This window comes from Legionella maioricensis, assembly GCF_023618015.1.
Lineage (GTDB): Bacteria > Pseudomonadota > Gammaproteobacteria > Legionellales > Legionellaceae > Legionella > Legionella maioricensis.
Genome location: NZ_JAJKBJ010000003.1, coordinates 114719 through 171541 on the forward strand (window position 1 = coordinate 114719; position 56823 = coordinate 171541).

Here is a 56823-nt window from a genome sequence, read left to right on the forward strand (position 1 = left end):
AAGATGTAATTTGCCTTGTTTGTTCATAGGCGTACCAGATGACTGTGGTAGTTAAAACTATAAAGAGAAAAAAATAAGGCAATCAGGAATTGTAATGGAATGGTTTTATTAGGTCTGAAAACTATTTGTACACTAATAATAAAATAAAATAACAGTAATAGTGTCATGAACATTATTGCTCCCTATCCTTTTGAAGTCTACAAGACATATTGTAGCGGGTTTTATCCATTTTTGTTGCATTCAAGAGGGCATTAAATTCCATGAGGCTTTATAAGTCCAAATTTAAAAGCAACCAGTAAAAAAATAAATAAAGTCAATGAAATAGTTATTCTTATAGTTAATGCTTTAACCGTTCTTTTTGAGTTTCCCGAATCTCGAACAAGAAAAAACAAGCCACTTGCCAGAGACCCTGCGATAATAATCATGATAAAAATGATGAACAGCTTGGTGATCATTTGTTATACTCCCGAAATTGCTACCTTCAGTCAGGAGTTAGCTAACTTACAGAGCAATTAATAAACGATGCCTAGTTTAACGTGTTTTAATTTTCGTTTCACCCCAAATTGGTTAATAATTATTCTTACAGTGGCGTTTATTTCGCTATTTGTACGTTTAGGTTTTTGGCAAATACAAAGAGCTGATGAAAAAACGAAGATGGTTGCTGCGGAAAAAGCGCTTGCCAGGCAAGGAGCTATAGATTGGGCTCCGAGTCAAAAGCTACCGATGCAATATCAACGAGTCGCCTTACAAGGGACTTATTTGGCTCCTGTTTTTTTGCTTGATAATCAACATCATCAACATCTGTTTGGCTATGATGTGTTATCACCATTGCTCCTTAGCGATGGCTCTGTAGTGATGGTGGATAGAGGATGGGTGCCAGGAGAGCGCACAAGACGTTCTTTTCCTGAGATTCAGAGTCCCGATGGATTAGTACAATTGCAGGGAAGTGCTTATTTTCCAAGCAAAAAGCAATGGGTTTTAGGACCCAGTCTTGAAGAAAAAGAAAATAAAATTATTATTCTTGAGCTTTTAGATGCAAAACTGATAAGTCATATTTTGCAAAAAAAGGTCTATCCGTTTATTATTCGCCTCGACAAGCAAGACGCATATGGATTTGTGCGTGAATGGGCTATAGTATCCATGCCGCCCCAACGTCATTTAGCGTACGCGCTACAATGGTTTGCAATGGCATTGGTTATTCTGATTATATTCGTTGCATTAAATCTGAAGAAAAAAACATGAAGAAACAAGTAACTAGATATTACATTTTACTGCTATTAGCGACAATGTTCGCAGCCCCTGGTATCGCTGCTTATTTATTTTATCAACATCCAAACTGGGTGAGTTCGACCAAAACAAATAAAGGAACTTTACTCAATCCCGCGGTGGCACTTGATTCTTTGAATAATCAATCAAAATGGCAGATTATATTTTGGAGTCCAGGTCCATGTAAAAAAACGTGTCTGAAACAACTGGATACCTTGGCAAGGGTACGTTTGGCTTTGGGACGTAAATTGTATCAGGTGGATCAGCAATTGATCCTTGGGGATGACCGTTCTTCAATAACCGAGAAGATAAAATCGGAGTTAAAAGAACGAGATTTCCATATGGGGCAATTGTCAGTAAACGATAAGATTAAACTCAATGCTATAACAGCTGATACAAAAATTTTTATAGCGAATCCCGATAAATTTCTGATTCTTAGCTATCAATCGCAGGTCAATCCAGATGATATTTATAAAGATTTGAAGCTTTTACTGAGTACAACTGAAAAGAAGAGTGGTTAAATTAATGCAGAACAATTCAATACGTATTGCGGCAACGATTGCCGTTCTGTTGGCTTTATTCGTGGTGATGCTAGGAGCGTATACTCGTTTAACTGACGCAGGGTTAGGTTGTCCGGATTGGCCCGGTTGTTATGGAAAAATGGTACTCCCGGGGGCTGATACAGGCTTACGGGAAGCACAGTCAAAATTTCCCCAGATCCCTATAGAGTCTCGAAAAGCATGGACAGAAATGGCTCATCGCTATGCAGCCGGTACTTTAGGACTGCTAATTTTGTTCATCGCCCTCGGCGTATTGCGTAAACGTTTGCAAGGGGTTCAATTACCCTGGCATTTACCCTTGGCTTTATTGATATTAGTGGTTTTTCAGGCTGCGTTGGGGATGTGGACGGTCACTCTGAAACTATTGCCGGTGGTGGTAATGGGGCACCTTTTAGGGGGAATATTAATTTTCGCCTGTTTAAGTCGCTTTCGTGTACAAATAAGTTCTCTTGTAGGGCAGGATTTACCTCAATGGCGGCCCTGGCTACGCTTGGGAGTCTTTATTATTTTCCTCCAAATTGCATTAGGCGGTTGGGTAAGTTCTAACTATGCAGGCATCTCTTGCATTGGGTTCCCTATGTGTAATGGCATTTGGTTTCCCGAGCTGCATTTTGCTAAAGGATTTAATTTGTTTTCACCGGTTGGTGCTAATTATCAAGGTGGATTACTGGATAATGAAGTTCGAGTCACGATACAATTTATTCATCGAATTGGAGCTGTTTTGACCGCAAGTTATATTCTTACCCTTTGTGCATTCATTGTATTGAAAGCCCAGTCAAAATATTTAAGAGCAGCAGCCTGGTTATTAGCCCTATTGGTGGTGATGCAATTTATATTGGGAGTGATGAATGTGATTTATTTATTACCAATAAAAGTAGCAGTAGCTCACAATGGAATAGCAGCGTTATTATTAGCTGTTATTTTCAGCATGTTGCATTTTACTCGAGGAGAGCAGAAGCATGCCTACTGAAGTGGTTTCGCGATTACCTGTTGACTGGCGTGATTATATAGAACTATGTAAGCCTCGGGTTGTTTTGCTGATGTTATTGACTGTTGTTGTGGGGATGTATTTGGCAACACCAGGCTGGATTGATTTGTCACTAATCGGCCTTACCTTAATTGGGGTAGGATTATGTGCCGGCAGCGCCGCAGCGATTAATCATTTAGTTGATAGACACATTGATTCCATTATGGCACGAACTAAAAAAAGACCGGTGGCTCATGGTCGAGTTTCAGTGGTTCAAGCCTTATGGTTCGCCGTTACATTGGGGATTTTAGGTTTAACGGTTTTGAGCATTTTTGTTAACAAATTGACAGCTTTGCTTACTTTTGTCACTTTAATCGGTTATGCTGGTGTTTATACCGGTTATTTAAAGCGCGCCACGTCGCAAAATATTGTCATCGGCGGGTTAGCAGGCGCTGCTCCTCCTTTGTTGGGGTGGACTGCGGTGACTAATCATTTGGACCCTCAGGCTTTATTATTGGTATTGATTATATTTACCTGGACACCCCCCCATTTTTGGGCATTGGCGATTTATCGTTTTGAAGAATACCAAAATGCGCAAATTCCCATGTTACCAGTGACCCATGGTATTCAATTTACGAAATTGAATGTTTATTTATACACAATCTTGTTACTAGTAGTTAGTACTCTCCCATTTACAGTCGGCATGAGTGGGTGGTTTTATCTGGCCGGCGCTTTAGGGCTTGGGTTCAGGTTTTTATTTTGGGCACACAAACTCTATCACACTGAAAAAGCGGTGATTGCGATGCGGACTTTTAGATTTTCAATTGTGTATCTAATGCTGTTATTTGTATTCCTATTAATAGATCATTATTTGTAAGGAGATAGAATGAGTATGAAAATAAAGGGTGTTACCTTAACCGTTACCATTTTATTGGCCCTTGTTGGATTATTTGCTGGTATTTTTTTGTCGCAGCATCTTCATTTTAAGAAAAAAATAGATGCAGCTGCGTTTCATGGAACGTATCTCGAAAATCCTCGAACAATAAATCAATTCAGTTTGACTGGAATCGATCAAAAGCCATTTGATAACTCAAGTCTTCAAGGTCGTTGGACTTTGGTATTTTTCGGATTTACCAATTGTGGATATTTATGCCCTACAACTATGGCAGAAATAGGTAAAATGTATCGCATCCTTGAAGAAAAAGGACTCAAAAATTTACCTCGAGTGGTGATGATATCCATAGATCCAGAACGAGATAACCTGGAAAAATTAGGGCATTATGTGACTTCTTTCCATCCTACTTTTTATGGAGCCAGAGGCGAAGAAGATTCAATTAAGTTAATGACCCGAGAGATGGGGATCGCTTACGGAAAGGTAGTCAATAAGGACAGTGAAGATCCTAACAACTATGATGTTCAGCATAGTGGTGCTTTAATGCTGTTTAATCCACAAGGTGAATTAAATGCGTTTTTTACTACCCCGCATCATGCGGATTTTTTAGCTAAGGATTATATGTTACTGGTTTCTTAGCTTCGCTCATCACGCTTTATTGAAGTGATTCATTAATAAAGTCGTGTACGCTTATAATTTTACATTACTTTTTATTAACTCCTTTATTTCGTTAAAGTGGGATGAGATTTTATACTTTTTAAACTAGGCTTTACTTAGAGACAGAAATAAAATAATTGAGGAACTATTCATTCATGAAAATTGCAATATTAGCCACTAACCCACATTTGTATTCGCACAAGCGGTTAAAGGCGGAAGGGGAAGCGGCTGGCCACGAGGTTAAAATCATTAACCCTTTATATTGTTACATGAATGTTGCGGCATCCAACCCAAAAGTTCATTATCGGGGTGGTACTCCTTTGCCTCTTTTTGACGCGGTGATTCCAAGAATTGGAGCCTCAACTACCTATTATGGTACCGCGGTGTTGCGTCATATGGAAACCATGGGCATATATACTGTAAATGAGTCTATTGCTATTTCTCGCTCCAGGGATAAATTTCGTTCTTTACAGCTACTAGCACGCAAAGGCATCCCTATGCCTTTAACTAGTTTTGCTCAGTCCCCGGATGATACCGAAGATTTAATTCATATGGTTGGCGGGGCGCCTTTGGTGATAAAGCTTTTGGAAGGAACTCAAGGAAAGGGAGTGATTCTTGCCGACAGCCATCAATCTGCGGTCAGCATTATTAATGCCTTCAAAGAAATGCATGCTAATATTCTAGTTCAGGAATTTATTGAAGAATCTCGTGGGACTGATATTCGCTGCTTTGTCATTGGCGACAAAGTCGTTGCAGCGGTTAAACGCCAGGCAAAAGAAGGCGAGTTTCGTGCCAACGTTCATCAAGGCGGTAAAGCAATAAAAGTGAAGTTGTCTCCACAGGAACGTGCCATAGCCATTGGGGCTGCCAAAACCATGGGTTTAAAAGTCGCAGGGGTGGATTTGATTCGGTCCAATCATGGTCCTTTGGTTTTAGAAATTAACTCCTCTCCAGGCCTTGAAGGTATAGAAAAGGCAACGGGTATCAACATTGCTGGAAAAATTATTGAATATATCAAAAAAAATGCAAAACCGATCAGTCTCAATCATCGTTTTCACGGATAGGCTCTTTAGTGAGCATCTGATTTAGAGTCCGTTTTGCCTAATAACCAATCAGCATTAACTTCCAGCTCCTGAGCTAAAATGGTTAACAAAGTTGCGTCAGGAGTGGTACTTCCATTAAGTAGTGCTTCTGCTTTAAATTTAGGAACTTTAATGAGCTTTGAAAGCACCTCTATTCGTTCAATAGTGGTTTCTGGTGCTCCGATATTATCCAGTTCTTTGTTAAGTCGCTCTGAAAATCGTTTATTAAGCATCTGTCGCTCCTAAAAATGCTCTTGTTCCATCGATAAAGAGTTCAAGAGTCATGATGAATGAGTACATATTTATTTGATATAGCATAAAAATGGAGTTTTGCAATATTCTGCTTTTTATGAGTATTAAACAAGGAGGCTAATACGATGCCTTAATATTCTGAAATTGAGTATGTATAAGATGGATGATAAATGAGCTTAAGATAATGAACATACCTAAGGCCAAACTCAAGTATACTGGATAGATAAAAATTATATTTTTTTCTCTTAGTTGTGTTGTCTGTAAAAAATATACCGGACAAGATTATTTTTTTGCGGTACTCAGATTTTATACTGCATAAGCTATTTGATTTGTAGTAAGGGTTTAGTACTGCAGAAATAATCTGCAGTACACTGGGTAATCAATGCAAGGGCTGGGAGCATTCATCTGCCGATTAGAATGAAAATAGCGGCGGCTAATGCAACAACGCCAATAATAGCGGAAGGAATAAGTACACCCAAGGCAATAAATGCCACCAGGATTAAGTAGACAGCAAGAAGAATAAAACCAATATTGTTAATTAATCTCATCAAATCATCCTTTTGAAAATACTGACAAATTTAGTCGGTTCTATTAGAGCAATTGTTCTGCGCTATAACATAGTACCTTACCTTGTTTTGTAATAATGAGCAAAATAAAATAGTAGGTATTTGTCCGGGTGGTAAATTAAAACCATAAAAATCAATAAATAAACTTATTTTAATTCTGATTGAAATTCGTAAATTTGATTGACGCTGGGTTACGGTCATGTAAAATCGATCCTGTTTTTGTAATATAACGGTTACTCCCATATTATCAATGCCGTCTTAGGGACGTTTAAAAACGTAGTAATTGATGTTGGAATTAATGGAACATAGAATGTATAGGATAAAACATGCTCGAAAAAGCAGTTTCCCAGTATCCATGTGATCTTATTTTATTTGGCACTTTGGGTGATCTATCCTGTCGGAAATTATTGCCTGCATTATATCAATTGGAATGTGCTCGTCTTCTGCATGCAGATACTCGTATCATTGGATGTGCTCGAGAAGAGTTAACCCTATTTGCCTATCATGGTTTGCTTCAGTCTAAAATTCAGGAGTTTTTATCAGAACCCATTAATGAAGCTGTTTGGCTACGTTTTATTGCTAAAGTGACCTATTTCCAATTGGATTTGACTCAATTTGATGATTATCAAAAATTAGCAGAATATGTAAACCCCTCTGAACGGGTAGTGATTTCTTATTTTGCAATTCCTCCTTTTTTATATGCGCAAGCTTGTCTGGGGCTTTCTCAGGTTGGCTTAAATAAACATCCTTCGCGGGTGGTTTTGGAGAAACCCATTGGCCATGATCTGGCCTCTTCAAAAGAAATTAATAATCAGGTCGCCCGTTTTTTTGCTGAAGATCAGATTTATCGCATTGATCACTATCTTGGAAAAGAAACGGTATTGAATCTTTTAGTACTTCGTTTTGCTAATTTAATTTTTTCTTCAAATTGGGATCATCAGTTTATTGATAAAGTGAAAATATCTGTTGCTGAGGAGATAGGCGTTGAAGGACGCTGGGATTACTATGATCAATCCGGGCAAGTTAGAGATATGCTGCAAAATCATTTATTACAAATTTTGTCTTTGGTTGCAATGGAACCCCCTGTGGATCTTTCCGCAGAAAGCATACGTAATGAAAAGTTAAAAGTACTTAAGTCATTGCGGATGATTAATAAATCCAATATTCAGGATCATGCGGTTCGCGCTCAATATGTGGGTAATGTTATTCAAGGTAAAGTAATACCTGGATATTTGGAAGAAGAGGGAGCGAATCAAGGTTCGACGACGGAAACTTTTGTTGCCATTAAAGCCTATATTGATAATTGGCGTTGGTCAGGCGTCCCCTTTTATTTGTTGACCGGTAAAAGATTAGCTAAAAAGCAAAGCGAGGTAGTGATTTATTTTAAATCCCAGCCCCACAATATATTTGAACAAACCAAAGAAGAATTATCTCCTAATCAATTAATTATTCGCCTGCAACCTGATGAAGGGGTTGAGGTGAGAATTATGAATAAAACACCGGGTCTTGGTGAACGAATGGAGTTACGAGAAACCAAGTTGGATTTAAACTTTAACCATCACTTCAATACCCAGAGAATTCCTGATGCCTATGAGCGATTATTATTAGAAATAATGTTAGGAAATCAGTATCTCTTTGTCAGTCGAGAGGAAATAGAACAAGCTTGGACATGGATAGATAGTATCAAAACTGCCTGGGAAGCGGAGCAAGCCCCCCTCTATAGTTATGCATCTGGTGCATGGGGGCCTGCTGAGGTCCGTCGTTTATTCAGTGAGCAGGAATACATCGGGGATGAGCAAAATGCAATTTCATAGTTTCGAAGATGCAAACTTACTAAATAGCACTCTGGCCCAACAAATTAAAGAAGTTTTAGAAAATGCCGTGAAAAAGCGAGGGCATGCTTATTTAGTAGTATCGGGAGGAAAAACTCCTGTTGAATTATTTAAGATTCTAGCGCAAACCAAGATATCTTGGGATAAGATTACTATCACTTTAGCTGATGAGCGTTGCGTAGATGCTGAGCATAACGATCGCAATGAACGTTTGGTTAAGCATTTTTTATTACAACATGAAGCACGAAAAGCAAAATTTCTTAGTTTGTACGATGAGCACATTCATAGTGCAGAGAGTTTGCAGAAAACAACGTATGCTATAGCTTCTTTGCCTACCTTTGATGTCGTGATTTTAGGAATGGGGGAGGACGGTCATACCGCTTCATTATTTCCCTGTAGCAATGAATTAGCTCAGGGCCTGGATGACGATGCTGGTGCGGTACTCTTCGTTACACCACAAACTGCACCTCATCAACGAGTCAGTTTATCAAAAAAAAGACTGCTTGATAGTCGGGTAATTTTCTTACATCTGGTCGGTCAGAAAAAACGTTCTGTTTTTAATCAGGCATTGGCGGAACATAATCCAATGCTCATGCCGGTTAGTGCCTTTTTAAATAATCTGAATGCTAATGTGCAGGTGATGTATGCACCATAATGAGGAAGACGTATGCATCCAGTCGTAGCTCAAGTTACTGCTAATATTAACGAGCGTAGTAAAAAAAACCGATTACTCTATTTGGAGCATATTGCCAAAGCTCGAGTAAACGGCCCGCAACGCAGTCGCCTTCATTGCGGTAACCTGGCCCATGGTTTTGCGGCCTGTGCCAAACAGGACAAGGCCAGTTTACGAGGTGGAACCAAAGCAAATATTGCTATTATTTCTGCTTATAATGAGATGTTATCAGCACATCAACCCTACGTAACCTTTCCGGAGCTTATTAAAGAAACTATTGCTGCAGCTGGCGGTGTTGCTCAGTTTACCTCGGGTGTTCCTGCCATGTGTGACGGTATTACTCAAGGTCAGCCGGGAATGGAATTAAGTTTATTAAGTCGTGACGTTATTGCCATGTCGACAGCTATTGGCTTGTCTCATAATATGTTTGATGGCGGTCTGATGCTTGGTATTTGCGATAAAATCGTGCCAGGTTTACTGATGGCCGCCCTAAGTTTTGGTCATTTACCGTTCATTTTTGTTCCAGCAGGCCCTATGCCTTCAGGCATATCCAATCAGGAAAAAGCACGAATTCGTCAATTATATGCCGAAGGAAAAGTAGATAAAAACGTGTTATTAGATGTAGAGGCTGCCTCATATCATTCGGCAGGGACCTGTACCTTTTACGGAACTGCAAATTCAAATCAATTAATCGTTGAAATCATGGGATTACAATTACCCGGCTCTTCATTTATTAATCCCAATACTCCTTTGCGCGATGAATTAACCAAAGCGGCTGCACGTCAGGTACTTTCTTTAACTGATTTAAGCCGCGATTATATGCCCATCGGCCAGATGATTGATGCAAAAAGTATTGTGAACGGTATTATTGGCCTATTGGCTTCGGGAGGTTCAACCAACCATACGATGCATCTTATCGCTGTAGCATCCAGAGCAGGATACTCTGTTAATTGGGATGATTTCGCCCAGTTATCTGCCGTGACTCCTCTGATTACCAAAATTTATCCCAATGGCCAGGCTGATATTAACTATTTCCAAAGAGCAGGGGGTATGGCCTATTTTATTCGAACTTTATTGGAAGCTGGGTTATTACATCAGGATGTGAACACGGTTATAGGTTTTGGTTTGGATAAATACACGCAACAACCCTTATTAGATAATGAGCAATTGGTCTGGACTGAGGGACCTGAAGTCTCGCACAACCCCGATGTTTTAACCTCGGTTTCTACCCCCTTTAAAGAGCAAGGAGGATTGCAAGTATTAACTGGTAATGTGGGACGAGCTGTAATTAAAACCTCAGGTCTTGCCGATGGGAGAAATGTGATTGAAGCTCCTGCGGTCGTCTGTGCTAGCCAGGCTGAGTTTGAACAAATGTTCGATGCGGGGTTGCTGGATAAGGATTGTGTCGTCGTGGTCCGCTTTCAAGGGCCAAAGGCCTGTGGCATGCCTGAACTTCATCAATTAACTCCAAAACTGGGAGTCCTTATGGATAGGGGATATCGAGTTGCTTTGGTAACCGATGGTCGCATGTCTGGTGCCTCAGGGAAAATTCCTGCTGCTATTCATGTCACCCCAGAAGCCATAGATGGTGGTTTGATTGCCAAAATTGAACCGGGCGACATGATTTTAATAGATAGTGAGCGCGGAATTTTACAGGTTTTAGTTTCTGAAGATGAGCTTGCAACGCGTAACAGTGCAACGATGCAGAGTACGGAGCATTTGTACGGAATGGGGCGCGAGCTTTTTAGCAGCTTAAGAGCTCAGTTCACTGGGGCAGAGCAGGGAGCATGTAGTTTATTTATGGGAAAAGAGTCTTATTATGATGCATTATGAACTGAACCAGTATGCCATTGTGGCTGACATTGGTGGAACTTTTGCTCGTTTTAGTCGTGTGAACCTGGAGAATTTGCATCTGGATAAAATTGAAATTTATTCCTGTGCTGAGTTTATTAGTCTTGAGTCTGTTTTAATGACCTATCAAACCCAACACTCACTGCAAGAAATAAAACAAGTTGCCATTGCCATTGCTTGCCCTGTGATTAATGATGTAGTTTGTATGACTAATTGTCACTGGCATTTCTCCATTCAAGAGTTACAACACCGCCTTGGTTTATCAAAACTAAAAGTGATTAACGATTTTACTGCAATTGCCATGAGTCTGCCTGCTTTGGCGCAACATGAGGCCATTCAAATAGGAAACGGACATTCAGATGTAAACAAAACCAGAGTGGTGTTAGGGGCTGGAACTGGTTTGGGTGTGGCTTATCTTGTTCCTGATCAGCAAGGATATAAAGCGTATGCAGGAGAGGGAGGGCATGCGGATTGGGGGGCGCAAACTGAGCAAGAGTGGTTTATTTATTCCTATTTAAAAAATACCTATGCCCATGTCTCCTATGAGCGGTTACTATCAGGGCAAGGATTGGAAAATTTATATCAGGCTATAGCCGCATTTCGTAATAAGGAAGTGGCGCCTTTATCCGCTGCGCAGATTATTGCTTTGTCTTTAGAGCAACAGTGTCCTATTGCCAAAGCTACTATAGGACAATTTTTTGCAAGTTTGGGAGCCTATGCCGGTGATTTGGCTTTAACTTTGGGGGCATTTGGTGGGATTTATATTGCCGGTGGCATTGTGCCGCGTTTGCTTTCTCAGATTCATCACAGTGATTTTAGAGCTCGCTTTGAAGATAAAGGACGCTTTAGTGGCTTTAATACCTTAATTCCTACTTATGTCATTACGACAGAGCAGCCCGGGATATTAGGCGCGGCAGTCTATTTAAAACAATCTTTGGTAGGAGAATTTGATGTCGTTTCCTGATTGGAGCTTGTCTCCTGCTACAGTATTTTCTGCTTCCCCAGTAATACCGGTTATTGTGATCAAGGATTTGGCTCATGCCGTACCCTTGGCTAAAGCGCTGTTGGCTGGTGGAATCAATGTTCTTGAAGTAACGCTAAGAACTGCTGCAGCTTTAGATGCTATTCAATTACTCACTCGAACATTTCCTGAGGCATTAATTGGGGTGGGTACAGTGACTACTCCTGAGCAATTACAACAGGCCATCGATGTGGGCGCTAAATTTGCAATTAGTCCTGGACAAACCCATGCCTTATTAAAGGCGGGATGTGAAAGCGGTATCCCTTTGATCCCTGGAATAGCCAGTGTTTCCGAGTTGATGGAAGGTTTGAGCTTGGGTTATACCCATTTTAAATTTTTTCCCGCGGCAGCAGCAGGAGGAGTAGCGATGTTAAGGGCAATCTATGGACCTTTTCCGCAAGCACGATTTTGTCCGACAGGCGGTATTAATGAAAAAAATTATAGTGATTATTTAGCCTTACCCAATGTGGCTTGCGTTGGCGGATCATGGATAGTTCCTGATGAAGCCATAAATAAAGAAAATTGGGCATTGGTCTCCGCATTAAGTAAGTCGGTACAAAAAGAGTTCTCCTAAATTCAGTAATTGAATCTTGTTAAGAAGTCAGAGTGGTTTATCAAGGAGTGAAATATGGCATGGATAGTTGCGATCATTGGGTCTGTCGCTGGATTTTTGTTTGGTTATGATGAAGGCATTATTGCAGGCTCTTTAGATCTGGTAAAAAATCATTTTGATCTGACCGCAACCCATATTGGGGTTATGGCTTCTGCTTTACCTTTCGGAGCTTTATTTGGTTCGATGCTGGTTGGGGCTTTTATGGCGTCACGAGGCGTGAAACGTTTTGGCCGACGCTCCCTATTGTCCTTTGCAGGCTTTCTTTTTTTCTTTGGGGCATTAGGTGCCGGATTTGCGGGTTCGATTGTGGTTTTAATTGTATCTCGGTTAATTCTTGGTCTTGCTATTGGGATGGCATCGGTGATGACCCCCCTGTATTTAGCTGAAACAGCGAGCATTGAGGCTCGAGGTGCCGTGGTTGCCATTTATCAATTAGCACTGACCATTGGGATCGTTTGTTCTTATTCCGTGAATTATCTTCTTATTGATCATCATGCCTGGCGTGCTATGTTTGCTTCAAGCGCATTGCCTGCCTTGATTTTAAGTATTGGCATTTTATTTATGCCTGAATCACCAAGATGGCTATGCAGCATCGGGCGGCATGATGAAGCGGTAAAGGCGTTAAGAAAATTACGTAAGAGTCAGTTTATTGAACACGAATTACAGGATATCGAACAGACCTTGGCTAATGAACCCAAGAAAGGTAATTGGTTATTGTTGTTTAGGAAACCTTTATTGCCCGTACTAATGCTTGGTACGATCCTATTTTGTCTGCAACAATTAAGTGGGATAAATGTCGTCATTTATTTTGCCCCGGAAATTTTTAAAAATTTGGGATTAGACAGCGCCACGGGGCAAATATTGGCCACGATGGGAATTGGCCTGGTTAATTTATTGGTGACTGTGATCGCTATTTTATGTGTTGATAAAGTGGGGCGCCGTAAATTGCTGCTGTTCGGTTTTTCTGGAACGGGTGTAAGTTTATTAGCCTTATGTTTATTTTCATTAAATCATGTGGTCTGGCTTCCCTATTTATCGGTAATTTGCTTAACCGTATATATCTTCTCATTTGCCATTAGTGTGGGTCCTATTCCTCATATCTCAATGGCAGAAATTTTCCCTCTCCATGTTCGGGGAGCAGGAATGGGTTTATCTTCCATGAGTAATTGGACTTTTAATACGGTGGTTATTTTTAGCTTTCCTCTCCTCCAGGGAATGTTTGGCATTGAATATACCTTTGCCTTATATGCTGCAATCTGCTTTTTCGGTTTAATTTATACTTATTTTTATATGCCGGAGACAAAGAATATCAGCTTAGAGCAGATTGAAAATTATGTGATGTCGGGAAAACCATTAAGGTTTTTGGGGCGAGAGCAAGGGCATCTGGAGTCAGGTAGTACTAAACTGGACTCTCCATTGGTGCCTTCATCTAATTAATAATTAGAACTTAATTGCGCGTTAGCATGGGTGAAAGTGAAGCTTTTATTCAGGGATAAGATGTCATTAATAATATTAGGAAGAGGTCGTATCAATTAAGCCCGGTTTTATCCGGGCTTTTCTTTATTAGTAGCCGAGTGTCTTTTCCAGTTTTTCTCTTAAATCAACAGCTCGCAGAACAGAAACATAACTCCAGGTCAGTGATGCTGCACCCTGTTGAATACCTGTATTTAAGTTAATCTGCTCATTTAAATACATTTCAGGAGCATATTTTTTGATAAGTCTTAAATAGTTATCACCAATATGCAGGTATTTCATGATCAGCGGCTTATTCTCCGGAGTTAATGCTAATTTTTCAGCCAGGGTGAAATAATATTCGGCCATAGTAGCAGTCAAGATAAACCAGGGATTGCCCAAACCATCATTGCGGTAACCGTCATAGGTATCGCCTGGATAACGACCGAAAAGAATCGCGCCGGGATTATTTTTATTAATCGGGAACAATAAATTAAATTGTTGGTGTAAGGCTTTAACTGTATTTTTAACCAGGATGTTTTGCGGCGAGAAAAGGCCTTCTGTTTGCTGATTCATCAATACCCCTAATATAACTGATGAATCAAGCTCCAATGTTTTTTGTGGGCCGGCGTGGGGCGGTAAAGTTGCCTGGATCAGGTGATTAATTGGATCAATGTGTTGTTTTAACCGGCTATTAATTAAGTTCGCTTGTTCTTCATAAAAAACAGCGGCTTGTTCGTCATTAAGACGGCGCGCAAGAGTTGCTCCATCTTTTAGCGCTTTCTTTTGCGCTATGGCAGTAAAAAAGTGGTGGCCCAATACTTCTTCCCACAGATCGAAATTTTCATCTTGCCAATGGTGTGCCGTATATTCCAAGTCCACTTTGATGGCGCCCATAGTGTAGGGATCCATACCGCCATTATAAAGATGATTACGAACATATTCTTCATCATGATGATCTAATAATTGGTGAGCAAAGCGAATTAATGTAGACGCTCGTAAAGCGGGGCCGTCATTTTGCGGTCTCCCCCATGGCCCATCGAAAGGATATCCAGTGATATAAAACTTAGGTTCACCTAATATATCTTGTCCTGGAAGAGGATCATTTTGATGTTGGATGGTTTCCGTCCAGGAAACATAATGATATAAACGATTTTTATATTCGCTTGCTTGAGTGGATTCATACCATGACTCTACCAATCCCATCGTTATAGCAGAATCACGTACCCAGTCAAAATAATAGTTTGGATTGGGAATTTGTTGTGAGGGGGAGGCGATAATGGCTCCATTGGGGATAAAATTTGCATAAAGGTGCTGCTTTAAAATAGCAACGTCTTCCTGATTGAACACTGCCCCTATTGCTTGCGACACGATAAAAGTCATTAAAAAAAAGATCCGTTTCAAAATAATCTCCATAGATAAAAAGTGATAAAAAACAAAGCGATTTATGATACCGCAAATGAAAAAAGCTAGCTATAGTGCTTTAATGTTGTTGGCATGCATCTGTCTGAGGGGGTAATAATCATTATTAAATTAGAGGAATTATGATACGTTAACCCATTTTTCATCAGTCTAGATATAAAGTAACAAATGGAAGGAGGCCCGAGTAACTATCCTTTAACTATAGTGGCAATTGCTTTTATCCACTCGGGGGCATCATTCAAAGAGGGAATCATAGTGAATTGCTCCCCACCCAGTTTTTCCCATTGTTCTCTGGCGCGCATTCCTATTTCCTCCAGGGTTTCTAAGCAGTCGGCAACAAAGGAGGGACAAGAAATCGCCAGCCTTTTAATTCCTTTTGCGGCAAGTTCAGTAAGTACTTCTTCGGTATAGGGCTTTATCCAGGGAGTTTTACCTAGTCTGGATTGGAATGCGGTGCTGTATTGGTTCGGACTCAATCTTAATTCTTTTGCCAATAGTTGGGTGGTTTGGTGACATTGCGCTTTATAGCACCCCTGATTATTTTTCGAGATTGGTGGGCACTTTTCAGTACATACTTTTTTGCATCCTGCTTTGCGAATTTGGCGTTCTGGAATTCCATGATAACTAAATAATAGATGATCGTGCTCGTGAAGATGTCTTTTAATGATTTGTGCTTGGGACGTGATATATGCTGGATGGTGGTAGAAGTCTCGGATGATGTTAAGAGAGGGAATAACCTCTTGAGTAGTGATGATCCGCATGACTTCCTCTATTGAGGAGCCTGTTGCTGCGGAAGAATACTGTGGATATAAAGGGAGAACGGTAATGGACTCACAGTCTTTTAAATCATGAATCGCGCTTGTTATGGAAGGTTTACCATAACGCATGCCCAAGGCAATTTTATATTCTGCGCCAATCGTTTTTTGAAGATGATTCGCTAAATTTTGACTGTGGAATAATAAGGGGGAGCCTTGCTCAGTCCATATCGTTTTATAGGCATGGGCCGATTTTTTTGCTCTCAAGGGTACAATTAAGGCATAAACCAATAAATACCGAATCAAGGGCGGTATATCTATAACCCGCTTGTCGGTAAGAAATTCGCGCAAATAACAGCTTACATCAGCTAAACCCGTGCTATTAGGAGTGCCGAGGTTAATGAGTAATAAACCACGCTTCATCAATAAGGCCAATCATCAATTAAAATGACCATTATATCTGAAGATAGCATGCGCAGCAGCACAATTATTTACTGAGATGCTGCGTCATAATGTATTACTTTATTTAATTAAGCCGTTTCTACTTCTGTGGCCTCGGTCAGGGCAACGACGTTAGAGGCATGAAGTCCTCTTTCACCGTTTTCCACATCATAAGTGACCGCTTGTCCTGGAATTAGTGTTTTGTAACCAGTGCCGTGAATGGATGAGAAATGAACGAAAATATCTTCGCCACCACCCTCCGGAATGATAAAACCCCAACCCTTGGCGTTATTAAACCACTTGACTTCGCCTCTAGCCATGACTCCTCCTTTTGCTAAAGCTTATCAATCGTCGACTGGTATTTAGTACCAGCAGATCAATTGCATTCGTCCTTAAATGACAATTGTTAATGCCTATTTTTATAATAGGTTACTTCAACATAACGCAAAATAGGTTCATTACTCAATAGGTTTATTAAAATTTATCCAATAGGAATGAAAAATCAGTGCAGAGGTTGAAATTTACCTTGGGTTGCTCCTGTATGAATCCAGTCATGCCACTACAATTTAACTGCAAAGTTTATGTTAAAGTTTAATCTTTGTTACCTACTTTGTTACACTACTTGAGAAATTATTCTGGGGGTCTATCTTGTTTTCTATTGATGAGCGAATTCAATCTACTGGTTTTTCTCTTGGCGATTGGCCTTTATCGCGAGTTTTCTTGAAGAATGAGGCTTGCTATCCCTGGTTTATATTGGTTCCCAGAAGAGCCAATATTCAGGAATTATATCAACTGGACAGAGAAGAACGACAGACGCTGATAGAGGAAATCAACCACTTGTCTCTTTTAGTCAATGGGTATTTTAAACCAGATAAGCTCAACGTGGGGGCGTTGGGTAATGTAGTTCCTCAATTGCACGTGCATGTGGTGGCTCGATCTAGAAATGATGATCTATGGCCACAGGGACTTTGGCAATCTTCAATGCAAGCAACGCCTTATGATGAAAAAAAATTAAAAGGCTTATTGCCTATTTTACAAGACTTAATCCAATTGAAGGGCCAAGAAATCAGTTAAGGCAAGAATGATTGGGGTTATTATTATCCCTATCCTTTTCAATAAACAGAAAAAAATTTGTTATTCTTAATAATTCCTTAAGTTGTTTTATGTTATCTTGATTCTATAGATGTTTCGTAAGGAGTCCAGATGACCATTCATAGTACTTCTAAAATGTTGGCAAGTATGGTGGGCAAAAGTAAGCCGAAAAGCGCTGAGACAGTGGATCAGGAGCTAAGAGAGTTTTCTGAGCCTCAATTAAAGCCTTCTCAGGAAATGGAGCATCTCCTTGCAAATATTCTTGGAGCTTCTGCTACCAAGAAATATTCTCCGATGGATTAATGTTCGCCTGATCGGATAACAAAATCTGATATGTTAATTAAGTATTGAAGATACTCAGGTGCTAAAGGCCGTTTTTAGGTATATACTTTTTTTATGAACATTTTTTGTTTAAGGTTTGGATATGGCTGGAGAATTTGCTGCGACAGCACATTGGCGAGATTCTGCACGTAGTGCTCGTTTTTTTATAGTTGATGCCCGAGCTGCCTTTCCGATTTTTTTATTTTTAATGCATATAAGAATATGGACAGGTGTATTGGTAATCGTATCGGCTATATTTTTTGGCATTATTGAGCATTACGGCTTTACAGTGCCTGTTTTTTTACGTTGGATCAGAAGTTTTTTAGCAGGATCTGTCAAGTCTTCGCAACCATGGTGGAGATAAATGGAACGAGATCTTAGTAAATGCATGATAGCAATTGCGACAAGTATGAATGCAAAATTCTATCTCAATGATAGATTCGTTAGTCACGAAGAAGTTTTTGTAGATACCGGATTATTGCCCGCTATAGCGAAACGGGCGGATCAATTGTGTTCCCTGTGCTTAGGTTATGGATTAGGGGCAACATTTGATGAGGCTGAAGGAGCATTACTGGGGATACGAGTTGTATTTGATGAGGTAACCCCAAATGTTTTGCGGTTATTGTGTATGACTGACGTTTTGAATGAGTTAATTCAAGGTGGTCCCAGTAAAGATTACACTCCCTTGGATGAGTTAATGTATGACTAAAAAATATGAGTTCAATAATTATTGTAAAGAATTCGAAAGATATTCACCGTACCATTAATGTAGTGATTTAATTTGTTACACTGAACTTAATAAAATAACATGTTTGGAGTTGTAGAATGGCAAATGATGACAGTGCTTCCAATAGATATGGTTTTCTTAAGCCAGCACATCAGCCTGCGCATCGCTCTACGTTAAGTCGACCAGGAGTAAGCTCTGAATTTGTTCATAGTAAAATACTTGATCGTGTAGAGAAATTAATCGCAAGTATAGAACAAACTGTTAAAAATACGATTTTAAAACCTGATACGCCTGCAGCACCTGGACGAACGTCAGGATCTGAATCAATAGGATCTGAATCAATAGGATCTGAATCAATAAAAGAACAACTGCAAAGTATAAAGACTGATTCTCCAGATTATAAACAGGAAGGTATCATGGTTTTAAGAGAATGTGTCTCCCTGGTAGACGGACAATTAAACAACATAAACCATAAATTGAATCCCTAATTTATCACGTTAAAAACAATTTCTTACGCCGCATTTTGCTAAATGCTGTTATACTTCATTTATATTCTTTTTAATTTTGGGTGTTGTGCCCTATGACTATAAAGTATTAATGTTATGAAAGATCAACTCTCTGATGAACAAAATGAGGCTATTTTAAAGGCATTGAATGATGCTATCGAAAAGGGACCATGGGAGCAGTCAACTTTTCTGAGAGTAATTGGCAAGAATTTAATTGAAATACGTGATGACTTCCTAAAGCAATTAGGAGCAAACAGTCAAGCTCAATTAAAAGCCGAGTCTCATTTAGCTAATCGCATTGCGTTGAGAAGTGGTCAGCAGGAAGTATTTATTTCTTTGTACTCCTCCGACGGCATTAATATCCAATCTTGGGAGCGAATCGTCTATAATTTGCCCAAGCAAATGATTTCCAGGCCAATTTATGCTGATGAAGAAGACGTCAAGGCCGTATTAAAAACTAAAGAAAATAAGCAAAATGAAGCCTATGTCGCTATATACATTAATCAATCGGATATTCTGCCTCTTTCGCAGGATAAAGCATCTGTAGATAAATTAGGCAAAGTGTTATTAAGTTTAAAGGATAAATCACTAAATTTAGATAATATCAGTCGTTTTGTCCATATAAGTGGAATTTATCGATATGCTAATGGACGTTTAGTGAAAAATTGATGATTTATTTTCTTCTTTAGAGCTTCATATCCTCCTAACAACATCAGAATGTTTTATAATTTATGAATAGCACGTGAAAATATCGCAAAAAGATACAAGAGCGGTATATACTTGAACTAAATAATCTTATTAAAAGTTTGCAAAGATGGCTCAGCAACAACAACCACAAGGTTCCGATAATGGGATGGCTCCAGTATGGATTATCATCCTGCTATTTTTTACTGGTTATGTTATCTGGGTAACAGGTCATCAACATATTGTTAAATTTGTTTTTTTTATTAATATCTGGCAGGCCAAATTTCTTAATTTATTCCTAAACAACCAATTATTAAGCAATCAAATTAGTTTGATGCAAACCATAGATCCCAGAACAGTGGGATGGGATGATTTAGTTGATATGACTCGGAGCGTAGGCGATTTCATGCGCTATCCAGTAGTCTGTATTATGGTTGTTTTGGCTATAGTCCTTTATAAATCAAATATAACTTTAAAATTTCGTAGAGCCCATGATATGAAGAGTTTAAGAGCTCAGGAACAGTTCAATTGGCCTGCCATCATGCCTGTTATTAAAGAAGATTTAGTGAGCCAAGATGTCAATAAGGGACCGTGGGCTATGGCTTTGACCCCTATGGAGTTTGCTCGTAAATATAAATTGCTAAGAAAAGATGATGTCTTGCTGGATAATCCCATACCGGGTCAAGAGATGACTGCAGGAGTTAGGCGTGGGGATGCGAAACGTGTTTTTACCATGCAATTAGGACCTTATTGGGATGGATTTGAACATTTGTCTCCCCAGGCTTATGCCTTAGCTGCTGTTTTTATGGCACGAATGAATAGGGACAGGGACGCTGCAAGTAATATTTTAAAAGTGTTGGATCAAACTTTCGTAGCCGGGAAGCCTGATTTTTCTGTAGCCAAACCCATAATAAAAAAATATCAGGATAGTGAGTTAGTACAGGAAGTGGTGAGTAAACATGCCTATGTGCTAACCGTAATGGGTTCTTTACTCGAGGCGGCCCGTAACGATGGAGTGGTTCCCAGCTCAGAATTTTTGTGGTTAAAGCCTGTAGATCGGCGATTATGGTATATGCTTAATTGTATAGGGAGACAAACTCCTTATGCTGAAGTTGGTGGGCCTTTTGCTCATTGGCGCGCTGAGAAGGAAATGGGGCGTCGATGTTTGGTACCCATGATAGATGAAGCAATTAGGGCGTTAGAAGTTGCTATTAAAGAAATTAAATTAACACCCCGTCAGATGGAGGAGTTAGAGCCATGATGCGCGGTATTGATACACGTCACGAATTAGATCCGACCCTTCTTTTAAGGGATACGAGAAGCCTTACCCAAAGATTGGCAGATTTTTTTGCTGACCCTACTAATATTTCTATTTTACTTTTTACTCTTGCGGCAATTGCCTATTATTTTTCTGAAGCAGCTACCTCGCTTATGATAATTGGCGCTGTATTTTTTACATATAGTTTTACTCGTAAGCAAAAACTCCCGTTTCGTCTGCCTCAAATTGCGCGTGTGAAAGATTATAATGATTTAAAGCCCGGTATTAATAAACCTAATATCGCTCGAGGTATTGCTTTTTTTGGTAACGATCGGAAGAGTGGAGAGGAGTTGTGGTTCGCTAATGATGATATGCGTACCCATGCGTTAATTTTTGGCTCCACCGGTAGTGGTAAAACGGAATGTTTGGTATCACTGGCTTATAATGCTCTGGTTCAGGGCAGTGGATTTATTTATGTGGATGGAAAAGGAGATAACTCGCTTTATGCTAAAGTTTTTTCTTTAGTGAGAAGTATGGGGCGCGAGGATGATTTGCTGTTAATTAACTTCATGACTGGCGCCCGCGATATAGTTGGTCCGCAAGAAAAAAGATTATCTAATACTTTGAATCCTTTCTGCCAGGGTTCTTCCAGTATGTTAACGCAGTTGGTTGTCAGCTTGATGGGTTCCTCTCAAGGGGGCGGTGATGGGGATATGTGGAAAGGTAGAGCTATAGCATTCGTTGAAGCATTAATGCGCTTATTAGTGTATATGCGGGATGACGGTGCAATCCTTCTAGATGCAAACTCCATTCGAAATTATTTTGATTTAGGCCGATTAGAATCAATAGTTGTTGATAAAGTATTTCCACGTGATGATATGGAAAGTATCAATATAGAGCAAGTTCCCAAGCTCGTAACTGACCCATTAAGAAATTATCTTAATACTTTACCAGGATATAACAAAGAGAAAAAAGGAAAACAAGTATCGCAAGTTTTAGAGCAACACGGCTTTATCACGATGCAGCTGGTGAGAAGTTTCTCATCACTTGCTGATACGTACGGTCATATTATTCGTACTAATTTAGCCGAAGTAGATTTTAAAGATGTGGTACTGAATAGAAGAATTTTAGTGGTTTTATTACCGGCATTAGAAAAATCACCGGATGAATTATCTAACTTGGGCAAGATTATTGTTTCTTCATTAAAAGCAATGATGGCTGCAGGCCTTGGTGAAGAGGTCGAGGGTGATTATCGCGACGTTATTTTACGAAAACCGACAAATGCTCCAACACCATATATGTGTATCCTTGATGAGTATGGTTATTACGCAGTTCAAGGTTTTGCCGTGGTTCCTGCTCAAGCAAGATCCCTTGGTTTCTCCGCTATATTTGCCGGACAAGATTTACCGGCCTTCCAGAAAGCGTCCAAAGAAGAAGCGGCATCAATTGGCGCGAATACAAACATTAAAATTTGTATGAAATTGGAGGACCCCACCGAAACTTGGGACTTCTTTACTAAAACTGCTGGCGAAGCTTATGTTACGAAGGTCGATTCATTCCAAACAAAAGAGGGTGGTATTTCAAACAGTTATATGGATACAAAAAGCTCTTCTTTTGAAAAAAGAGCTCGGGTCGATCTTCTCGATTTAAAAGAACAAACAGAAGGTGAAGCACATATATTTTTCAAATCAAAAATTGTTCGTGCTCGCATGTTTTATGCTAATCCGAAACCAGTCAAGCAATTGAAAATCAATCAATTTTTGAAAGTAGAACCACCTCCTGATGATTATTTGATGAAGTTACAAAAACAATTGGCTTCATTCCAACGAATACTGGATAGTGGTGATTTGAGCATCAATAAAGTAGTAGAAAATGAAGAAATTACTTTAATTACCAAGGTATTACGTGAAACCAATATAGAAGAACCAATAGAGCGTGGAGTTGCTGCATTAATCGCATTCCATGGTTATAACGCGCCTGAGCCTGTTGAAGATTTGATTGAAGAAGAGGTTGAAGGGGCGTTAACTATATTCAGTGGCTTGCGTATCACGCCCAATTCTCCGCCAATTTTAGCTACCGATAAGGCCGCATTTGCAGAATCACTACTTCCAATTAATGAAACCAGAAATCAGATGATGATGATAGAGCGATTGGCTGGAGCTAAAGATAAATACGCTGGAACTGTTGCAAATGAATTGATAAAAGACTTCCAAATGGCTACGAGCTATCCTCCGGAAGAAAGAGATGCAATTGCTCCTGATGAGTTAACGGAAATAGTAAGAGGTTTATCTGCAAAAATTGCATTCGAGCGTGAGAAAGCAAAGAAGAAAAGTGAAGAAGAATTGAAGTAATAATGGCATCAATTCAACGCCAATATATTGAGCTCTAAAATCAATAGGGTTGGACGATTTCCTTATCCAACCCTTTCACTAAATGTTCACATTATGAGCAATGTTCATAAATAAATTTTTTAAAAAAATAGCAATTTTGTTAAATTCATTGTAACGTAATGATTTGTATGTTTTTATTATCACTGAGTTAAATTAAAGATAGTTAGACAGCGATAAAACAAAAAGTCTATATTTTGTAAATGGGGATGACGGTTGAGATCAGTGCTTACTAACTACATAATCGCAATAATCCGTATTCTGGGTTTAATGGCTTTACTACAGGTCAGTGCCTGTCATCGCGGTGCCGATTACATACCAGATAAAGAATATCCTAAATTACCATGTAAGGTACTTGGTGCTTGCGACGCCACTGTAATGAAATATCTTAAAAAATTCAATAAAAGAGGGATAAAAGTCATTACAATTGGACAGGATTATCTAATAAGCATCCCTGCAAGTGCGTTATTTGAAGATCAAACGCCGCATTTAAAATGGGCTTCTTATGGTTTATTAAATGAAATAGTAATATTTCTTAAGCAATTTCGTAAAGTTGCAATAAATGTAACGAGTTACAGTAGTAAATATGTATCAGTTCATCGAGAGCGTGCTTTAACATTAGCCCGATCGAGGGTAGTAGGTGAATACCTTTGGTCACAAGGAATTGATAGTCGTTTTGTCTTTACACAAGGATTAGGTAGTGATAAACCTATAGTGAGTTACTCTCAGGGCGGTGATACATCACCAAATGCTCGAATAGAAATCACGTTTAGGGATGCTGTTGCATAATAGAGGATAAAATGAGTCGCGAAACATGGGCTTTGATTAAAAATAAAAAAAACTTTAATGTTCATATTTACAGACGCGGATTACTTTTGGTTATTATTTCTCTTTTATTGAGTGTTATTATTGGGCTGTTGATGTTTTATTTCTATGTAAATCAGCCTGAAAGAGATTATTATGCTACTAGCGGGATAACACCCCCAATTAAGCTTAAATCCATGTTGGCACCTAATGCATCACCAAATGCATTGCTTCCTCCTGATCCACCAACGGATGATGTGCAAAGGGTTATACCGCAATAATTAGAGGATATTATGGCTGAAGATGCCTTAACTGTTGTTACCTTACGAAATAAATTTTATAAAGATAGTCAGCGTAAGGTTATACTCGCACTACTGATCGCTATTCTGGTTAACCTGGTTTTGGGGTCTATGTTGGTTTACATTATTACTCATCCGCCAGCCCCTAAATATTTTGCGACGAGTATTAACGGGCGAATTACGCCATTATTTCCTTTGGATCAGCCAAACCAATCAGATTCAGCTGTATTACAATGGGCAAATCAGGCAGCCATAGCTTCATTTACTTATAATTTTGTTAACTACAGGGATGAGTTGCAGGCTTCATCCGGATTTTTTACCCCAGAAGGTTGGGATCAATTTCTTAGTGCATTGCAACAGTCTAATAACCTCGACGCAGTAAAGGCGAAGAAGTTAATTGTCTCGGCCGTAGCGACTCGTGCGCCTATTATTCTCCAAAAGGGAGTTTTAAATGGTAGTTTCTCCTGGAGGGTGCAAATGCCTATTCTGGTAACTTATCAAAGCGCCAGTGAGTTTACTCAGCAAAACAATGTAGTAACCATGTTGATTACTCGCGTTTCAACCTTAAACTCACCTCGGGGAATAGGTATATCACAATTTGTAGTTGGACCTGCCAGTGGTGGGGTAAGTTGATTATGAGAAATATGTATCAGTTATTTAAAAGGTGTCAGATAGTTGCAATGGTTTCTTTGATGGCAGGTAATGTCTATGCTGCCAATCAAACCGATGATGCCCAACAAGCCTTACAGCAATTACGGTTATTGCAACAGCGCCTTTCCCAGAATCAGGGCCCCGAGACTCAATCTGCTGGCGATGCGAATGCTAACACCACTGCGAATCCCAGACCTCCAGGGCCCACACAACCCACTCAAAATAGTAATCAGGCCAATCGTGGCCAGGGTCAAGGTGAAGAGCAAGTAATGACTCAAGATGATGTTGAGGTTATTGATAATAAATCATTTAAAGATATGACCCGTAACTTATATCCGTTGACTCCAGAGCAAATTGTTCGCTTAAAACAAATCTATCAAACCAACGAATATGCTCAAGCGTCAACCGCTGGCACACCACCCAAACCAACGGCTACCTCGCAATTTGTTAACTTGTCTCCTGGATCTACTCCTCCAGTGATACGTTTATCTCAAGGATTTGTTTCTTCCTTGGTTTTTCTAGATTCTACAGGTGCTCCCTGGCCCATTGCCGCTTATGATTTAGGCGATCCATCTGCATTTAATATTCAATGGGATAAAACCAGTAATACCTTAATGATTCAAGCGATGAAATTATATAATTATGGCAACCTGGCGGTTCGATTAAGAGGTTTGAATACACCAGTGATGTTGACTTTAATACCCGGGCAAAAAGCAGTGGATTATCGAGTCGATTTGCGAGTTCAAGGATTTGGTCCTAATGCTAAAAGCATGCCTCTGGAGGAGGGAATACCTCCCTCAGCAAATGATTTGCTTCTTCATGTTTTAGATGGCGTGCCACCTCCGGGGAGCAGTCGCTTGGTAGTGAGTGGTGGAGATGCTCGGGCCTGGCTTTTTGGTGAAAAAATGTATGTGAGAACCAATCTAACTATATTATCACCCGGTTGGTTAGGCAGTATGACCAGTGCAGATGGGACGCACGCTTATGAAATGCAAAAGTCGCCGGTGCTTTTAGTGTCCTGGCATGGAAAAGTGATGCAACTCAAGGTAGAAGGGTTATAAACAATGGCAAGCAAAAAAGAAAACTTAAAGTCACTGTTTTCCAATACTAGAACACGAGTAATTATTGTCTTTACACTTATATTATTGATAATTACTGTAGTAATTGGTTATGTAAAATTGCGAAATGCTTCGCAAGGTCCAGTGGAAACTTCTCAGCTTCCTCAAGGACCTACTGGAATTCAATCTATTCCTGGCGTACTTGATCCCACCGCACAATATGCAAAATTGCAAGAGCAGCAAAATGTTACTCAAGCACAACAAGCAGAAAGTACTGGGGGTAGTGCTATTCCTACAATTATTCGAACTCAGGCCCTAGGTGAAGGAGTTGGTGTAGTTGGCTCTAAAAACGGACAAAGTGGGGTAGGCTTTACTACCTTGGCACGAGAAGAAGAAGAGGGCGCACAAAATAGTTTATGGATTCAAGCTTTAAAAAATGGCAGTTGCAGTAAAAATGTTATTGCGCAAGTGGTAAGCCAGGGAGCTCAATTAAGTGACTTAAAGGCAGGCTGTAGCTGCGTACAATTAAAGGATAGCGGATATGCGCTTCAGGATTTGGATCAAATATGCCAGTGCAAAGAGTTAAAGGCGGCTGGTTATAATGCCAGACAATTAAAAGATATTGGATATACCGCGGGTCGATTAAGAGAGTGTGGTTTTGATGCCTGTGAACTACGCAATGCCGGTTTTACAGCCCAGCAAATGAAGGATGGTGGTTTTTCTGATGGCGAATTAAAAGGTGCAGGGTTTTCTGATGCTGAAATAGCAAAGGCGAGTGGTTTACCTGATGGTATTAGTGCAGCAGATGTTCGAAATGCTGGGTGCAGCGCGGCCGCATTAACCAAATTACGTAAAGCAGGAGTAAGTGCCTCAGCTATAAGACGAATTAGTGGGTGTAGTGCAGAACAATTAAAAGCAGCAGGCTTTACTGCTGCAGAACTGAAGGATGCAGGTTTTAGTGCTGCGGATTTAAAAAGAGCAGGTTTTACTCCAGAGGAGTTAAAAGCCGCAGGCTATACAGCAAGAGAACTATTAAATGCAGGTTTTACTCCCGAAGAACTGGCTAGATCAGGTTTCACTGCAGCACAGATAAAAGCAGCGCAGATGGAACTGCCGCCAGGCATTACACCTGCGGATGTAAAAAATGCCGGTTGTGATGTCGATGTATTAAAAAAAGAACGAGCGGCCGGAGTTAGTGCGGCTCTTATCAAGCAATATGCAGGTTGTAGTGCGCAGGCATTGAAAGCAGCTGGTTTTAGTGACGCAGATCTAGCTAATGCGGGATTTACACCGCAACAAATTGCCGCCGCAACTCCTCTTTCTGATAGTGATATTAAAGCCGCAGGTTGCGCTGCTGATAAATTAAAAAAATTGCTCGCGGCTGGTGTTTCAGCGAAACGAATTAAGGAATTAAATGGTTGTAGCGCTCAAGCTTTAAAAGACGCAGGATATGATGCCAAATCTTTATTGGATGCAGGGTATACTCCGGCACAACTGCTTGCTGCGGGCTTTACTCCCAAACAATTAGAGGACTCAGGGTTAAATCCTGCTGCGGTACTTGCCGCGGGACGTGTTGCTGATTGCAGTGTGGAGTCATTAAAAAAAGCGAGGGCAGCCGGTATGTCTGCTTTAACAATCAGACAAACTCTGGGCTGTTCTGCTCAAGCGTTAAAGGATGCGGGATATAGTGCTAAAGAGCTAAAAGATGCCGGTTTTACTGCAGCAGAACTAAAAGCTGCGGGATTCAGTGCCAATGACTTAAAAAATGCCGGTTTTACGGCGAAGGAATTGCGGGATGCAGGTTTTAGCGCGGCACAATTAAAAGCTGCCGGATTTAGCGCTAAAGATCTTAAGGATGCTGGGTTTTCTGCAGCAGAATTAAAAGCAGCCGGATTCAGTGCGGCGCAGCTTAAGGCCGCTGGTTTTAGTGCAAAAGACTTGAAAGATGCTGGATTTTCCGCAGCTGACTTAAAAGCGGTGGGATTTAGTGCTAAAGATCTCAAAGATGCGGGCTTTTCAGCAGCCGATTTGAAGGCTGCAGGATTTAGCGCTAAAGATCTAAAAGATGCCGGTTTTTCTGCTTCTGAATTAAAAGCGGCAGGATATAGTGCCAAAGATTTGAAAGATGCAGGGTATAGTGCACAGCAATTAAAAGATGCTGGATTTACTACAAATCAACTTTTGAATGCGGGATTCTCGCAACAGGATTCAGCTGTAGCAGGATTACAAGGTATTAATTTGCCGCAAGATACATCAAGTCTCGCCGGAATGCCGAGTTTACCAGGTGCTCAACCAACCGGTGCTTCAATAGCGGCTGCTAATAATGATAAATTGCAGGCAATTTTAAATAAACAAAATCAGCAAATGGCTGAGCAAAAATATCAGCAAAAAATTCAACAAAGAACAGCCGATATGCTCTCAGCAGCTACTCAATCGGTACAAGGATGGAAACAAGTTACTACTCAGGTTTATACTGAAGGTAACGCCGAGACAACCGTAGCCGGAGCAGCTGCCCAAGGAGTAAGTACGACTACTACCACCATTAACAATCAAAGTGTGTCAGTTACAAACACTTCACAGAAAGGCGCCATGATAAAAACCGGAGATATCGTTTTTGCTGTCATGGATACTTCAGTAAATAGTGACGAACCAGGCCCAATTTTAGCAACTATAGTTTCTGGCAAATTGAAGGGAACAAAGCTAATTGGAAGCTTTAACTTACCGTCCACCGCAAATAAGATGGTTATTACGTTTAATACCATGTCTATTCCCGGTGCTCCAAAAACGATATCTATATCCGCATTTGCTATTGATCCAAATACAGCAAGAACGGCATTGTCCAGTCGTACAGATCATCATTACTTAATGCGATATGGCTCTTTATTCGCGTCCTCATTCCTACAAGGCTTTGGTAATGCGTTCCAATCAGCGAATACCACTGTAACTATTGGAGGAACAGGTGGGGGCAATAATATTACAGTTTCAAATGGTATTGGTCGATCTGCCCTTGAAAATGCTGTAATCGGATTAGCGCAAGTCGGTCAAAACTGGAGTCAGCAGGCTCAGCAATTGTTTAATACACCCATTACGGTGGAAGTCTATTCGGGTACTGGAATCGGTGTTTTATTTACACAAGACGTACAATCTATTTAATTTGATGGCGGATAATGATGGCAGATAATGATCAAAATAATGATGAATATAAATTCGCAGAATTAGATTCTCTTGATAATGAGTCTATGGAGGAGGAGTCCGGCTTAAATAGTCCAACACCGCCAAGCCAAGGTCGCTATCCTGAAACAAAAAATGTTAAGCGCAATGCACTTATCGCTGTTGGCGTACTCGTCCTGGCAATGGTGATCTACAAGCTCGTAGGTTGGATGTACTCTGGTAAAAGCGATGTTGAGTCCAGTCAAACTACAGTGACACCTATAGCACAGGTAGCACCTGAGCCTGTGCAAACTACGATCACTCCTGCACCTACCCCTGCTCCAATTGTTCAACAACCCCCAACGGTTATAACCGCAAATGATAGTGATTTAAAACAAAAAGTATCTGCTATTGAATTATCACAACAAACGGTCAAAGCCGAAGTAAGTTCTGTAGGTCAGCAAGTTGGAACGGTTAATAACAATATAAATAATTTAAATACGCAAATCGCCAATCTTAATCAAGTAATTGGAAATCTATCAACTCAAGTGGCGAAACAATCAGCCGAGATTAATATGTTAATGGCTCATTATAAGCCCAAGCCAGCTAAACGAGTTATTCGTCAAGCAGGCGCTCCGCGCGTTGTTTACTATATCCAAGCAGTAATCCCGGGTCGAGCATGGCTAATTGGCTCAAATGGTTCTACACTTACAGTAAGAGAAGGGACAAAAATTGCAGGATATGGGATAGTTAAATTAATAGACTCTATGCAAGGTCGAGTATTAACTAGTTCCGGGCAAGTAATAAGGTTTAGTCAAGAAGATAGTTGAGGTAGTTATGGCTGGAACTTGTACAGGCGGTACTGTTGCATGTTGGATAGCGAGTCAGGCTAACATATTAACGAATATCGGTAATTCCCTTGCGCCTATACAACGCCTTATCACAGGCGGAGCGTATCTTATCGGTTGCGCGTTTATATTTAAGGCAATATACAGTTTAAAGATTTATGGCGAGGCAAGAACCATGATGTCCAATAGCGCCAGCGTCAAGGAGCCTATTGTTTATTTGTTAGTGGGTGCTATGCTGATATATTTCCCCACGGGGTTTGCGGTTTTGATGCAAACAACCTTTGGCTATCAAAATATACTTCAATATGCTCCAGTGAATAGCGGTAACGCGGCTTTGGATACACTTTTTGGTAGTGGTAGTGTTGTCGGTAAGCCTTTAGCGATGTTAATTCAGGTAATTGGCTTAATTGCCTTTGTCAGAGGATGGGTTCTAATTGCTCGTTCGGCATCGCAGGGACAACCCCCCGGGGGAACAGGGAAAGGATTGATACACGTTTTTGGTGGAATATTAGCAATCAATATTGTAGGTACTCTCAATATGATTAATAATACTTTATATGGTACGTCGTGAGAAAAAATAGAGTAGGAGTAAGCAAGTGAACGGTAATGTTAATATTAAATCAGATTATAAATCATGGTTTATCAGTGCGGCATTTATTAGTCTATTAGTCTTGGTGAGCCAGGACGCAGCTGCAGGAGCTCTTACCTTGGGTGGAATGGCTTCCTCAATTACCAAGTCGTTTACTAGTTTAGCTAAATTGATTACTGCCGGTTCTTATTTGGCGGGTCTGGGATTTTCTATTGGTGCTATAATGAAATTTAAGCAGCATAAAGATAATCCAACCCAAATACCAATTGGTACACCAATTGCCCTGGTTTTTATTGCAGCCGCTTTATTGTTTCTACCAACAATTTTAGGGGTAACAGGACAAACCATGTTTGGTGGGGCTGGAAAGACAGCAGGTCCTACAGGAAGCGTGTTCCAATAAGTAGTTAGCTCATAAAAAACTATGGAGTATTCATTGAATATAAACGGTATAAAAATTTGAGCGTATTGGGGATAGTGGACTAATATAATTTTAGGAGAATACTGTGGACAATAGAGGCTTTAACAGAATGAATGATAAATCTTGGTTAATTAGCGTTATCTGTATTAGTCTACTTGCCTTAATAAGCCAGGATGCTGCCGCCAGTAAGAGTTTAGGCAATATGGCCTCTTCGATGACTGGTTCTTTTACCAGTGTTGCCAAATTAATTACTGCAGGTTCTTATTTGGCAGGTTTGGGATTTTCTATTGGCGCCATTATGAAATTTAAACAGCATAAAGACAATCCAACTCAAGTACCCATTGGTACTCCTATTGCTTTGGTTTTTATTGCCGCAGCTTTATTGTTTCTCCCCAGCATCTTGGGAGTAACAGGACAAACCATGTTTGGCGGAGCAGGAAAAACCTCTGGACCTAGTGGCTCAGCCTATACATCAGGATAGTACAAGGAATAGTGAGAAGTTCGTTGTGTGAATCAATAGTGTAATGACGCTACTGAATGTTTTATACGGAACAAGTAAATGGGTATAAAATTAGGAGAGGGCAATGATCAGTGACATGGATAGCAAGTCGAATTATATGTTTTGGTTAATTAGTGTTGTTTGTATTGGTTTGCTTGCTTTGGTGAGTCAAGAGGCTGTAGCGAGCCCAACTTTGGGAAAAATGGCATCTTCTATCACTGGCTCTTTTACCAATGTTGCCAAGCTAGTTACTGCAGGTTCTTATTTGGCAGGTCTGGGCTTTTCTATTGGTGCCATTATGAAATTTAAACAGCATAAAGACAATCCAACCCAAGTTCCTATTGGTACTCCTATTGCTTTGGTTTTTATTGCCGCAGCTTTATTGTTTCTCCCAACCATTTTGGGAGTAACAGGACAAACCATGTTTGGTACTACAGGAAAAACTGCAGGCCCTAGCGGCACAGCTTATACATCTGGATAGTTTATATTTTATATAATAATGAATATATTTCTCTATATGTAGGGAAGCTAATCGGTGCAGGTTACCGATTTGAAAAAGGGGGCTCGAATATTCTTAATCTAACTTATAAATTAAGCCTGAAGATTAGTAATATTTTATATGTAAAAAATGGATCTTGAACAAATTGGGGAGAAATGCGGTGAAAAATAACGCTACTAGTAAGTCGGATTATAAATCGTGGTTAATTACTGTTGCTTGTATCGGTTTCATTGCTTTAGTAAGTCAGGATGCAGCTGCCAGTAAAAGTTTAGGGAATATGGCTTCCTCAATGACTGGTTCTTTTAACAGTCTTGCTAAGTTAATTACTGCAGGCTCCTACCTGGCAGGCTTGGGCTTTTCTATCGGTGCCATTATGAAATTTAAACAGCACAAGGATAATCCAACTCAAGTCCCTATTGGTACTCCGATTGCCCTCGTTTTTATAGCTGCCGCATTGTTATTCTTGCCGAGTATTTTAGGGGTTGCAGGTATGACTATGTTTGGTGCCGCAGGAAAAACTGCAGGTCCCACCGGAAGTATTTACCAGTAATGATAGTTTGTTGCTAATGGTGATGGTAGGTTTTTTCTTTACCATCGCCATTTTATATGGTTCAAACTGACTCATGAGAAATAGAATAGGATCATTGAGTGAAATAGATAGATTTGATGTTGTTAGGTCTATATTGCGATAGATTTATTATGAGACAATGCCCTAATTAAATCAGGTTAGAGTGAGCCAAAGAATATGGCGGAAAATCAAGAACGTTGTGAATTGAAATTAAATGCTACACCGGGTTCCTGGCGTTTGTATTCAGCCAGGAAGGTTGATGAGCGATTCAGATCATATGAACAGAAAATATTTCATAGAGATCAGTACACCTGCCAATTTTGTGGATTCCAAGCCCGTTTATTCCAAGAAATTGTTAATCTTGATAATGACTATACAAATAATAGATTATCTAATTTAGTCACCGCATGCTGTTTTTGTGCTCAATGTTTTTTTATTGAGTCGGTTGGAGTTGGCGGCTATGGTGGTGGTACGTTGATCTATCTACCCGAACTGACTCAGACTGAGTTAAACAGTCTATGCCATGTATTATTTTGTGCGATAACGAATGATACTGGCTATAAAGCAAGTGCTCAAAATATTTATAGATCGTTTAAATTCAGATCGCAAATCGTCGAAGAAAAATTTGGTGAGGGAACCAGCGATCCTGCTATATTTGGTCAATTAATGATTGATGCAGGGGTTAATAAAGAAGAAACCAGAGCGCAGCTTTTCAAGAATATATGTTTGTTACCCTCAAGAGCTAAGTTTCGAAAGCAAATCGAAAAATGGGCTGCCAGCGCATTGGAAGAAATTGCGGATTAGATATAAATAATATACATACAAAGATTGGGGATATGGGATGGCAAAATGGTCAGAATCGTTTTTTGAGGGTATAGATACCTTCTTTGCCTGGTTAAGTACTTCTCTGCGGCAAACGACAGAATCTTATATCGATCTGGAAACCGCTGATAGCCCTACTGTATTAGTTAACCATGACGGCAGTTTGTTATCAATATTAAAAATTGAAGGGATAACCGCTCTTGCTGGCGCCGATGAATTCGATCATTTGGTTGAAGGATTGAATAATTCATTTCAAGCGGCTATGGGTAGACCTGGGCATGCATTACAGGTGTATTTCAGTCACGATAAACAAAATATTAAGAAATTAATTCAGGACATCTATTCCCCAGCCGAAGCTAGTGCTGAACGTCTCGAACTTAAATTAGGTGATTTATTTGAGGAGCGAGTGAATTATTTATCACAGTATTGTGCAGAAGAGCGCTTATATTTTGTATTGATTACCCGACCGTTTAATTTAACCAGCGATCAATTGAAGGTAGCAAATAAAGCAAAAATGAAGATGTTGAAGGACACCAAGGCTCCTCCATTTAAAAACAGTCAGACCGTTTTTGCAGCAATTCCAGAACTACGGGATACCCATGATGCTTATGTTCGCGCCATCATTAATGACATAGACTCATTAAATATTTTTGGCAGGTTACTCGATGTTCATGAGGCCGTTCATGCAATTCGTATGACAGCAGATCCTGATTATACGGCCGATGATTGGAGGGCAACTCTACCTGGAGATAAACTGCCGGTACGTGAGATAAACAGCTTTGAGGGCGATGCTTCAGACTTACTCTGGCCGTCACTTGCGAAGCAGATAATACCCCGCGATGCAGAAGCTATAGATTTGCGCACGGTTAGGGTCGGGGATAAAATTTATGCATCTACTTATATTGATTTATTTCCTAAGGACGTTAGGCCATTTATAAATTTGTTTTCACGTATCCTTCCTTCACATATTCCTTGGAAAATTTCATTTCTAATCGAAAGTGAAGGTCTTAGTACGATCAAACTTAAAGGTCTTTTGGCTGCAATTTTGAGTTTTAGTTCAGCACAAAATCGTTTGATAAGCGATTCAGTAAATCTACTAAAATATTTACAACTTAATACGGATGAGGCTATTGTTCGTTTGCGTGTAGTTGCCGCAACATGGGCTCCAGAAGGTAATTTGCCTTTGCTTAGACGGAGAAGTTCCGAACTGGTTAAAGCAATTCAAGGTTGGGGATCCACTGACGTGTCTGAAATTTGTGGCGATCCTTTCGCCGGTTTTGTTTCAACAATGTTGGCTACAACTCTTAACAGCACAGGCGTACCCAGTGTTGCCCCCTTAACTTCGGTTATTTCCATGTTGCCCATTACGCGTCCCGCATCACCTTGGAAAACGGGAGCGTTACTCTTCAGATCCCCAGATGGTAAACCCTGGCCGTTTCAGCCTGGTTCAACAGAACAAACAACCTGGATTGACTTGGTCTACGCGCGTCCTGGTTCTGGTAAATCAGTATTGTCTAACGCTATAAATCTGGCTTTATGTTTGTCAGGTGGATTAATTCGCTTACCCCGTATAGCTATTATTGATATAGGGCCCTCCAGTAGTGGTCTCATTTCCCTGTTAAAAGAAGCATTACCTGCTTCCAAGCGGCATTTGGTGGCTTATCATCGCCTAAGAATGACACCTGAATATTCAATAAATCCCTTTGACACTCAATTGGGATGTCGTTACCCAACCGCTTTAGAACGATCGTTCTTAGTGAATTTTATGACTTTATTAACTACCCCGTTAGGTGCAGAAAAACCTTATGACGGTATGCCTGATTTAGCCGGCATGGTAGTAGACGAATTGTATAAAAGCATGGCTGATGAGTTTAATCCCACGCCTTATGCCCCAGGGATAGAAGAGTTTATTGATGGTATTTTAGAGGAGATTGGGTTTGTTCGTGACTCCAAATCCACTTGGTGGGAGGTTACTGATTCGCTTTATTCTGCCGGATTTATCCATGAGGCATTGCTGGCACAGCGCTATGCAATGCCTTTGTTGGCAGATGCGGCTTCAATTTGTAGAACTCCTTCCATTGAAGATCTCTATGAAAAAGTGACTGCCCCAACTGGAGAGTCATTAATTAATGCATTTTCAAGAATGATTTCTGCCGCAGTTCGTGAATATCCAATCTTATCTCGCGTCAGTAGTTTTGATATTGGTGATGCGCGAGTAGTCTCACTGGATCTTGATGAGGTGGCTAAAAGCGGGGGCGATGCTGCCGACCGACAAACGGCAGTAATGTATATGTTAGCTCGTTACGTCCTTGCCAGACATTATTATCTAACTGATGAAAGTTTGAGTAGTATTCCAGAACAATACAAAGAATATCATAAAGAAAGGATTATGCAGATCAGAGAAGATCACAAGCGTATTGTTTATGACGAATTCCATCGCACTTCCAAATCTGCGGCGGTACGTGAACAAGTGATTATTGACATGCGGGAAGGGCGTAAGTGGAAAGTGCAAATTGCATTGCTTTCTCAGTCTGTAGATGACTTTGATCCCGTGATGATAGATTTTGCTACAGCTATTTATATTATGGATGCAGGCCCGTCTCAGGCTATTGAGAAGACCACCGCAATTTTTGGGCTTTCCGAAACCGCAAAAGTCGCGTTACGTACTAGAGTGCACGGCCCCAGACAGGGAGGAGCAACGTTCCTGGCTCAATTTGCTACTAAAACAGGAGTTAACGTTCAATTATTAACATTGACCTTAGGCCCTGTTGAATTATGGGCATTTAGTACTACCGCAGAAGATGCGACCGTACGAAATCATTTATACAGGCATCTCGGCCCATCTGAAGCAAGACGTCTTTTAGCTGCGTTATTCCCAAATGGTTCCATAGCCAAGGTAATCGAAGCTCGTTTGGCCGGCATGAAAGAAAAAGGTGGTTTGATTGAAGCGGAAGAGAAAGAGGGGATCATTGATCAATTGGTTAACGATATCCTGGAAGCCTATTCTAAAGATCCTAATATTAAAAGTTTACCTGTAAAAGTTTAATATTAATCTTTGGTTAAACTATTAAGTTAGGCACCTTCCAATGCCTGTCTACTGGTAATTAAGGTCTTCTGCGACTCACATTGGCAACGGTTTAGTTAACTAATCAAGGCTTGTTAACAAGCAATGCCCCAAGAGGCGATGAGCACTAGTGGGGCTTAAATAAAATGACACACATCAGGAGTCCATCAAAGTTGCTCCGTCATGGTATAGTTTCTCAATCACACTACAGCCTCATTCAAGGTGAACCCATTTAAGATTCCAGGAGTAAAGGGATTGATCTGATTATTGGTTTTTAATAGATATCGTCCTGAATTGCTATTTACCTCAAAGAGGATTTGTAAACTGGAACTGTCTTGTTCATCAACTAAAACATTAACTTTCTCGAGGAGTTTAAATAGCGCCCAAGTTCCTTGTTCAGCAAGCTCATAATGGTTCCCTTCAATTGAATTCAGAGATAATTTTGCATTGTTTTGTGGCCAGCTAAAGCGAATAAAGGAATCGCTTCCTTGAGTGTCAGTCAATTTTGTTTCGCCAATTTCAAGATTTAAGCTGGCGACCACAGGATCAAGACTGATTTTTTGTAAGCTGAAATCAATTTTGCTTTCATCACCGTGATCTGGGAAAAACATATTAGTTATAATGTTGGCACGGATAATTTCATCAAGAGTTTCAGTTGAGATAGGCAATACAAAATCATTAACTGCTTTGGGTTTCCATTCGGCGCTGGAAACATCCAGGAAGGGTTTGATATATTGCTCGCTAAACGTATTTAATACGCCATGAGTTGCAAAAAAGCGGTTGAAATCAACGATCGAAATTTCTTCATGTTGGGAAGCGTCAAAAGGATAACGCTTGGCTATAGTACTTTGGAATTCTCTATAAACTGTTTGTTGCCATTGTTGATTGATATACTGGCGACTGTCTTTTATGAGGATAACCCAAGTATCACCCGCTATTTGTTTAGCCCAAGAGCTTAAAGGCTCGGGTAACTGGCGCGCTTGATTATAGAGTAAACTGACAGGATCAGAAGAGCTTTCATTAATGAATCGTGATTTGGTAATAGTAAATGCAGTTTTTCCCCCATCATTTACAACGGATAGGGTTGCAATAAACTGTTCCAGCTCGGTGATTTTGATGCTTAGTTCTTTCGTACTGGATTGGCTCATCAGATTTAAATCAGTAAATTGATGGGCGACAAACTGATTAAAAGTTGATGTGTTTTCGCTTAAATCAGGTTTTGTTTCCTGTTGAATTAAATTCACCAATATATTGATGGCATTGGATTGTTGCAAAAGCTGAGTGACTTGCTTCCCTTGCTGGTAGTCTTGATAATGCACCGGCTGTGATTTGCGCATAAAAGTTTGCCACCAGGTTACGTAATCAAAACAATACGCCTGGATTAACATATTTTGTAATTGAGATAAATCCTGGCGGGCGAGCACCCAGTTTTCCGTTTGCAGCTTGCTACTGATTTGGGGAATACTGTGGATGACTTCTTCAAAGCCCGCTTTTGTAAAATAAACAGGTAACTCATCAGCGGCCAGATTAAATCCCTGGATAGCAATTTTTTGTTTCTTTGAAGAAAAGGATTCTTTTGCTATGGAGTAATATAAATAACTGGTGGGGAGGGCATTTAAATAATTTCTGGCATCGCTAATTATTTGTTGTTTAACGAGCACATTTTTTAAGGGTTTACTTAACGCATGTTTGAGTAAAGCCAGTTGCTTTTTGGAGCCATTAGATTTTTGCCCTTGCCACTGATTATTAAACCAATCCTGCACTTCGGTTGCTACTAAGTGTTCAGGTTGACCAAGCATCAGGTATATTTTGAGGGCTTTATAGCGGACTATAGGGGTATTGCTGGGATTGGTGATCGCTTGTTCCAGTTCATTCATTAAAGAGGGGATGAACTCTCCTTGTAAACGATTTTGAGCGTTATGGTGGAGGTTTAATTTTAATTGATGAACGGTGGGAAGCGATATGGAATTACTGGGAATGTGCTCAATTTTATTTGCCGCTTTCGATAAATGATAGAGTGCTTGAGCTCCATTGTTTCCTTGACCATTCAATGCATCATAAGCAAGCAGCTCTTTGCTTGCTTCATCCAAGAGGTGTGCTGTTTTGTAATGATTGTAACTTAAAATAAGTAAACTCACTCCCGCAATGCTTGCCGCAATTGCAATCAGTGGTTTTTGAGAGAATTTCCTTATTTGCGGTGCTTGGCTGCATTGTTCTTGTATATTTTTTAGCGCGCCCTCAACGAAATAGGCTCTAAAGTTAGTGGCTTGAGGAAAGGTGTCTTGAACAACCAAGGCATATTCATGTTGAATTTTTTTATTTAACCGGTCAATACTTACGCCACCTTGTTCGGCACTCGTAAAATAAATGGAGTGAAGATGAAACAGTTTAGGGGAAATGCCTTGAATGAGCGCTTGCGCAGGGGCGCGTAAACTAGCTAATTGAAGGGGAAATTCACGTATTAAACTGCGTTTTATAGTGGATCGTGCCGGATGCATTTTATTTATGACTTGTTGAGCAAGCATTTCAATTAACTGATTAAATTGAAGGCTGTATGCTTCAATTTTTTTACGTAATTGATTCATACAATCCAAGGAAAACCCCAAAGGTTTAGATAGATCAGTTACATGATCCATTTGATAAAATTCAGTGAAACCTGCCAAGGTATCCATTTTAGTGAATACAATGGCTAACTCAGCTTGATAACCCAGATTAGAGCCTAAACGATTTAATAATTGCAAATGAGCCTTTTTTTGCTCTGCGAACTCGGCTGGGTCAGATATTAATAAATCATTGACATCAACACATAAAATAAGTCCAGTAATTTTGAGATGCCTGTTGCATCGATTCAATTGTTTTAGAGTATTTTGTAATAATGTTTTGCTATTAGTAAGCCAGGTCTCACCCAGCTCGACAATAATACCTTGTTGATTAAAATAAATTTTTGCATGCTGTTCGCTAAAGACAGGCATTTCTTCCATGTTACTTTGTTTTAAAAGAGCTGATTTACCTTGCTCATTTCTTCCGGTTACTACAAGAAAGGACAGCTGATTAACCTGAGGTTTTAATTGAGAGAGTATTTTTTTTATGGCATCACATAATGCGCGTAAAGAATTATCCATTAGTTATCCAGCATTGCAAGGCGGGAATGCCCGAATAAAACGGATTTGGCTTTATTTTCCAATAAAATTTGGCTGGTCAAGAAAGCACAAACTACGATACTGGCAGCAATTACGGCACTTATTATGGCCGCCTTATAGGTTTTTTTAATTGTTTTGGGTATAGGATTTTCATTAAATAACCGATGGGGTTTATTAAAGCGATACTGTTGTATTATTTGATATAAATCTTCAATAGTATTATCAAGCACCTGGCGTCCATCTGCCTTCAAATGATATTCTCCTTCAAAACCTGCAATAAGGCAAAAATAGGTTAGCTCTATTAAATCGAGGTACTGATTTGGTCTTTCTTTAATGTAATTAAGAATTTCAAAAAAACGTTGTTGCGGTTGAGCCCCATCACTGGTTAAGGGAGTAAAGGATTTAAATTCAGCAGCCAGGTTGTACACACGCAGGTAACTTTTTCCAAGTATTTCATCTATGGTTGCACAGAGGAGATATTGAGCAATGCTGGTCAGATCGGGTGAATATTTAGAGGCAGCCAATTTACTGTGAAATGCGCGCAACTCATGTTCGATGTTATCTCTTATATTTTCAATGGGAGGCAGTGATGGACTTAAGCAGAGCCTTTCTAATAAGGACAGCAATGGCCCTGCTGCTGCAACCAGGGTATTTGTTGAAAAAGGGGTAATAAATAGTTTGGAGCGATAGTATCCCTGCGGCACTAACGGGGTTCCGGCAATTGCAAGACGACTGACAAGTGAGGTCGGATAATGCTCAACTGTCATGGTTTTGCTCCAAATGAGTTTTGAACACGCATAACTGCATTTACAAAAGCTTCAAATTAAAAAGAAGATGATACGTTATATACCGCTTTTTGTTCAAGTGAGTCAAGCCCTCATTTCGCATCAATAAAGGAGAAATTTGGCGCTAATGTTTAAAATGGCGGGTACTGGTAAACACCATAGCCAGGCCGTGTTCTTCCGCGCAGGCGATGATTTGTTCATCCCGGATCGAGCCGCCTGGCTGGATGATGGTTGTAATCCCGGCTTGTGCTGCTATTTCAACTGTGTCGGTGAAAGGAATAAAGGCATCGGAGGCCATTGCCGCCCCTTTGGGGCTAAATCCCATTTGCTGCATTTGCCAAAGACCGATGCGCGCACTCATCACTCTACTGGTTTGACCTCCTCCGATCCCTATAGTCGCGGAATCTTTAGCATAAACTATAGCGTTAGATTTCACATGTTTTGCTGCTATCCAGGCAAACATCAAATCGTTCATTTGCTGTTCTGAGGGCTTCTTTCGAGTAACGACTTTTAATTCGCAGGTGACAAGGGAAAGGGAATCATGCTCTTGTACTAACAACCCTCCGTCTACTTTTCTCATATTCAATCTAAATTCATTATCCTGCTGCCAGACTCCGGTACTGAGTACGCGAATGTTTTCTTTACTGGCAAGAATTGTCTTGGCTTCTTCACTAACGTCCGGGGCTATGATGACTTCGACAAACTGTTTTTCAAGTATGGCTTTGGCTGTATCGGCTTGCAAGGTCTGATTGAATGCAATAATTCCTCCGTAAGCCGAGGTGGGGTCGCTTTGAAAAGCTCTTAGATAAGCATTGAGAGGAGTATCACTCACGGCTATTCCACAGGGATTGGCATGCTTTACTATGACGCAAATGGGTTTATTGTTCGGATAAGACTTAACACAATCCAGTGCTGCATCAGCATCCAGGATATTGTTATAAGATAATTGCTTGCCTTGAACTAAATGAGCAGAGCCTAGAGAGCCTGGAGCATTATTTTTATCAGCATAAAAAATGGCTTGTTGATGTGGATTCTCCCCATAGCGAAGATCACTGATTTTAGTGAACTGACAGGTAAGCACATCAGGGAATCCACTAGGGGTAAAATCTGCGTTTAAAGTCGTTAGATAATTCGCGATAGAGGCATCATAGGCTGCGATTTGAACAAATGCTTTTTTAGCTAAAGTAAATCTCCAATCAGAAGGTGCTTTTTTAGTCTGCAGATAGTGAATGAGTTCCGCGTAATCATCAGGAGTAACCACGACATAAGTATGAGCATGATTTTTTGCGGCCGAGCGAACCATTGCTGGGCCACCTATATCAATATTCTCAATGGCATTATTAAAGTCACAGTCGGGTCTGCTAATGACTTGTTCAAAAGGGTATAGGTTGACTACAAGTAAATCGATGGGCTTGATGGCATGGTGTTCTAAAGTTTTTCTGTCCTGTTCACCGCGAGCTAACAACCCTGCGTGAATTGCCGGGTGAAGGGTTTTAACCCTTCCATCCATCATTTCAGGAAAGCCAGTACATTCACTGACATCCACTACAGGTAGTCCTTGTTCCTTGAGTAATTCCGCAGTATTACCGGTCGCAATTAATTCTACACCTTGTTGATGCAGAACTTTGGCAAGTTCAGTGATGCCTCTTTTATCTGATACGCTAAGTAATGCTCTTCGTGGCTGAAAGGAAACCTGTTGTTTATCCATTATAATTTACCTTAGTAAGACAATTACGCTCGTACAAAAACTAACAAAGCCCATCCATCAAGACATTCAGTCGTGATGGGGGTGAATGCCGACTGATAGGCCTCGATGAGCAAAGGGACTTGTTCTTCTAACAAGCCAGATACTATCAGGCGCGCATCAGGATGGAGCAAGTGATGAAAACGGTCTTTTAATGAAATTAATGGAGCCAATAAGATATTGGCAATAATTAAATCTACAGGATCCTGTAACGAATCCGGCATGCTGATAGACAATTGTTCAGCAATGTTGTTTGTCAGCGCATTATTTTTGGTGGCTTGTAAGGCTTGATTATCAATATCTACTGCGTGGACTACTTTGGCCCCTAATTTTAATGCGGCCAAAGAGAGGATTCCTGAGCCACACCCGTAATCAATCACTGATTTATTCTGGAGATCTGCTTGTTCCAGCCAGGTTAAACACAATGACGTTGTAGGATGCGTTCCTGTTCCAAATGCTAATCCAGGATCCAACATCAAATTCACCGCCTCTGGTTCGGGAGGAGTGGACCATGTAGGGCAAATCCATAAACGTTTACCAAAGCGTTGTGGTTTAAAGTCATCCATCCAGGCCCTTTCCCAATCTTTGTCAGGAAGTACTTCTAAACTGCATGCTAATGGCGATCTGGTTAGGGCCAGTTGTGTTTTAGCATACTGCGCTTCTTGAGCTTGGGCAAACAAGGCATGAATGATGACTTCTGGCCATAAAGGAGTAGTACCAGGTTCTGGTTCGAGAACGGGATTATCGTTTTTATCAGTAAGCATAATCGATAAGGCACCCAACTCTTCCAATTCTGCACTAATTGGCTCTACTTCTTCATTTGGGCAATGTTCTATTTTTAATTGAAACCACACGATATTAATCCTTTAGCATTTTTTCTAAGTAATGAATATTGGTACCACCGTCGATAAAGAATTTGTCATGTAGAATGCGTTGATGTAATTCAATATTTGTTTTTATTCCATCGATAATAATTTCATCCAGAGCATTACGCATTCTGGCAATAGCTTCGGCGCGAGTTTCGCCATAACTAATCAGTTTGCCTATCATGGAGTCATAATTAGGCGGTACGGTATAACTGCTGTAAATGTGTGAATCAAAACGAATTCCTGGGCCACCAGGCTGATGTAATAACTTTATTGTTCCAGGAGAGGGCATAAAGGTTTTCGGGTCTTCTGCATTAATTCTACATTCAATGGAATGCCCGCGAAACTTGATGTCTTCCTGAGTTAATGTCAGCGGGATATCACTGGCAATTTTGATTTGTTCTTTAATTAAGTCCAGACCGGTAATCATCTCTGTAACAGGATGCTCCACCTGAATACGGGTATTCATTTCAATAAAATAAAAACAACCGTCCTGATAGAGGAATTCAAAGGTTCCTGCTCCCCGGTATTGTAACTCTTGACAGGCTTTGATTACGGACTCGCCAATTTTGTTTCTTAATTCAACAGTAATTCCTGGGGCTGGCGCTTCTTCTACTACTTTTTGATGGCGTCTTTGCATGGAACAGTCACGTTCACCCAGATGAATGGCATGACCCTTGCCATCGCCAAGCACTTGGAATTCTACGTGTCTTGGATTTTCCAGGAATTTCTCCATGTACACAATCGGATTATTAAAAGCTGCCTTCGCTTCGCTTCGGGTAAGTGCTATGGAGCTCAATAAATTAGCTTCAGTATGTACTACACGCATTCCCCGTCCACCGCCACCACCAGCCGCTTTAATAATGACGGGATAACCGATTCTACGACCTATTTCCAGATTAAGGGCATCATCATCACCTAAGGGGCCATCGGAACCAGGGACGCAGGGTACGCCTGCTTTTTTCATCGCAGCTATAGCAGATACTTTATCACCCATCAGGCGTATGGTGTCACCCCGTGGACCGATAAATTGAAAGCCGCTTTGCTCTACGATGTCTGCAAAATCTGCATTTTCAGATAGAAATCCATAGCCAGGATGAATGGCTACTGCATCGGTAATTTCAGCAGCAGAGATAATGGCTGGGATGTTTAGATAACTTTTTTGTGCCGGGGCTGGTCCAATGCAAACGGTCTCATCAGCAAGACGAACATGCAACAAATCTTTGTCGACATCCGAGTGAACGGCAACAGTCTGAATGCCGAGTTCTTTACACGCACGTAATATACGCAGTGCTATTTCACCTCTATTGGCAATAACAATTTTACTGAGCATAGACAGTTATCCCTATTCTATAATAAATAAAATTTGGTCATATTCAACAGGTTCGCCATTTTTCACTAATATATCTACGATTTTACCTGCGCGATCGGATTCAATTTCATTGAACATCTTCATTGCTTCAACGATGCACAAGGTATCGCCTACTTTGACTGATTGGCCAATGGTTACAAAAGGAGGCGTCTCGGGAGATGGTGAAGTATACATCGTGCCAACCATAGGAGAACGAATTTTATGTCCTGAAGCCATAGGAGCCGCTGGTTTATGTTCGTGATGCGCCGCAGGGATCGCGTTGTTTGGTCCGGGATTAGGGGCCGATTGTTGCACCGGTGCAGATACATAGCGAACTTGCGGGGCTTCCATAGGAGCACTGCTACTATGGCGACTGAGTCTCAGTGATTCCTCACCTTCTTTAATTTCAATTTCAGAAATGCCAGTTTCTTCCAGCAGTTCTATTAGTTTTCTGATTTTTCGGATATCCATTTTTTATTCTCTCTACTTGAATTCTTCGATAATTGCTTGTAATGCTAATAAATACCCTTGAACACCAAGCCCGCTGATTATGCCTTTGGCTATATCAGAGAAATAAGAGTGGTGACGAAAGGTTTCTCGGGAATAAATATTGCTGATATGTACCTCAATAAAGGGGATTGCAACAGCAGACAACGCATCACGTAATGCAATGCTGGTATGAGTGAATGCTGCAGGATTAAATATAATATAGTTAACCTTATCAATACCTGCCTGATGAATCGTCTGAATTAAATCGCTTTCCGAATTACTTTGGCAGCATGTTAACTGCATTCCTGCATGATTGGCTTCTTTTACTAAATCTGCATTGATTTGGTTTAAAGATGCAGAACCATAAATGGATGGCTCACGCGCACCTAAAAGGTTTAAATTGGGCCCATGTAATACAAGAATTTTTTTCATTACACTAGTGTGTAGTACGATTTTTGCAGATTTTGCCTTATCTTTATGAATATGTCCATATATCTGCGAGGATATCGGCAAGATCCATGCATTTTAGCCTCAGAATTTCAGAATTAAATGTTACCGGGGCAAGAACTCCAGGGGCTGTTGACTATTTATTTTTAAAAAGCCGCTCTGCCGTGACTCGTTCGCGCGACGTCGAAGGAGTAATGGCCAATAGCTCCTGGTTATTAAAACGAATTATCTTCAGTTCAATAGAAATTTAACTATTTTTAGAATAATTTATGAATAAATAAGAACCCTGATGTCCTGTGGGGTGGATTATGGTATTGTTTTCACATAAAAAAAATCAGGGACAGTTTTATGGTAAAAACGCTTATAACGGATGTCACTCTGCGCGACGCTCATCAATGCTTAATCGCTACGCGTTTACGAACAGAAGATATGTTGCCAATATGCAAACAAATGGACGCGGTCGGTTTTTGGGCTATGGAAGTGTGGGGTGGGGCGACTTACGATGCGTGTTTGCGTTTTTTAAAGGAAGATCCCTGGAGTCGACTACGTCAACTTCGCCATGCTTTGCCTAACACGCGTTTATCTATGTTACTTCGCGGCCAGAATTTATTAGGTTATCGGCATTATGCGGATGATGTGGTTAAAGCCTTCATTAAGTTGGCCGCAAATAACGGAATTGATGTATTTCGGGTATTTGATGCATTAAATGATGCACGAAATATTAAGGTTGCCATCGAGGCCATTAAGGCGCATAAAAAACATGCACAAGGAGCAATTTGTTACACAACCAGTCCGGTACATACTTTGGAGGGCTTCCTGGACTTGGGACGGGCATTGGCTGATATGGGTTGTGATAGTCTGGCAATCAAAGATATGGCCGGTTTATTAACGCCAGCAGTTACTGTGGAGTTGTTTATGGGGCTTTCTAAAGCGACGGGTCTACCCATTCACTTACACAGTCACGCGACCTCTGGTTTGGCTAATATTTGCCATTATCAAGCCGTTCTTGCTGGATGCCACCATATTGATACAGCCATTTCATCATTTTCCGGGGGCGCTTCTCATCCTCCCACGGAGGCTTTGGTTGGTGCTCTTTCCGGTAGCGAATATGACACAGAATTAGATTTGAATTTATTATTGGAGATAGATGATTACTTCAAAGTGATTCGAAAAAAATATTACCAGTTTGAGAGTGAAGCACGAGACATTGATCCCCGAGTACAATTGTATCAAGTTCCGGGGGGCATGATATCCAATTTATACAGTCAGCTTAAAGAGCAAAATGCATTAGATAAAATAGATGCAGTGCATCAAGAAATTCCTCGTGTTCGTAAAGATCTGGGATACCCCCCTTTAGTAACTCCAACTTCTCAAATAGTTGGGACGCAAGCTGTAATCAATGTTCTAACCGGGGAGCGTTATAAAACGATAACTAACGAGGTAAAGCTTTACTGTCAGGGTAAATATGGAGCTGCTCCAGGTAAAATAAGTCCCAGCTTGCGTAAAAAAGCAATTGGTCATATAGATGCGATAGAGGTGCGACCTGCCGACTTGCTTCCTTATGAATTGAAGCAATTGCAGCAAGAAATTGGTGTGCTTGCATTAAGTGAGGAAGACGTACTTACCTATGCCATGTTTCCTGAGGTTGGCCGCCAATTCCTGGAGCAGCGTCAAAATGATTCTCTAATACCAGAACCTTTATTACCCGAAACCACTTCATCGGATAATAAAGTCTTATCCGAATTTGAAATTACTCTGCATGGTGAACATTACCGTGTGAAAGTTGCTGGTTTCGGCACACTTGAACATGGGCAACAGTCTTGTTTCTTATGGGTTGATGGTGTTCCAGAGGAGGTAGTGGTTCATCAATCTGAATTTGAAGAAAAAAATCCTGTATCCAGGGCTAGAGCCATGGGGCCTGGTGATGTATCTGTTGCTATGCCAGGAACTATTATAAAAATTCATGTTTCTGTTGGCGATCGAGTAAAGAAAGGACAGGCCCTATTAGTGCTTGAGGCAATGAAAATGGAAACGGAAATACAGTCACCAGGGGACGGAGTGGTGACTGAAATAAGCTGTGATAAAGGAGATAAAGTGACGCCAGAACAGGTATTGATTCGACTGGATTTAAAAAATAAAGAAAGGTAAAGATTATTTCAAAAACGATAAAATTGTGTTAATTTTGTATGGTTATAAAAGGATCTATTTGTATTTTGTAACATATAAAATTGGCTCAGTGCCTGTATGTACATAGAATAATATGATTTTATTCTACTGTTTTAATTGAAACGGACTGGTACTCAATGTGAAGCACTGGCATTGAGACCAAGCTAAATTTTGGATTATCCTTGATTTGAAAGCTGGTGTGGTAGGGCGATGGTATTTTGTGCTATTTCAGGCTTATATACAAAATTAATGGATAATATATAACACTGTGGACATTCCAGGAAGGGGTGTCTCATGCGAATTATATCTAAGGAGTTAGTATCAATGCATCCAAATTATTATCTGTCACCTCTTGCTATTGCTTTAGCTTTAGGATTAGCTTCACCTGTAAAAGCAGCCGAACCAGTTTTTTTGCAAAAAGCGTCTCTTGCTGAGTTAAAACAAAAATTTCAATTGTCTCTACCTGGTGTTATAAAAGGCGCTTCTGTTTCTACAGACAGTTTACACTTTGTAAGACAACATACAGATAGCAATAAAGTAACTCATGTTCGCATGCAGCAACAATATGCAGGTTTTCCTGTTTTTGGTGGTTATGCCATTATGCACAGTAAGCATACAGCAAAATTACTGGCCACAGCCCAATCTGATGTGCGGATGAACGGTACAGTTTATGAGGGGTTACAAACTGAATTAGGACAGCCACATGCTTCTTTTGTTAGCAATGGCGCTGTTGCTTTGCAACAGTTTAAAGAGCAATATGCGAATAAACGGCTTAGTGAAGAACAAGTAACACCCATGGTTTATATAGATGATAAACATCAGGCTCATTGGGCTTACAAAGTCAGCGTGTTTGTCAGTCATGATGATAAAATTCCAGAACGCCCAACGGCAATTATTGATGCGCAAACTCATAAAACTTTTGTGCAATGGAATGATGTGAAAACTGAAATGCTTTCGGCGAAAGGAACAGGATTTGGTGGGAATCACAAAATAGGTGAACATCAGTATGGTAAAGAATTACCTCTATTAGATTTAACTCGAGATGCTGATAAGAAAATGTGTTTCATGGAAAACACTGATGTTAAAGTAGTGGATATGATGCATAAGTACAGCTCAAAGAATGCTGCAATGAAGTTCTCCTGCCATACCTCTCCTGATCATCCGTCTGATGCCATCTTTTATACTGGATATTCTGCGGACGGCTATGATAGGGAAAATGGCGCGGCCTCACCGACTAACGATGCATTATACGCAGGATATGTGATTAAACATATGTATCATGATTGGTATGGTATAGAAGTTTTAACCAAGTCTGATGGTTCACCGATGAAGTTGGTAATGCGCGTTCATTATGGTGCCGGTTATGAAAATGCTTATTGGGATGGTAAGCAAATGACTTTTGGTGACGGCGATACCATGATGTATCCGTTGGTCTCTCTTGGTGTTGGTGGTCATGAAATCAGCCATGGTTTTACCGAACAGCATTCTGGCCTAGAGTATTTTGGTCAGTCTGGTGGAATCAATGAATCTTTTTCTGATATGGCAGCTCAAGCTGCTGAATTCTATTCTGCAGGAAAAAGTAGCTGGCAAATCGGTTCTGAGATTATGAAGGAAGATAGTGGTTATGACGCTTTGCGTTATATGGATAAGCCAAGTCGTGATGGAGAATCGATTGATACTGCTGATGGCTACTATGGTGGTTTGGATGTGCATTATTCCAGTGGGGTGTATAACCATTTATTTTACATACTATCCAATCAGCCTGGGTGGGATATCCGCAAGTCATTTGATGTAATGGTAAAAGCCAATATGGATTATTGGACCCCTTACTCAAGTTTTGATGAGGCAGGTTGTGGGGTCCTTAGTGCCGCCAAAGATTTGGGATTCTCTCTTGATGATGTGAAAAAATCGTTAAGTGAAGTTGCGGTTAATTATCAATCCTGCCAAGTTGATATTAATAGCTAATTACAATGAAAGATAAAAATCGGCCAGAAGTTTGGCAACAACTTCTGGCTGTTCCATATGGACATGATGTCCACCATCCAAATGTTCAATTTTTAGATCTTTTACCGCTTTTATCCGTCCCTGCATGAGTTTTGAATCAAATGAAAATCCCTTGCTTGCCCAAATTAAACAGGTTTTCGCACTAATTTCTTCCAGGCAAGAAATAATTTGTTTCTCTGTCATACGTAAAGGAGAAGGAACTAATAATCGTCGGTCATGTCGCCAGTAAAAAAGGCCATGTCTTTCAATAAGACCCCTTTCGCAAAGTATTTTAGCAATATCTAGAGAGACATACCCTTTTAGAGATCGCGCTAGGGCGGCGCTCTCAAATTGACTGTATCCTTTGGCTTTTTTAGTGTCCTTATGAGTAAGATGTTTTAAATAGGCAGATAATTGTTTGCATGCAGATTTTTCTGGATGAGAAAATGGACCTAAGCCTTCAATTAAACTGAGGGACAAAAAGCGTTCGGGAGCTACCCCACCTATAATACTTGCTAAACAAGCGCCCATGGAATGGCCTAATAAATGAACTTTCTCTAATTTTAAAGCATTAATAATTTGAACTACAGTAAAGACTCCGTCAATGAAATGATAATTACTATTAATGGGAAGATGAGAGGAGAGGCCATGACCTGGCCAGTCTACTGCAATTAAATAGTAATTATTTTCTAAAAAAGGAGCCAGTAGGTCAAAACTGTTTGCATTATCCAGCCAACCATGAAGTGCAATAATAGGAGGATTATCAGGATTTCCCCAAACTTTGCAGGCTATAGACAAATCAGAGATGTTCAATTCTTTTGTGTTCATTTTAGTTGTTAATCTTTTAGTGAAATGTATTACTTATTAGCGCATGTGTTGCTGGATAAATCCAGTTCTTTAGCCATAATTTGTTATGCAAAATAAGCTACTTAATTATGACAATTTATTATTAATTAGCCAGGTTAATGCTATGCTTAATAGACACCTGATAAGGTATACAAAGAACATGCAAAAAGATGTAAATAGCATATCCCTGATAACATACAATATTCATAAAGGGTTTGGTGTGGGCGCTGTGCGCTTTTTACTTCCCGAAATGCGATCTGCTATTACGGGATTAAATCCAGACTTTGTTTTTTTACAGGAAGTACAAGGCAAACATAGAAAGAGAGAAAAACGAATAGACTCCTGGCCGGAAGCCCCCCAATTTGAATATATAGCTGAAAACATATGGCCACATTATATTTATGCCAAAAATGCAGTTTATCAATCAGGACATCACGGAAATGCTATTTTAAGTAAGTACCCATTTGAGTGCTTTGAAAATATAAATCTTTCGAATATTAATAGAGCTTCCCGAGGAATACTGCATACGCAGTTGATAATTGATAACGCCACTATTCATTTATTGTGCGTGCATCTGGGGCTTTTTAAAGCTGAACGTGCTGAACAGTGTAAAGCGTTAATGAAGCGGATCAAGGAAGTGGTTCCTCCAAATGAGCCTCTATTAATGGCTGGTGACTTTAATGATTGGCGCACTATTATTTCCAAAACACTGGCGGATGATTTGAATATAGAAGAAGCCTTTGTAACTATTGAGGGACAGCATGCCCGTTCTTTCCCGGCAATTAGACCAGCCTTATGTGTCGATCGAGTTTATTTCCGTGGGATGAAAGTACAGGAGGTTGCCTGTTTGCAGGGTAAACCCTGGCGTATGTTATCCGATCATTTACCCCTATATGCTCGTTTTGAGTTACTTTAAAGGCTAATCTGAAATAGATGAGGATTGGTAATGAAGCAGCCTGTCTGGTTAGGGACAGGCCATTAATTTTGAAGTTATTCCATAGAGCTGTCGTAGTCACCAAAGCAGGCCATGCTGTTTAAGCGAGCACGCTTTAATAATGCATCCTGGGCACGGGAATTATTTTCTTTCTTTCCACCCCAAGCCTTTAAACAATCTTCCTGTAAGGCTCTGCCGAAAGAAAAACTTAATAACCAGGGTTGATCCCCAATAGTATTCATGGCATTAAGATTAGCCGTTGCTTGTTGTGGCGATTGTCCGCCAGACAAGAAATTAATGGTTGGAACAGAAGCGGGTACATTATTACGGAATACGCTAATAGTATAATCAGCTACTTCATCGGGCGCGCTGAAAGGCGTTACCTCTTTACCGCAAGTCACCATGCTGGGTTTTAATATAATATGTTCCAGCTCAACCTGATGGATGAATAAAGCATGGAATAATTCATGTAAAATCATTTCAGTTACTTCAGCACAAAGTTCTATGCTGTGGTCACCGTCCATAAGAACTTCAGGCTCTACTATTGGTACGATGCCTACGGATTGACATGTTGCAGCATAGCGAGCAAGATTTTCAGCTCCGGCTTTAATCGCTGTGATGCTGGGAGCATGTTCTGAAATAGAATAAACATTTCGCCATTTAGCAAATTTTGCTCCTAATTTTTTGTATTGAAGCAAACGCTCGGTTAAGCCATCCAAACCTTGAGTTACTTTCTCATGTTTTGTATTGGGTAAATCAACCAGTCCTTTATCTACTTTAATTCCAGGGACTATCCCTTTATTGGCAAATAATTCTGCTATAGGAATTCCATGATCATCTTTTTGATGAAATGTTTCTTCAAACAAGATTACTCCATTTACGTATTGTTCGAGATCTGGAGTAGTAGCGAGCAATAATCTGTAATCGCGGCGATTTTGCTCTGTGTTTTCAGTATCTATTGTTTCAAATCGTTTACCTATAGTGCCATTGCTTTCGTCTGCGGCTAGAATGCCTTTCCCATTTTCCAGCATTTGCTCCATAGTTTCTGATAATTCTTCATAATGCATGATTTGTTATTCTCCTAATTTAGATTCAGCTCTTACCGCGAAAGATATTTTTCACGGATAATTTGCTGCATAGCAAAACCTTGATCTTTTAAATAGTTAAATGCGTCGTCGATCATACCTGGATTTCCACATAAATAAACAACATCCTTTTCAGGACTAAGATTAAGTTCTGGGAATGCGTGCTGAACGTATCCACTGTATTCATTAACTTGTAACGCTTGAGGTAATTCACGACTTAAATGGGCTCTAAAGGTTACTTGGGGATATTTCTCAGCAAAAGCCTTAAATTCATTGGCATAAAGGATTTCCTCTCGCTTCTGTACCCCTTGCAGAATAACGACTTTCAGATGTGGATTTTGCTCTATACGTTTACTTAATTCATTGAGCATGGCCCTGTAAGGCGTTACGCCAGTACTGGTGGCAACTAAAATATAGCGCCCGGGAACTTCATCTTTAAAAATTAATCGGCCAAACGGACCATTAATATGAATTGTATCGCCCGGTTTTAAATTAAAGAGTAATTCAGTACCAGGCCCACCTTCAAAATATCCCGCTGCGAATTCAATTCGATTATCCTGCTTTGGTTCATTGGCTATGCTATAACTGCGTTTTAAAGTTTTACCATCGCGTTCAAAATGAATAGTAATAAATTGACCGGGCAAATAATTAAAGGCAGGCGACAAGGTACAACTAAAAACAAAATGTTTTACTTTCGGAGAAATCATAAAAGATTCTGTTAAAGTAATAGGAAAGGTATTTACTTGCATGACGAATATCAACTTTTATTATAAAGTGCCTAATATAGGGGAAAAATTATGCATTGCAAGAGCTGAGATAATATAATTAACATATGACTACTACTGATTTAATCACAATTATAGGCAATGTAAGCCAATCCTTGTATCCCGTACAAAAATTTATATCGGGGTTGGCTTATCTGTTGGGCTTTTTATTTTTTTTAACAGCCTTCGAGAAATTAAAAAAAATAGGTGATAAAAGAGCCCAATCGTCTTCTCAGGAAAAAATGTTCACGCCTATGATGTATATGCTGATGGGAGCAATGTTACTCTATTTACCTTCAGTGCTTCATACCCTGGCTAATACCGCCTTTGGGGTAGGCAATGTTATATCGTACACCAATTATAATCCAATGGACATTTATAGTGCTATGGGTTTATTGATTCGAACCGCGGGAATCTTGTGGTTTGTAAGAGGATGTGTTTTGGTCGCCCATGCCAGTGAGCCAGGAACTCAAGAGGGCCCCAAGGGATTGGCTTTTATATGTGCGGGAGTTTTAGCCATGAATTTTGATAATACAATTTCTGTACTCAATTATATCCTGAACTCAGTGATTACCTGGACTGAGGCAATAAAAAACAGTCAAGGATACTAAAAGTAACCATTGGCACTTATGAATGTTTAAATAGTATTTTTATTCCTCTTCGCCACAAATGCGAAGATTATTCGTTTTAGCAAAATCCAGGATGGATTGATACACCTGAGGGCTTGATTCTTTGAGTTTGGGGTCAAGTAACACGCAATGATATCCCTCACTATTCACGCTAGGTTGGAGGAGCGGAGAATAATAAATCCGGCTGTTTTTAAAGCTTGCTAAGGAACCACTCATGCGTTCTGCCCAATCGCGCGGTCGGAATGTTTTACCTTGATCAGTTACTCCTTCAATAACGATGGTTTTACGGGGGGGCGTTTTATTCTCTGGTTTGGACATAATTCTATGCATTTAAAATACAGTATGCCAATTATAGCATCATCACGGTGCATCTGTATGGAGATTTAACGATTTTGGAGTAATATATTTACATTAAACCGTTAAAATTGGTTTTCCATAGTAGTTTTTGTTGCAATTATGTTAGCATGTCGATGAATTAGATATTGTGAGGCTTGATAGCGAATGGAAAAAGAAAGTCATTCTGGGATTTATTTGTTGCCAAATTTATTAACAACTGCCAGTTTATTTGCTGCATTTTATTCTTTAGTTTCTTCGATGAAGGGGCAATATGAAGCCGCCATTGTAGCCATGTTTATAGGTATGATTGCTGATGGTTTGGATGGACGAATCGCTCGTCTGACCAATACTCAAACTGAATTCGGCGCTCAGTATGATAGTTTATCAGACATGGTTACTTTTGGTGTGGCTCCATCATTATTATTATATAATTTAACCCTAAGTCATTTGGGAAAATTTGGCTGGTTAGTCGCTTTTGTTTATACAGCTGCTGTTGCATTACGTCTTGCCCGCTTTAATACGCAACTTGAAACAGCTGATAAAAGATTCTTTCAGGGGCTTCCTTGTCCTCCTGCGGCTGCAGTAATGGCTTCTTTTGCCTGGCTATGTCATCAAAATGAATGGCAGAATATGTTTATTTCTGTATTAACAGCCGTTTTAGCTTTATTTGCGTCAGTCTTAATGGTTAGTAATTTGCGCTATTACAGCTTTAAGGAAATAGATTTTAAAGGCAAAGTTCCATTTTTATATGTGTTGGTCATGATCATTTTATTTGTAGCCATAGCTGCAAACCCGGCTATAGTTCTATTTGCTGGTTTTACTCTTTATGCCTTGTCTGGGCCAATGCTCACTTTAATTTATTTGCATAAGATGAAACGAGGACGGCTCAAGAAATAGCTCGGCAAGCCTGCCTGGCTATTCACCTTCACCAAAGAAGTTATTGATTAATTGTACTAAAGCTTCATTCATGGCTTCTTCATCTGGACCATCAATCTCTAGGGTGAGTTCACTTCCTTTATTGGCAGCGAGCATCATCACTCCCATAATGCTTTTTCCATTAACGGTTTGTGAGTCTTTGGTTACATCAATATGGCTTTGAAATTTTGCTGCTGTTGAGACAAATTTCGCAGAAGCGCGCGCGTGTAAACCTAATTTATTTATTATCTTAATTTGAGTCTTTATCATAACCCGTACAATGTATCATGACTAAGGAGTCAGGTATAGGGTGAACCGTTCACGGGTAGGTAATTTATTAAAATAACATGCTCTAATAGTAGTCGTTGCGAATGAAGTGAAGTAATCCAGTACAGAATTCTGGTGAAAAATCGTTCTTGCTTCGCTAAGGTTTGCAAAGACGGAATTTACATACTCTGTGAATAGTTGCGGTATAGGTTATTGTGCTAAAGAATATTCATCGCTGCCGGAGCAACGATGAATGCAAATAAAATAATAGTTACTCTCTATCATCATCTCGAAGTGCAAGAAGTTTTTCTTTATGTTTTATGAGTTGTCGATTTAACTTATCAACTAAGGAGTCAATAGCAGCGTACATATCTTCTGATTCAGAACTTGCGTGCAGTTCGCCCTTGGCAACCAGAACAGTGGCTTCAGCAATTTGCCTTATTTTTTCAACATCAAAAACTACATTAATAGCCGTGATGTGATCAAAATGACGCTCAAGTCTATCGAATTTTTCTTCGGTAAATGCTCTGAGTGCAGGAGTAACATCGATACGATGTCCAGTGATGTTGATTTGCATAAGACTCTCCTTTAATTGCTAATTATAATTAATTACGAATAACTTTTCGTTCGTTAGATGGGGCAATTCCCAAAGCTTCACGATATTTTGCTACAGTACGTCTGGCTACTTTGATGCCTTGTTCAGCAATGAGCTCGGCAATTTTACTATCACTTAAAGGCTTTTTTCTATTTTCTGCTAAAATTAATTTTTTTATTACAGCACGGATTGCAGTTGAAGAGCATTCTCCTCCAGTATCGGTGTTAACGTGACTGGAAAAAAAATATTTAAGTTCAAATACCCCACGAGGGGTGTGCATAAATTTTTGGGTGGTAACCCGGGAAATTGTTGATTCATGCATATCCAGTGCCGAAGCTACATCATTTAGAATCAAGGGTTTCATTGCTTCTTCGCCAAACTCAAGAAATCCTTGTTGGTATTCGACGATGCATGTGGCTACTTTGAGCAGTGTTTCCTGTCGGCTTTGAATGCTTTTTAAAAACCAGCGTGCTTCTTGTAAGTTATTTTTTAAGAACAGATTATCAGTACTGTTATCTGCGCGTTGGATTAGAGCCGCATATTGATTATTAATACTTAAATGGGGAAGTACATTTTGGTTCAGGTAGACTTTCCATTTATTATCTACTTTTTTCACCGTTACATCAGGAATAATATATTCGGTGATGTCTTGATGGATCACATTCCCTGGTTTGGGGTTGAGCCCCTGAATAATTTGCAGGATTTCATCAACCGTTTTTTCATTGATTTGGTGATTTTTCATTAATTGTCGATAGTTATGTTGTCCCAACAAATCAATATCTTCAACAATGATTTTTTTTGCCATGGTCAAGTGATCTGTTTCTAAAGGAAGTTGTTCCAGTTGAACCAGGAGCGTTTCTGCTAAATTGGCGGAAGCGCAACCCACTGGATCAAACAGTTGGAGTCTATGCCTTACTGCCTCTATCTCTTCTATA

At 40.0% G+C, this 56823-nt stretch carries 61 protein-coding genes (2 of these 61 only partly in view); 39 read left to right on the top strand and 22 right to left on the bottom strand.

The features are described from left to right. The 3 genes from LOX96_RS04185 to LOX96_RS04195 form a co-directional block, all read right to left on the bottom strand. A protein-coding gene (locus tag LOX96_RS04185) for a disulfide bond formation protein B (RefSeq protein WP_250419483.1) crosses the window boundary here: on the bottom strand, positions 1-27 show its start. It extends 510 nt beyond the left edge of the window; 27 of the gene's 537 nt are visible here — the first part of the coding sequence; the start codon lies at positions 25-27; its stop codon lies off the left edge, out of view. Further along, entirely contained in the window at positions 24-173 is a 150-nt protein-coding gene (locus LOX96_RS04190) for a DUF5993 family protein (RefSeq protein ID WP_250419480.1), read from the bottom strand. Before LOX96_RS04190 ends, LOX96_RS04185 begins: the two co-directional genes overlap by 4 nt. A 78-nt stretch (positions 174-251) precedes the next feature. Beyond that, the gene (locus LOX96_RS04195; RefSeq protein WP_250419478.1) at positions 252-455 is read right to left on the bottom strand and encodes a twin transmembrane helix small protein; all 204 of its coding nucleotides are present in this window, start codon (positions 453-455) and stop codon (positions 252-254) included. Positions 456-522: 67 nt separating this feature from the next. On the opposite strand from LOX96_RS04195, the gene LOX96_RS04200 reads away from it, so the two are divergent. From LOX96_RS04200 to rimK, 6 genes are all read left to right on the top strand, one after another. Then, on the top strand, positions 523-1242 hold the full coding sequence (locus LOX96_RS04200; RefSeq protein WP_250419474.1) for an SURF1 family protein: 720 nt from the start codon (positions 523-525) through the stop codon (positions 1240-1242). Continuing rightward, positions 1239-1787, top strand: a complete 549-nt coding sequence (locus LOX96_RS04205; protein ID WP_250419473.1) for a hypothetical protein — start codon at positions 1239-1241, stop codon at positions 1785-1787. Before LOX96_RS04200 ends, LOX96_RS04205 begins: the two co-directional genes overlap by 4 nt. A gap of 4 nt (positions 1788-1791) precedes the next feature. After that, positions 1792-2796: a COX15/CtaA family protein gene (locus LOX96_RS04210; RefSeq protein ID WP_250419470.1), complete on the top strand. Its 1005-nt coding sequence runs from the start codon at positions 1792-1794 to the stop codon at positions 2794-2796. Continuing rightward, positions 2786-3670 carry a heme o synthase gene (gene cyoE, locus LOX96_RS04215; RefSeq protein ID WP_250419468.1) on the top strand — a complete coding sequence of 295 codons (885 nt, stop codon included), beginning with the start codon at positions 2786-2788 and terminating at the stop codon, positions 3668-3670. The genes LOX96_RS04210 and cyoE overlap by 11 nt, the downstream gene beginning before the upstream one ends. Before the next feature lie 9 nt (positions 3671-3679). Continuing rightward, entirely contained in the window at positions 3680-4324 is a 645-nt protein-coding gene (locus LOX96_RS04220) for an SCO family protein (RefSeq protein ID WP_250419465.1), read from the top strand. 173 nt (positions 4325-4497) lie between these two features. Beyond that, positions 4498-5406 carry a 30S ribosomal protein S6--L-glutamate ligase gene (gene rimK, locus LOX96_RS04225; protein ID WP_250419463.1) on the top strand — a complete coding sequence of 303 codons (909 nt, stop codon included), beginning with the start codon at positions 4498-4500 and terminating at the stop codon, positions 5404-5406. Between the two features lie 5 nt (positions 5407-5411). Here the strand turns inward: rimK and LOX96_RS04230 are convergent, their stop codons facing one another. Beyond that, a complete protein-coding gene (locus LOX96_RS04230) occupies positions 5412-5657 on the bottom strand; it encodes a hypothetical protein (RefSeq protein ID WP_250419460.1) in 246 nt (81 codons plus the stop codon). A 420-nt stretch (positions 5658-6077) separates the two neighbouring features. Further along, positions 6078-6224 carry a hypothetical protein gene (locus LOX96_RS04235; RefSeq protein ID WP_250419459.1) on the bottom strand — a complete coding sequence of 49 codons (147 nt, stop codon included), beginning with the start codon at positions 6222-6224 and terminating at the stop codon, positions 6078-6080. A gap of 344 nt (positions 6225-6568) precedes the next feature. Here LOX96_RS04235 and zwf point away from each other — a divergent pair, with 344 nt between their 5' ends. Genes zwf through LOX96_RS04265 form a run of 6 tightly spaced genes read left to right on the top strand, consistent with a single transcriptional unit; the run spans position 6569 to position 13669 of the window. Continuing rightward, positions 6569-8056, top strand: a complete 1488-nt coding sequence (gene zwf, locus LOX96_RS04240; protein WP_250419456.1) for a glucose-6-phosphate dehydrogenase — start codon at positions 6569-6571, stop codon at positions 8054-8056. Further along, positions 8043-8729 (top strand): 6-phosphogluconolactonase, encoded by a 687-nt coding sequence (gene pgl / locus LOX96_RS04245; RefSeq protein WP_250419453.1) that lies wholly within the window; start codon positions 8043-8045, stop codon positions 8727-8729. Before zwf ends, pgl begins: the two co-directional genes overlap by 14 nt. A gap of 12 nt (positions 8730-8741) precedes the next feature. After that, positions 8742-10580, top strand: a complete 1839-nt coding sequence (gene edd, locus LOX96_RS04250) for a phosphogluconate dehydratase (protein WP_250419450.1) — start codon at positions 8742-8744, stop codon at positions 10578-10580. Continuing rightward, the gene (glk, locus tag LOX96_RS04255) at positions 10567-11562 is read left to right on the top strand and encodes a glucokinase (RefSeq protein ID WP_250419447.1); all 996 of its coding nucleotides are present in this window, start codon (positions 10567-10569) and stop codon (positions 11560-11562) included. Before edd ends, glk begins: the two co-directional genes overlap by 14 nt. Further along, positions 11549-12193 carry a bifunctional 4-hydroxy-2-oxoglutarate aldolase/2-dehydro-3-deoxy-phosphogluconate aldolase gene (locus LOX96_RS04260; protein ID WP_250419444.1) on the top strand — a complete coding sequence of 215 codons (645 nt, stop codon included), beginning with the start codon at positions 11549-11551 and terminating at the stop codon, positions 12191-12193. Before glk ends, LOX96_RS04260 begins: the two co-directional genes overlap by 14 nt. Before the next feature lie 54 nt (positions 12194-12247). Next, on the top strand, positions 12248-13669 hold the full coding sequence (locus LOX96_RS04265) for a sugar porter family MFS transporter (protein WP_250419442.1): 1422 nt from the start codon (positions 12248-12250) through the stop codon (positions 13667-13669). Between the two features lie 126 nt (positions 13670-13795). Here LOX96_RS04265 and LOX96_RS04270 read toward each other — a convergent pair whose 3' ends face one another. The 3 genes from LOX96_RS04270 to LOX96_RS04280 form a co-directional block, all read right to left on the bottom strand. Further along, complete coding sequence (locus tag LOX96_RS04270; protein WP_284498312.1) at positions 13796-15067, bottom strand: glycoside hydrolase family 15 protein; 1272 nt, start codon at positions 15065-15067, stop codon at positions 13796-13798. Between the two features lie 227 nt (positions 15068-15294). Further along, positions 15295-16284 (bottom strand): ferrochelatase, encoded by a 990-nt coding sequence (hemH, locus tag LOX96_RS04275; RefSeq protein ID WP_250419436.1) that lies wholly within the window; start codon positions 16282-16284, stop codon positions 15295-15297. 107 nt (positions 16285-16391) lie between these two features. Next, complete coding sequence (locus tag LOX96_RS04280) at positions 16392-16622, bottom strand: cold-shock protein (protein WP_250419434.1); 231 nt, start codon at positions 16620-16622, stop codon at positions 16392-16394. 328 nt (positions 16623-16950) lie between these two features. On the opposite strand from LOX96_RS04280, the gene LOX96_RS04285 reads away from it, so the two are divergent. The 21 genes from LOX96_RS04285 to LOX96_RS04385 all read left to right on the top strand — a co-directional run bounded on the left by LOX96_RS04285 (position 16951) and on the right by LOX96_RS04385 (position 36528). Beyond that, positions 16951-17376, top strand: a complete 426-nt coding sequence (locus tag LOX96_RS04285) for an HIT domain-containing protein (protein WP_250419431.1) — start codon at positions 16951-16953, stop codon at positions 17374-17376. Positions 17377-17505: 129 nt separating this feature from the next. Further along, complete coding sequence (locus LOX96_RS04290) at positions 17506-17697, top strand: hypothetical protein (RefSeq protein WP_250419428.1); 192 nt, start codon at positions 17506-17508, stop codon at positions 17695-17697. A 121-nt stretch (positions 17698-17818) separates the two neighbouring features. Continuing rightward, complete coding sequence (gene icmT / locus LOX96_RS04295) at positions 17819-18079, top strand: IcmT/TraK family protein (RefSeq protein ID WP_250419426.1); 261 nt, start codon at positions 17819-17821, stop codon at positions 18077-18079. Beyond that, the gene (locus LOX96_RS04300; protein ID WP_250419424.1) at positions 18080-18424 is read left to right on the top strand and encodes a type IV secretion IcmS family protein; all 345 of its coding nucleotides are present in this window, start codon (positions 18080-18082) and stop codon (positions 18422-18424) included. Positions 18425-18540: 116 nt separating this feature from the next. After that, a complete protein-coding gene (locus LOX96_RS04305) occupies positions 18541-18930 on the top strand; it encodes a hypothetical protein (protein ID WP_250419423.1) in 390 nt (129 codons plus the stop codon). A gap of 114 nt (positions 18931-19044) precedes the next feature. Then, entirely contained in the window at positions 19045-19617 is a 573-nt protein-coding gene (gene icmQ, locus LOX96_RS04310) for a Dot/Icm secretion system protein IcmQ (protein WP_250419422.1), read from the top strand. Positions 19618-19762: 145 nt separating this feature from the next. Then, on the top strand, positions 19763-20893 hold the full coding sequence (gene icmP, locus LOX96_RS04315; protein ID WP_250419420.1) for a type IVB secretion system coupling complex protein DotM/IcmP: 1131 nt from the start codon (positions 19763-19765) through the stop codon (positions 20891-20893). Further along, a complete protein-coding gene (locus LOX96_RS04320; RefSeq protein ID WP_250419417.1) occupies positions 20890-23241 on the top strand; it encodes a TraM recognition domain-containing protein in 2352 nt (783 codons plus the stop codon). Before icmP ends, LOX96_RS04320 begins: the two co-directional genes overlap by 4 nt. Positions 23242-23493: 252 nt before the next feature. After that, a complete protein-coding gene (gene icmN, locus LOX96_RS04325) occupies positions 23494-24066 on the top strand; it encodes a type IVB secretion system protein IcmN/DotK (protein ID WP_250419415.1) in 573 nt (190 codons plus the stop codon). An 11-nt stretch (positions 24067-24077) separates the two neighbouring features. Next, positions 24078-24362 carry a type IVB secretion system protein IcmM/DotJ gene (gene icmM, locus LOX96_RS04330; protein WP_250419413.1) on the top strand — a complete coding sequence of 95 codons (285 nt, stop codon included), beginning with the start codon at positions 24078-24080 and terminating at the stop codon, positions 24360-24362. A gap of 12 nt (positions 24363-24374) precedes the next feature. After that, entirely contained in the window at positions 24375-25013 is a 639-nt protein-coding gene (locus LOX96_RS04335; RefSeq protein ID WP_250419411.1) for a type IVB secretion system apparatus protein IcmL/DotI, read from the top strand. Between the two features lie 2 nt (positions 25014-25015). Continuing rightward, a complete protein-coding gene (locus LOX96_RS04340; protein ID WP_250419410.1) occupies positions 25016-26092 on the top strand; it encodes a DotH/IcmK family type IV secretion protein in 1077 nt (358 codons plus the stop codon). Between the two features lie 3 nt (positions 26093-26095). Next, on the top strand, positions 26096-29242 hold the full coding sequence (dotG, locus tag LOX96_RS04345; RefSeq protein WP_250419409.1) for a type IVB secretion system protein DotG/IcmE: 3147 nt from the start codon (positions 26096-26098) through the stop codon (positions 29240-29242). A gap of 14 nt (positions 29243-29256) precedes the next feature. Beyond that, entirely contained in the window at positions 29257-30069 is an 813-nt protein-coding gene (icmG, locus tag LOX96_RS04350) for a type IVB secretion system protein IcmG/DotF (protein ID WP_250419406.1), read from the top strand. Between the two features lie 7 nt (positions 30070-30076). Beyond that, on the top strand, positions 30077-30658 hold the full coding sequence (locus LOX96_RS04355) for a type IV secretion protein IcmC (RefSeq protein ID WP_250419404.1): 582 nt from the start codon (positions 30077-30079) through the stop codon (positions 30656-30658). 25 nt (positions 30659-30683) lie between these two features. Then, entirely contained in the window at positions 30684-31076 is a 393-nt protein-coding gene (locus LOX96_RS04360) for a type IV secretion protein IcmD (protein WP_250419403.1), read from the top strand. A 127-nt stretch (positions 31077-31203) separates the two neighbouring features. After that, positions 31204-31575: a type IV secretion protein IcmD gene (locus LOX96_RS04365; protein ID WP_250419401.1), complete on the top strand. Its 372-nt coding sequence runs from the start codon at positions 31204-31206 to the stop codon at positions 31573-31575. Positions 31576-31678: 103 nt separating this feature from the next. Further along, positions 31679-32074: a type IV secretion protein IcmD gene (locus LOX96_RS04370; protein WP_250419399.1), complete on the top strand. Its 396-nt coding sequence runs from the start codon at positions 31679-31681 to the stop codon at positions 32072-32074. 178 nt (positions 32075-32252) lie between these two features. Continuing rightward, complete coding sequence (locus tag LOX96_RS04375) at positions 32253-32642, top strand: type IV secretion protein IcmD (protein ID WP_250419398.1); 390 nt, start codon at positions 32253-32255, stop codon at positions 32640-32642. Between the two features lie 195 nt (positions 32643-32837). After that, complete coding sequence (icmJ, locus tag LOX96_RS04380; protein WP_250419396.1) at positions 32838-33464, top strand: type IVB secretion system protein IcmJDotN; 627 nt, start codon at positions 32838-32840, stop codon at positions 33462-33464. 37 nt (positions 33465-33501) lie between these two features. Beyond that, a complete protein-coding gene (locus LOX96_RS04385) occupies positions 33502-36528 on the top strand; it encodes a type IV secretion protein IcmB (RefSeq protein WP_250419394.1) in 3027 nt (1008 codons plus the stop codon). A 218-nt stretch (positions 36529-36746) separates the two neighbouring features. On the opposite strand, the gene icmF is transcribed toward LOX96_RS04385, so the two are convergent. From icmF to aroQ, 7 genes are all read right to left on the bottom strand, one after another. Beyond that, positions 36747-39668: a type IVB secretion system protein IcmF gene (gene icmF / locus LOX96_RS04390; RefSeq protein WP_250419392.1), complete on the bottom strand. Its 2922-nt coding sequence runs from the start codon at positions 39666-39668 to the stop codon at positions 36747-36749. After that, positions 39668-40453, bottom strand: a complete 786-nt coding sequence (gene icmH, locus LOX96_RS04395; protein ID WP_250419391.1) for a type IVB secretion system protein IcmH/DotU — start codon at positions 40451-40453, stop codon at positions 39668-39670. Before icmH ends, icmF begins: the two co-directional genes overlap by 1 nt. Positions 40454-40595: 142 nt before the next feature. Then, positions 40596-42179 (bottom strand): bifunctional phosphoribosylaminoimidazolecarboxamide formyltransferase/IMP cyclohydrolase, encoded by a 1584-nt coding sequence (gene purH / locus LOX96_RS04400; RefSeq protein ID WP_250419389.1) that lies wholly within the window; start codon positions 42177-42179, stop codon positions 40596-40598. A 23-nt stretch (positions 42180-42202) separates the two neighbouring features. After that, entirely contained in the window at positions 42203-43069 is an 867-nt protein-coding gene (gene prmA, locus LOX96_RS04405) for a 50S ribosomal protein L11 methyltransferase (protein WP_250419387.1), read from the bottom strand. Positions 43070-43073: 4 nt separating this feature from the next. Further along, positions 43074-44414: an acetyl-CoA carboxylase biotin carboxylase subunit gene (accC, locus tag LOX96_RS04410; protein WP_250419385.1), complete on the bottom strand. Its 1341-nt coding sequence runs from the start codon at positions 44412-44414 to the stop codon at positions 43074-43076. Between the two features lie 12 nt (positions 44415-44426). Beyond that, positions 44427-44903, bottom strand: a complete 477-nt coding sequence (gene accB, locus LOX96_RS04415; RefSeq protein WP_250419383.1) for an acetyl-CoA carboxylase biotin carboxyl carrier protein — start codon at positions 44901-44903, stop codon at positions 44427-44429. Positions 44904-44915: 12 nt separating this feature from the next. Continuing rightward, a complete protein-coding gene (gene aroQ / locus LOX96_RS04420; protein ID WP_250419381.1) occupies positions 44916-45353 on the bottom strand; it encodes a type II 3-dehydroquinate dehydratase in 438 nt (145 codons plus the stop codon). An 86-nt stretch (positions 45354-45439) separates the two neighbouring features. Between aroQ and LOX96_RS04425 the strand changes: the two genes are divergently transcribed. The 3 genes from LOX96_RS04425 to proA all read left to right on the top strand — a co-directional run bounded on the left by LOX96_RS04425 (position 45440) and on the right by proA (position 49499). After that, positions 45440-45619, top strand: coding sequence for a hypothetical protein (locus LOX96_RS04425; protein WP_250419379.1), 180 nt, complete (start codon positions 45440-45442; stop codon positions 45617-45619). 97 nt (positions 45620-45716) lie between these two features. Beyond that, on the top strand, positions 45717-47516 hold the full coding sequence (oadA, locus tag LOX96_RS04430; RefSeq protein ID WP_250419377.1) for a sodium-extruding oxaloacetate decarboxylase subunit alpha: 1800 nt from the start codon (positions 45717-45719) through the stop codon (positions 47514-47516). Between the two features lie 342 nt (positions 47517-47858). Continuing rightward, positions 47859-49499, top strand: a complete 1641-nt coding sequence (gene proA / locus LOX96_RS04435; protein WP_250419770.1) for a zinc metalloprotease ProA — start codon at positions 47859-47861, stop codon at positions 49497-49499. Here the strand turns inward: proA and LOX96_RS04440 are convergent, their stop codons facing one another. Continuing rightward, positions 49500-50345, bottom strand: coding sequence for an alpha/beta fold hydrolase (locus tag LOX96_RS04440; RefSeq protein WP_250419375.1), 846 nt, complete (start codon positions 50343-50345; stop codon positions 49500-49502). It lies immediately after the preceding gene. Between the two features lie 178 nt (positions 50346-50523). Here LOX96_RS04440 and LOX96_RS04445 point away from each other — a divergent pair, with 178 nt between their 5' ends. Then, positions 50524-51279: an endonuclease/exonuclease/phosphatase family protein gene (locus tag LOX96_RS04445; protein WP_250419373.1), complete on the top strand. Its 756-nt coding sequence runs from the start codon at positions 50524-50526 to the stop codon at positions 51277-51279. 74 nt (positions 51280-51353) lie between these two features. Here the strand turns inward: LOX96_RS04445 and LOX96_RS04450 are convergent, their stop codons facing one another. Both LOX96_RS04450 and LOX96_RS04455 read right to left on the bottom strand, forming a co-directional pair. Beyond that, positions 51354-52364, bottom strand: a complete 1011-nt coding sequence (locus LOX96_RS04450; protein WP_250419372.1) for a class I fructose-bisphosphate aldolase — start codon at positions 52362-52364, stop codon at positions 51354-51356. A gap of 32 nt (positions 52365-52396) precedes the next feature. Continuing rightward, positions 52397-53131, bottom strand: a complete 735-nt coding sequence (locus LOX96_RS04455) for a ferredoxin--NADP reductase (protein WP_250419371.1) — start codon at positions 53129-53131, stop codon at positions 52397-52399. An 83-nt stretch (positions 53132-53214) separates the two neighbouring features. On the opposite strand from LOX96_RS04455, the gene LOX96_RS04460 reads away from it, so the two are divergent. Further along, positions 53215-53757: a type IV secretion protein IcmC gene (locus tag LOX96_RS04460; protein WP_250419370.1), complete on the top strand. Its 543-nt coding sequence runs from the start codon at positions 53215-53217 to the stop codon at positions 53755-53757. Between the two features lie 39 nt (positions 53758-53796). Here the strand turns inward: LOX96_RS04460 and LOX96_RS04465 are convergent, their stop codons facing one another. Beyond that, positions 53797-54105, bottom strand: a complete 309-nt coding sequence (locus LOX96_RS04465) for a DUF3579 domain-containing protein (RefSeq protein ID WP_250419368.1) — start codon at positions 54103-54105, stop codon at positions 53797-53799. Between the two features lie 171 nt (positions 54106-54276). Here LOX96_RS04465 and pssA point away from each other — a divergent pair, with 171 nt between their 5' ends. Next, positions 54277-55008, top strand: a complete 732-nt coding sequence (pssA, locus tag LOX96_RS04470; RefSeq protein ID WP_250419366.1) for a CDP-diacylglycerol--serine O-phosphatidyltransferase — start codon at positions 54277-54279, stop codon at positions 55006-55008. Between the two features lie 18 nt (positions 55009-55026). Here the strand turns inward: pssA and LOX96_RS04475 are convergent, their stop codons facing one another. The 3 genes from LOX96_RS04475 to LOX96_RS04485 form a co-directional block, all read right to left on the bottom strand. Then, positions 55027-55296: an HPr family phosphocarrier protein gene (locus LOX96_RS04475; protein ID WP_250419364.1), complete on the bottom strand. Its 270-nt coding sequence runs from the start codon at positions 55294-55296 to the stop codon at positions 55027-55029. 268 nt (positions 55297-55564) lie between these two features. Then, the gene (gene hpf / locus LOX96_RS04480) at positions 55565-55870 is read right to left on the bottom strand and encodes a ribosome hibernation promoting factor (protein ID WP_250419362.1); all 306 of its coding nucleotides are present in this window, start codon (positions 55868-55870) and stop codon (positions 55565-55567) included. A 28-nt stretch (positions 55871-55898) separates the two neighbouring features. After that, a protein-coding gene (locus LOX96_RS04485; protein WP_250419361.1) for an RNA polymerase factor sigma-54 crosses the window boundary here: on the bottom strand, positions 55899-56823 show its 3' portion. It continues 473 nt past the right edge of the window; the window shows 925 of its 1398 coding nt (coding positions 474-1398); its start codon lies beyond the right edge, outside the window; the stop codon is at positions 55899-55901.

What these genes read in the sequence shown, in the direction of transcription:
- LOX96_RS04190 (WP_250419480.1), bottom strand. Translation starts at nt 173, where the DNA reads ATGTTCATGACACTATTACTGTTATTTTATTTTATTATTAGTGTACAA.
- LOX96_RS04195 (WP_250419478.1), bottom strand. Translation starts at nt 455, where the DNA reads ATGATCACCAAGCTGTTCATCATTTTTATCATGATTATTATCGCAGGG.
- LOX96_RS04200 (WP_250419474.1), top strand. Translation starts at nt 523, where the DNA reads ATGCCTAGTTTAACGTGTTTTAATTTTCGTTTCACCCCAAATTGGTTA.
- LOX96_RS04205 (WP_250419473.1), top strand. Translation starts at nt 1,239, where the DNA reads ATGAAGAAACAAGTAACTAGATATTACATTTTACTGCTATTAGCGACA.
- LOX96_RS04210 (WP_250419470.1), top strand. Translation starts at nt 1,792, where the DNA reads ATGCAGAACAATTCAATACGTATTGCGGCAACGATTGCCGTTCTGTTG.
- cyoE (WP_250419468.1), top strand. Translation starts at nt 2,786, where the DNA reads ATGCCTACTGAAGTGGTTTCGCGATTACCTGTTGACTGGCGTGATTAT.
- LOX96_RS04220 (WP_250419465.1), top strand. Translation starts at nt 3,680, where the DNA reads ATGAGTATGAAAATAAAGGGTGTTACCTTAACCGTTACCATTTTATTG.
- rimK (WP_250419463.1), top strand. Translation starts at nt 4,498, where the DNA reads ATGAAAATTGCAATATTAGCCACTAACCCACATTTGTATTCGCACAAG.
- LOX96_RS04230 (WP_250419460.1), bottom strand. Translation starts at nt 5,657, where the DNA reads ATGCTTAATAAACGATTTTCAGAGCGACTTAACAAAGAACTGGATAAT.
- LOX96_RS04235 (WP_250419459.1), bottom strand. Translation starts at nt 6,224, where the DNA reads ATGAGATTAATTAACAATATTGGTTTTATTCTTCTTGCTGTCTACTTA.
- zwf (WP_250419456.1), top strand. Translation starts at nt 6,569, where the DNA reads ATGCTCGAAAAAGCAGTTTCCCAGTATCCATGTGATCTTATTTTATTT.
- pgl (WP_250419453.1), top strand. Translation starts at nt 8,043, where the DNA reads ATGCAATTTCATAGTTTCGAAGATGCAAACTTACTAAATAGCACTCTG.
- edd (WP_250419450.1), top strand. Translation starts at nt 8,742, where the DNA reads ATGCATCCAGTCGTAGCTCAAGTTACTGCTAATATTAACGAGCGTAGT.
- glk (WP_250419447.1), top strand. Translation starts at nt 10,567, where the DNA reads ATGATGCATTATGAACTGAACCAGTATGCCATTGTGGCTGACATTGGT.
- LOX96_RS04260 (WP_250419444.1), top strand. Translation starts at nt 11,549, where the DNA reads ATGTCGTTTCCTGATTGGAGCTTGTCTCCTGCTACAGTATTTTCTGCT.
- LOX96_RS04265 (WP_250419442.1), top strand. Translation starts at nt 12,248, where the DNA reads ATGGCATGGATAGTTGCGATCATTGGGTCTGTCGCTGGATTTTTGTTT.
- LOX96_RS04270 (WP_284498312.1), bottom strand. Translation starts at nt 15,067, where the DNA reads ATGACTTTTATCGTGTCGCAAGCAATAGGGGCAGTGTTCAATCAGGAA.
- hemH (WP_250419436.1), bottom strand. Translation starts at nt 16,284, where the DNA reads ATGAAGCGTGGTTTATTACTCATTAACCTCGGCACTCCTAATAGCACG.
- LOX96_RS04280 (WP_250419434.1), bottom strand. Translation starts at nt 16,622, where the DNA reads ATGGCTAGAGGCGAAGTCAAGTGGTTTAATAACGCCAAGGGTTGGGGT.
- LOX96_RS04290 (WP_250419428.1), top strand. Translation starts at nt 17,506, where the DNA reads ATGACCATTCATAGTACTTCTAAAATGTTGGCAAGTATGGTGGGCAAA.
- icmT (WP_250419426.1), top strand. Translation starts at nt 17,819, where the DNA reads ATGGCTGGAGAATTTGCTGCGACAGCACATTGGCGAGATTCTGCACGT.
- LOX96_RS04300 (WP_250419424.1), top strand. Translation starts at nt 18,080, where the DNA reads ATGGAACGAGATCTTAGTAAATGCATGATAGCAATTGCGACAAGTATG.
- LOX96_RS04305 (WP_250419423.1), top strand. Translation starts at nt 18,541, where the DNA reads ATGGCAAATGATGACAGTGCTTCCAATAGATATGGTTTTCTTAAGCCA.
- icmQ (WP_250419422.1), top strand. Translation starts at nt 19,045, where the DNA reads ATGAAAGATCAACTCTCTGATGAACAAAATGAGGCTATTTTAAAGGCA.
- icmP (WP_250419420.1), top strand. Translation starts at nt 19,763, where the DNA reads ATGGCTCAGCAACAACAACCACAAGGTTCCGATAATGGGATGGCTCCA.
- LOX96_RS04320 (WP_250419417.1), top strand. Translation starts at nt 20,890, where the DNA reads ATGATGCGCGGTATTGATACACGTCACGAATTAGATCCGACCCTTCTT.
- icmM (WP_250419413.1), top strand. Translation starts at nt 24,078, where the DNA reads ATGAGTCGCGAAACATGGGCTTTGATTAAAAATAAAAAAAACTTTAAT.
- LOX96_RS04335 (WP_250419411.1), top strand. Translation starts at nt 24,375, where the DNA reads ATGGCTGAAGATGCCTTAACTGTTGTTACCTTACGAAATAAATTTTAT.
- LOX96_RS04340 (WP_250419410.1), top strand. Translation starts at nt 25,016, where the DNA reads ATGAGAAATATGTATCAGTTATTTAAAAGGTGTCAGATAGTTGCAATG.
- dotG (WP_250419409.1), top strand. Translation starts at nt 26,096, where the DNA reads ATGGCAAGCAAAAAAGAAAACTTAAAGTCACTGTTTTCCAATACTAGA.
- icmG (WP_250419406.1), top strand. Translation starts at nt 29,257, where the DNA reads ATGATGGCAGATAATGATCAAAATAATGATGAATATAAATTCGCAGAA.
- LOX96_RS04355 (WP_250419404.1), top strand. Translation starts at nt 30,077, where the DNA reads ATGGCTGGAACTTGTACAGGCGGTACTGTTGCATGTTGGATAGCGAGT.
- LOX96_RS04365 (WP_250419401.1), top strand. Translation starts at nt 31,204, where the DNA reads ATGAATGATAAATCTTGGTTAATTAGCGTTATCTGTATTAGTCTACTT.
- LOX96_RS04370 (WP_250419399.1), top strand. Translation starts at nt 31,679, where the DNA reads ATGATCAGTGACATGGATAGCAAGTCGAATTATATGTTTTGGTTAATT.
- icmJ (WP_250419396.1), top strand. Translation starts at nt 32,838, where the DNA reads ATGGCGGAAAATCAAGAACGTTGTGAATTGAAATTAAATGCTACACCG.
- LOX96_RS04385 (WP_250419394.1), top strand. Translation starts at nt 33,502, where the DNA reads ATGGCAAAATGGTCAGAATCGTTTTTTGAGGGTATAGATACCTTCTTT.
- icmF (WP_250419392.1), bottom strand. Translation starts at nt 39,668, where the DNA reads ATGGATAATTCTTTACGCGCATTATGTGATGCCATAAAAAAAATACTC.
- icmH (WP_250419391.1), bottom strand. Translation starts at nt 40,453, where the DNA reads ATGACAGTTGAGCATTATCCGACCTCACTTGTCAGTCGTCTTGCAATT.
- purH (WP_250419389.1), bottom strand. Translation starts at nt 42,179, where the DNA reads ATGGATAAACAACAGGTTTCCTTTCAGCCACGAAGAGCATTACTTAGC.
- accC (WP_250419385.1), bottom strand. Translation starts at nt 44,414, where the DNA reads ATGCTCAGTAAAATTGTTATTGCCAATAGAGGTGAAATAGCACTGCGT.
- accB (WP_250419383.1), bottom strand. Translation starts at nt 44,903, where the DNA reads ATGGATATCCGAAAAATCAGAAAACTAATAGAACTGCTGGAAGAAACT.
- aroQ (WP_250419381.1), bottom strand. Translation starts at nt 45,353, where the DNA reads ATGAAAAAAATTCTTGTATTACATGGGCCCAATTTAAACCTTTTAGGT.
- LOX96_RS04425 (WP_250419379.1), top strand. Translation starts at nt 45,440, where the DNA reads ATGCATTTTAGCCTCAGAATTTCAGAATTAAATGTTACCGGGGCAAGA.
- oadA (WP_250419377.1), top strand. Translation starts at nt 45,717, where the DNA reads ATGGTAAAAACGCTTATAACGGATGTCACTCTGCGCGACGCTCATCAA.
- proA (WP_250419770.1), top strand. Translation starts at nt 47,859, where the DNA reads ATGCATCCAAATTATTATCTGTCACCTCTTGCTATTGCTTTAGCTTTA.
- LOX96_RS04440 (WP_250419375.1), bottom strand. Translation starts at nt 50,345, where the DNA reads ATGAACACAAAAGAATTGAACATCTCTGATTTGTCTATAGCCTGCAAA.
- LOX96_RS04445 (WP_250419373.1), top strand. Translation starts at nt 50,524, where the DNA reads ATGCAAAAAGATGTAAATAGCATATCCCTGATAACATACAATATTCAT.
- LOX96_RS04450 (WP_250419372.1), bottom strand. Translation starts at nt 52,364, where the DNA reads ATGCATTATGAAGAATTATCAGAAACTATGGAGCAAATGCTGGAAAAT.
- LOX96_RS04455 (WP_250419371.1), bottom strand. Translation starts at nt 53,131, where the DNA reads ATGCAAGTAAATACCTTTCCTATTACTTTAACAGAATCTTTTATGATT.
- LOX96_RS04460 (WP_250419370.1), top strand. Translation starts at nt 53,215, where the DNA reads ATGACTACTACTGATTTAATCACAATTATAGGCAATGTAAGCCAATCC.
- LOX96_RS04465 (WP_250419368.1), bottom strand. Translation starts at nt 54,105, where the DNA reads ATGCATAGAATTATGTCCAAACCAGAGAATAAAACGCCCCCCCGTAAA.
- pssA (WP_250419366.1), top strand. Translation starts at nt 54,277, where the DNA reads ATGGAAAAAGAAAGTCATTCTGGGATTTATTTGTTGCCAAATTTATTA.
- LOX96_RS04475 (WP_250419364.1), bottom strand. Translation starts at nt 55,296, where the DNA reads ATGATAAAGACTCAAATTAAGATAATAAATAAATTAGGTTTACACGCG.
- hpf (WP_250419362.1), bottom strand. Translation starts at nt 55,870, where the DNA reads ATGCAAATCAACATCACTGGACATCGTATCGATGTTACTCCTGCACTC.